The 53,964-nt window shown below is 72.4% G+C and carries 60 protein-coding genes (1 of these 60 running past the window's edge); 30 read left to right on the top strand and 30 right to left on the bottom strand.

All coding sequences use genetic code 11. The features are described 5' to 3' along the window. A protein-coding gene (locus tag ACFVGW_RS28655) for a hypothetical protein (RefSeq protein WP_385853963.1) crosses the window boundary here: on the top strand, positions 1–265 show its 3' end. 665 nt of this gene lie to the left of the window's left edge; the window shows 265 of its 930 coding nt (coding positions 666–930); the start codon falls outside the window, past its left edge; the stop codon is at positions 263–265. 18 nt (positions 266–283) lie between these two features. Here ACFVGW_RS28655 and ACFVGW_RS28650 read toward each other — a convergent pair whose 3' ends face one another. Next, complete coding sequence (locus tag ACFVGW_RS28650) at positions 284–2,449, bottom strand: prolyl oligopeptidase family serine peptidase (RefSeq protein ID WP_385853962.1); 2,166 nt, start codon at positions 2,447–2,449, stop codon at positions 284–286. A gap of 174 nt (positions 2,450–2,623) precedes the next feature. Between ACFVGW_RS28650 and ACFVGW_RS28645 the strand changes: the two genes are divergently transcribed. From ACFVGW_RS28645 to ACFVGW_RS28630, 4 genes are all read left to right on the top strand, one after another. Further along, on the top strand, positions 2,624–2,818 hold the full coding sequence (locus ACFVGW_RS28645) for a hypothetical protein (protein ID WP_137993529.1): 195 nt from the start codon (positions 2,624–2,626) through the stop codon (positions 2,816–2,818). A gap of 55 nt (positions 2,819–2,873) precedes the next feature. Beyond that, a complete protein-coding gene (gene mshB / locus ACFVGW_RS28640; protein ID WP_352191198.1) occupies positions 2,874–3,770 on the top strand; it encodes an N-acetyl-1-D-myo-inositol-2-amino-2-deoxy-alpha-D-glucopyranoside deacetylase in 897 nt (298 codons plus the stop codon). After that, the gene (locus ACFVGW_RS28635) at positions 3,767–4,111 is read left to right on the top strand and encodes a DUF6113 family protein (protein WP_385853961.1); all 345 of its coding nucleotides are present in this window, start codon (positions 3,767–3,769) and stop codon (positions 4,109–4,111) included. The genes mshB and ACFVGW_RS28635 overlap by 4 nt, the downstream gene beginning before the upstream one ends. A gap of 446 nt (positions 4,112–4,557) precedes the next feature. Next, positions 4,558–6,468, top strand: a complete 1,911-nt coding sequence (locus ACFVGW_RS28630) for a hypothetical protein (protein ID WP_385853960.1) — start codon at positions 4,558–4,560, stop codon at positions 6,466–6,468. A 78-nt stretch (positions 6,469–6,546) separates the two neighbouring features. Here the strand turns inward: ACFVGW_RS28630 and ACFVGW_RS28625 are convergent, their stop codons facing one another. Both ACFVGW_RS28625 and ACFVGW_RS28620 read right to left on the bottom strand, forming a co-directional pair. After that, entirely contained in the window at positions 6,547–8,121 is a 1,575-nt protein-coding gene (locus ACFVGW_RS28625; RefSeq protein WP_385853959.1) for an alkaline phosphatase D family protein, read from the bottom strand. Then, positions 8,118–8,696 (bottom strand): phosphoesterase, encoded by a 579-nt coding sequence (locus tag ACFVGW_RS28620; RefSeq protein ID WP_385853958.1) that lies wholly within the window; start codon positions 8,694–8,696, stop codon positions 8,118–8,120. Before ACFVGW_RS28620 ends, ACFVGW_RS28625 begins: the two co-directional genes overlap by 4 nt. Positions 8,697–8,870: 174 nt before the next feature. On the opposite strand from ACFVGW_RS28620, the gene ACFVGW_RS28615 reads away from it, so the two are divergent. After that, positions 8,871–9,059 carry a hypothetical protein gene (locus ACFVGW_RS28615; RefSeq protein WP_361668448.1) on the top strand — a complete coding sequence of 63 codons (189 nt, stop codon included), beginning with the start codon at positions 8,871–8,873 and terminating at the stop codon, positions 9,057–9,059. 25 nt (positions 9,060–9,084) lie between these two features. Here the strand turns inward: ACFVGW_RS28615 and ACFVGW_RS28610 are convergent, their stop codons facing one another. Both ACFVGW_RS28610 and ACFVGW_RS28605 read right to left on the bottom strand, forming a co-directional pair. Further along, the gene (locus ACFVGW_RS28610) at positions 9,085–9,972 is read right to left on the bottom strand and encodes a hypothetical protein (RefSeq protein ID WP_385853957.1); all 888 of its coding nucleotides are present in this window, start codon (positions 9,970–9,972) and stop codon (positions 9,085–9,087) included. Between the two features lie 252 nt (positions 9,973–10,224). Next, on the bottom strand, positions 10,225–10,449 hold the full coding sequence (locus ACFVGW_RS28605) for a hypothetical protein (RefSeq protein ID WP_383228869.1): 225 nt from the start codon (positions 10,447–10,449) through the stop codon (positions 10,225–10,227). Positions 10,450–10,564: 115 nt separating this feature from the next. Between ACFVGW_RS28605 and ACFVGW_RS28600 the strand changes: the two genes are divergently transcribed. Next, positions 10,565–11,404, top strand: a complete 840-nt coding sequence (locus ACFVGW_RS28600) for a Scr1 family TA system antitoxin-like transcriptional regulator (protein ID WP_385853956.1) — start codon at positions 10,565–10,567, stop codon at positions 11,402–11,404. Next, positions 11,376–11,609 carry a DUF397 domain-containing protein gene (locus tag ACFVGW_RS28595; protein ID WP_385853955.1) on the top strand — a complete coding sequence of 78 codons (234 nt, stop codon included), beginning with the start codon at positions 11,376–11,378 and terminating at the stop codon, positions 11,607–11,609. Before ACFVGW_RS28600 ends, ACFVGW_RS28595 begins: the two co-directional genes overlap by 29 nt. Here the strand turns inward: ACFVGW_RS28595 and ACFVGW_RS28590 are convergent. From ACFVGW_RS28590 to ACFVGW_RS28575, 4 genes are all read right to left on the bottom strand, one after another. Continuing rightward, positions 11,592–13,193: a serine/threonine-protein kinase gene (locus tag ACFVGW_RS28590; protein ID WP_385853954.1), complete on the bottom strand. Its 1,602-nt coding sequence runs from the start codon at positions 13,191–13,193 to the stop codon at positions 11,592–11,594. The two genes, ACFVGW_RS28595 and ACFVGW_RS28590, sit on opposite strands and share 18 nt — an antisense overlap. 108 nt (positions 13,194–13,301) lie before the next feature. Beyond that, entirely contained in the window at positions 13,302–14,609 is a 1,308-nt protein-coding gene (locus ACFVGW_RS28585) for a PQQ-binding-like beta-propeller repeat protein (protein WP_385853953.1), read from the bottom strand. Between the two features lie 73 nt (positions 14,610–14,682). Continuing rightward, on the bottom strand, positions 14,683–15,003 hold the full coding sequence (locus tag ACFVGW_RS28580) for a hypothetical protein (RefSeq protein WP_385853968.1): 321 nt from the start codon (positions 15,001–15,003) through the stop codon (positions 14,683–14,685). Between the two features lie 105 nt (positions 15,004–15,108). Beyond that, complete coding sequence (locus ACFVGW_RS28575; protein ID WP_383228873.1) at positions 15,109–15,651, bottom strand: DapH/DapD/GlmU-related protein; 543 nt, start codon at positions 15,649–15,651, stop codon at positions 15,109–15,111. 70 nt (positions 15,652–15,721) lie between these two features. Between ACFVGW_RS28575 and ACFVGW_RS28570 the strand changes: the two genes are divergently transcribed. Continuing rightward, entirely contained in the window at positions 15,722–16,600 is an 879-nt protein-coding gene (locus ACFVGW_RS28570; protein WP_385853952.1) for a MerR family transcriptional regulator, read from the top strand. Positions 16,601–16,611: 11 nt separating this feature from the next. Here the strand turns inward: ACFVGW_RS28570 and ACFVGW_RS28565 are convergent, their stop codons facing one another. Genes ACFVGW_RS28565 through ACFVGW_RS28550 form a run of 4 tightly spaced genes read right to left on the bottom strand, consistent with a single transcriptional unit; the run spans position 16,612 to position 19,201 of the window. Next, the gene (locus tag ACFVGW_RS28565) at positions 16,612–17,001 is read right to left on the bottom strand and encodes a VOC family protein (protein ID WP_352191186.1); all 390 of its coding nucleotides are present in this window, start codon (positions 16,999–17,001) and stop codon (positions 16,612–16,614) included. Then, the gene (locus tag ACFVGW_RS28560) at positions 16,998–17,300 is read right to left on the bottom strand and encodes an ArsR/SmtB family transcription factor (protein WP_383310388.1); all 303 of its coding nucleotides are present in this window, start codon (positions 17,298–17,300) and stop codon (positions 16,998–17,000) included. Before ACFVGW_RS28560 ends, ACFVGW_RS28565 begins: the two co-directional genes overlap by 4 nt. A 57-nt stretch (positions 17,301–17,357) precedes the next feature. After that, positions 17,358–18,203: a tetratricopeptide repeat protein gene (locus tag ACFVGW_RS28555; protein WP_385853951.1), complete on the bottom strand. Its 846-nt coding sequence runs from the start codon at positions 18,201–18,203 to the stop codon at positions 17,358–17,360. After that, positions 18,200–19,201, bottom strand: coding sequence for a GNAT family N-acetyltransferase (locus tag ACFVGW_RS28550; protein ID WP_385853950.1), 1,002 nt, complete (start codon positions 19,199–19,201; stop codon positions 18,200–18,202). The genes ACFVGW_RS28555 and ACFVGW_RS28550 overlap by 4 nt, the downstream gene beginning before the upstream one ends. Positions 19,202–19,313: 112 nt before the next feature. On the opposite strand from ACFVGW_RS28550, the gene fdxA reads away from it, so the two are divergent. Further along, complete coding sequence (gene fdxA / locus ACFVGW_RS28545; RefSeq protein WP_003985062.1) at positions 19,314–19,634, top strand: ferredoxin; 321 nt, start codon at positions 19,314–19,316, stop codon at positions 19,632–19,634. Between the two features lie 83 nt (positions 19,635–19,717). After that, a complete protein-coding gene (locus ACFVGW_RS28540) occupies positions 19,718–20,827 on the top strand; it encodes a bifunctional succinyldiaminopimelate transaminase/glutamate-prephenate aminotransferase (RefSeq protein WP_383228878.1) in 1,110 nt (369 codons plus the stop codon). Between the two features lie 86 nt (positions 20,828–20,913). Here ACFVGW_RS28540 and ACFVGW_RS28535 read toward each other — a convergent pair whose 3' ends face one another. Then, positions 20,914–21,345, bottom strand: a complete 432-nt coding sequence (locus ACFVGW_RS28535) for an ATP-binding protein (protein ID WP_383293623.1) — start codon at positions 21,343–21,345, stop codon at positions 20,914–20,916. 283 nt (positions 21,346–21,628) lie between these two features. Continuing rightward, complete coding sequence (locus ACFVGW_RS28530; RefSeq protein ID WP_385853949.1) at positions 21,629–22,549, bottom strand: hypothetical protein; 921 nt, start codon at positions 22,547–22,549, stop codon at positions 21,629–21,631. A 38-nt stretch (positions 22,550–22,587) separates the two neighbouring features. On the opposite strand from ACFVGW_RS28530, the gene dapE reads away from it, so the two are divergent. Both dapE and ACFVGW_RS28520 read left to right on the top strand, forming a co-directional pair. Then, positions 22,588–23,670, top strand: coding sequence for a succinyl-diaminopimelate desuccinylase (gene dapE / locus ACFVGW_RS28525; RefSeq protein ID WP_385853948.1), 1,083 nt, complete (start codon positions 22,588–22,590; stop codon positions 23,668–23,670). Positions 23,671–23,754: 84 nt separating this feature from the next. After that, complete coding sequence (locus ACFVGW_RS28520; protein WP_385853947.1) at positions 23,755–24,504, top strand: TIGR00730 family Rossman fold protein; 750 nt, start codon at positions 23,755–23,757, stop codon at positions 24,502–24,504. Positions 24,505–24,564: 60 nt separating this feature from the next. On the opposite strand, the gene folP is transcribed toward ACFVGW_RS28520, so the two are convergent. Next, a complete protein-coding gene (gene folP, locus ACFVGW_RS28515) occupies positions 24,565–25,425 on the bottom strand; it encodes a dihydropteroate synthase (RefSeq protein WP_385853946.1) in 861 nt (286 codons plus the stop codon). 104 nt (positions 25,426–25,529) lie between these two features. Between folP and ACFVGW_RS28510 the strand changes: the two genes are divergently transcribed. After that, entirely contained in the window at positions 25,530–25,886 is a 357-nt protein-coding gene (locus ACFVGW_RS28510; protein ID WP_383228883.1) for a DivIVA domain-containing protein, read from the top strand. Further along, on the top strand, positions 25,883–26,467 hold the full coding sequence (locus tag ACFVGW_RS28505; protein WP_385853945.1) for a DNA-3-methyladenine glycosylase I: 585 nt from the start codon (positions 25,883–25,885) through the stop codon (positions 26,465–26,467). Before ACFVGW_RS28510 ends, ACFVGW_RS28505 begins: the two co-directional genes overlap by 4 nt. Positions 26,468–26,518: 51 nt before the next feature. Here ACFVGW_RS28505 and ACFVGW_RS28500 read toward each other — a convergent pair whose 3' ends face one another. Further along, positions 26,519–27,322, bottom strand: a complete 804-nt coding sequence (locus ACFVGW_RS28500) for an enoyl-CoA hydratase/isomerase family protein (RefSeq protein ID WP_383293628.1) — start codon at positions 27,320–27,322, stop codon at positions 26,519–26,521. Positions 27,323–27,623: 301 nt separating this feature from the next. Between ACFVGW_RS28500 and ACFVGW_RS28495 the strand changes: the two genes are divergently transcribed. Further along, on the top strand, positions 27,624–27,791 hold the full coding sequence (locus tag ACFVGW_RS28495; RefSeq protein WP_006346801.1) for a DUF3117 domain-containing protein: 168 nt from the start codon (positions 27,624–27,626) through the stop codon (positions 27,789–27,791). Between the two features lie 118 nt (positions 27,792–27,909). Here the strand turns inward: ACFVGW_RS28495 and ACFVGW_RS28490 are convergent, their stop codons facing one another. After that, complete coding sequence (locus ACFVGW_RS28490) at positions 27,910–28,575, bottom strand: O-methyltransferase (protein ID WP_383228886.1); 666 nt, start codon at positions 28,573–28,575, stop codon at positions 27,910–27,912. A 140-nt stretch (positions 28,576–28,715) separates the two neighbouring features. Here ACFVGW_RS28490 and sigE point away from each other — a divergent pair, with 140 nt between their 5' ends. From sigE to ACFVGW_RS28465, 5 genes are all read left to right on the top strand, one after another. After that, a complete protein-coding gene (gene sigE / locus ACFVGW_RS28485; RefSeq protein WP_352191173.1) occupies positions 28,716–29,474 on the top strand; it encodes an RNA polymerase sigma factor SigE in 759 nt (252 codons plus the stop codon). Next, positions 29,471–30,487, top strand: a complete 1,017-nt coding sequence (locus ACFVGW_RS28480; RefSeq protein WP_385853944.1) for an anti-sigma factor family protein — start codon at positions 29,471–29,473, stop codon at positions 30,485–30,487. Before sigE ends, ACFVGW_RS28480 begins: the two co-directional genes overlap by 4 nt. Before the next feature lie 78 nt (positions 30,488–30,565). After that, on the top strand, positions 30,566–32,476 hold the full coding sequence (locus ACFVGW_RS28475) for a trypsin-like peptidase domain-containing protein (RefSeq protein ID WP_385853943.1): 1,911 nt from the start codon (positions 30,566–30,568) through the stop codon (positions 32,474–32,476). 92 nt (positions 32,477–32,568) lie between these two features. Then, the gene (locus tag ACFVGW_RS28470) at positions 32,569–33,024 is read left to right on the top strand and encodes a sec-independent translocase (protein ID WP_352191170.1); all 456 of its coding nucleotides are present in this window, start codon (positions 32,569–32,571) and stop codon (positions 33,022–33,024) included. A gap of 93 nt (positions 33,025–33,117) precedes the next feature. Continuing rightward, a complete protein-coding gene (locus ACFVGW_RS28465; RefSeq protein ID WP_383228889.1) occupies positions 33,118–33,744 on the top strand; it encodes a hypothetical protein in 627 nt (208 codons plus the stop codon). 54 nt (positions 33,745–33,798) lie between these two features. On the opposite strand, the gene ACFVGW_RS28460 is transcribed toward ACFVGW_RS28465, so the two are convergent. Genes ACFVGW_RS28460 through ACFVGW_RS28450 form a run of 3 tightly spaced genes read right to left on the bottom strand, consistent with a single transcriptional unit; the run spans position 33,799 to position 36,820 of the window. Next, complete coding sequence (locus tag ACFVGW_RS28460) at positions 33,799–34,932, bottom strand: Mrp/NBP35 family ATP-binding protein (RefSeq protein ID WP_385853942.1); 1,134 nt, start codon at positions 34,930–34,932, stop codon at positions 33,799–33,801. A 42-nt stretch (positions 34,933–34,974) separates the two neighbouring features. Continuing rightward, a complete protein-coding gene (locus ACFVGW_RS28455) occupies positions 34,975–35,559 on the bottom strand; it encodes a DUF1003 domain-containing protein (protein WP_385853941.1) in 585 nt (194 codons plus the stop codon). Then, positions 35,549–36,820 (bottom strand): magnesium transporter MgtE N-terminal domain-containing protein, encoded by a 1,272-nt coding sequence (locus ACFVGW_RS28450; RefSeq protein WP_385853940.1) that lies wholly within the window; start codon positions 36,818–36,820, stop codon positions 35,549–35,551. Before ACFVGW_RS28450 ends, ACFVGW_RS28455 begins: the two co-directional genes overlap by 11 nt. A 185-nt stretch (positions 36,821–37,005) precedes the next feature. Between ACFVGW_RS28450 and ACFVGW_RS28445 the strand changes: the two genes are divergently transcribed. Further along, positions 37,006–37,806, top strand: coding sequence for a hypothetical protein (locus ACFVGW_RS28445; protein ID WP_385853939.1), 801 nt, complete (start codon positions 37,006–37,008; stop codon positions 37,804–37,806). 48 nt (positions 37,807–37,854) lie between these two features. Here the strand turns inward: ACFVGW_RS28445 and ACFVGW_RS28440 are convergent, their stop codons facing one another. Together ACFVGW_RS28440 and ACFVGW_RS28435 are read right to left on the bottom strand one after the other, a co-directional pair. Further along, entirely contained in the window at positions 37,855–38,373 is a 519-nt protein-coding gene (locus ACFVGW_RS28440) for a hypothetical protein (protein WP_385853938.1), read from the bottom strand. Between the two features lie 36 nt (positions 38,374–38,409). After that, a complete protein-coding gene (locus tag ACFVGW_RS28435) occupies positions 38,410–39,549 on the bottom strand; it encodes a magnesium and cobalt transport protein CorA (RefSeq protein ID WP_383228895.1) in 1,140 nt (379 codons plus the stop codon). 416 nt (positions 39,550–39,965) lie between these two features. Here ACFVGW_RS28435 and ACFVGW_RS28430 point away from each other — a divergent pair, with 416 nt between their 5' ends. From ACFVGW_RS28430 to ACFVGW_RS28415, 4 genes are all read left to right on the top strand, one after another. Further along, positions 39,966–40,550 (top strand): suppressor of fused domain protein, encoded by a 585-nt coding sequence (locus ACFVGW_RS28430; RefSeq protein WP_385853937.1) that lies wholly within the window; start codon positions 39,966–39,968, stop codon positions 40,548–40,550. 152 nt (positions 40,551–40,702) lie between these two features. Next, the gene (locus ACFVGW_RS28425) at positions 40,703–41,341 is read left to right on the top strand and encodes a DUF6758 family protein (RefSeq protein WP_383228897.1); all 639 of its coding nucleotides are present in this window, start codon (positions 40,703–40,705) and stop codon (positions 41,339–41,341) included. Positions 41,342–41,506: 165 nt separating this feature from the next. Further along, positions 41,507–42,370, top strand: a complete 864-nt coding sequence (locus ACFVGW_RS28420; protein ID WP_385853936.1) for a PHP domain-containing protein — start codon at positions 41,507–41,509, stop codon at positions 42,368–42,370. Between the two features lie 320 nt (positions 42,371–42,690). After that, on the top strand, positions 42,691–43,296 hold the full coding sequence (locus tag ACFVGW_RS28415; protein ID WP_383228899.1) for a MarC family protein: 606 nt from the start codon (positions 42,691–42,693) through the stop codon (positions 43,294–43,296). Positions 43,297–43,386: 90 nt separating this feature from the next. Here the strand turns inward: ACFVGW_RS28415 and ACFVGW_RS28410 are convergent, their stop codons facing one another. Continuing rightward, entirely contained in the window at positions 43,387–43,539 is a 153-nt protein-coding gene (locus ACFVGW_RS28410) for a hypothetical protein (RefSeq protein WP_086024648.1), read from the bottom strand. A 183-nt stretch (positions 43,540–43,722) separates the two neighbouring features. Between ACFVGW_RS28410 and ACFVGW_RS28405 the strand changes: the two genes are divergently transcribed. Further along, positions 43,723–44,667 (top strand): NYN domain-containing protein, encoded by a 945-nt coding sequence (locus tag ACFVGW_RS28405; protein ID WP_385853935.1) that lies wholly within the window; start codon positions 43,723–43,725, stop codon positions 44,665–44,667. Positions 44,668–44,712: 45 nt separating this feature from the next. Here the strand turns inward: ACFVGW_RS28405 and ACFVGW_RS28400 are convergent, their stop codons facing one another. After that, entirely contained in the window at positions 44,713–45,597 is an 885-nt protein-coding gene (locus tag ACFVGW_RS28400; RefSeq protein ID WP_385853934.1) for an alpha/beta fold hydrolase, read from the bottom strand. Positions 45,598–45,692: 95 nt separating this feature from the next. Beyond that, entirely contained in the window at positions 45,693–47,849 is a 2,157-nt protein-coding gene (locus ACFVGW_RS28395; protein ID WP_385853933.1) for a DEAD/DEAH box helicase, read from the bottom strand. Positions 47,850–48,337: 488 nt separating this feature from the next. On the opposite strand from ACFVGW_RS28395, the gene ACFVGW_RS28390 reads away from it, so the two are divergent. Continuing rightward, positions 48,338–49,117 carry a ferritin-like fold-containing protein gene (locus ACFVGW_RS28390; protein WP_385853932.1) on the top strand — a complete coding sequence of 260 codons (780 nt, stop codon included), beginning with the start codon at positions 48,338–48,340 and terminating at the stop codon, positions 49,115–49,117. Positions 49,118–49,247: 130 nt separating this feature from the next. On the opposite strand, the gene ACFVGW_RS28385 is transcribed toward ACFVGW_RS28390, so the two are convergent. The 4 genes from ACFVGW_RS28385 to ACFVGW_RS28370 form a co-directional block, all read right to left on the bottom strand. Next, positions 49,248–49,517: a hypothetical protein gene (locus tag ACFVGW_RS28385; protein ID WP_352193001.1), complete on the bottom strand. Its 270-nt coding sequence runs from the start codon at positions 49,515–49,517 to the stop codon at positions 49,248–49,250. A gap of 205 nt (positions 49,518–49,722) precedes the next feature. After that, a complete protein-coding gene (locus ACFVGW_RS28380) occupies positions 49,723–49,950 on the bottom strand; it encodes a DUF3107 domain-containing protein (RefSeq protein ID WP_352193002.1) in 228 nt (75 codons plus the stop codon). A gap of 120 nt (positions 49,951–50,070) precedes the next feature. Further along, positions 50,071–50,730: a TetR/AcrR family transcriptional regulator gene (locus tag ACFVGW_RS28375; protein ID WP_385853931.1), complete on the bottom strand. Its 660-nt coding sequence runs from the start codon at positions 50,728–50,730 to the stop codon at positions 50,071–50,073. Between the two features lie 147 nt (positions 50,731–50,877). Further along, positions 50,878–51,093 (bottom strand): hypothetical protein, encoded by a 216-nt coding sequence (locus ACFVGW_RS28370; RefSeq protein WP_352193004.1) that lies wholly within the window; start codon positions 51,091–51,093, stop codon positions 50,878–50,880. A gap of 135 nt (positions 51,094–51,228) precedes the next feature. On the opposite strand from ACFVGW_RS28370, the gene ACFVGW_RS28365 reads away from it, so the two are divergent. Together ACFVGW_RS28365 and ACFVGW_RS28360 are read left to right on the top strand one after the other, a co-directional pair. Further along, positions 51,229–52,260 (top strand): alpha/beta fold hydrolase, encoded by a 1,032-nt coding sequence (locus tag ACFVGW_RS28365; RefSeq protein ID WP_385853930.1) that lies wholly within the window; start codon positions 51,229–51,231, stop codon positions 52,258–52,260. A gap of 8 nt (positions 52,261–52,268) precedes the next feature. Continuing rightward, on the top strand, positions 52,269–53,708 hold the full coding sequence (locus ACFVGW_RS28360) for a DUF3152 domain-containing protein (RefSeq protein ID WP_385853929.1): 1,440 nt from the start codon (positions 52,269–52,271) through the stop codon (positions 53,706–53,708). Positions 53,709–53,964: the final 256 nt, after the last annotated feature.

The raw sequence follows: 53,964 nt of genomic DNA, 5'->3' as shown, positions 1-53,964 counted from the left end.
GCCCCTCGGCCTGCTCGCCGGGCTGCTCATGACGGGCTGCGGGCTCTCCGCCGTCGCCCTCGCGTCACGGACCGGCCGCGCCGGGTGGTTCGCCACGCTCGACGACGAGGGCCGGCTCGCCCTCGCCACCTCGGGCTACGGGCTCCTCGCCGGCGCCGCCGTCCTCGTCCTGCTCTCCCTGCGCGGCGCACCCCGCTCCGCACACGGCCGCCCGGTGGCCGCGCTGCCGCCCGCCCCGCCGCACCCCCGCCCTCCCGGCTGGTGAGCCAGGGGTGCCCGGCGCCTACGGGTTCAGGCCGAGCGCCCGCTTCAGGAACTCCACCTGGAGGAGCAGCATGTTCTCCGCCACCTGCTCCTGGGGCGTCATATGGGTCACGCCCGTCAGCGGCAGCACCTCATGGGGGCGTCCCGCCGCCAGCAGCGCCGAGGAGAGCCGGAGCGTGTGGGCCACCACCACGTTGTCGTCCGCCAGACCATGGATGATCATCATCGGCCGGGCCGGCTCCTCCGGCGCCGACAGGCCGTCGTCGGTCACCAGCGAGTTCGCCGCGTACACCTCCGGAGCCTCCTGCGGCGTCCCGAGATAGCGCTCGGTGTAGTGGGTGTCGTACAGCCGGAAGTCCGTCACCGGCGCCCCCGCGATCGCCGCGTGGAAGACGTCCGGCCGCCGCAGCACCCCGAGCGCGGCGAGGTAGCCGCCGTACGACCAGCCGCGGATCGCCACCCGCCCCAGGTCGAGCGGGAAGTCCTTCGCGAGCGCGTGCAGCGCCTCGATCTGGTCGTCCAGAGTCGGCGTCAGATCGTTCTTGATCGACTTCTCCCAGCCGGGCGACCGGCCCGGCGCGCCCCGCCCGTCCGCCACGATCACGGCGAAGCCCTGGTCGGCGAACCACTGTGACGTCAGATGCGGATTGTGGGCGGCCACCACCCGCTGACCGTGCGGACCGCCGTACGGATCCATCAGTACGGGAAGCGGCCCGTCCCCTTCCGTATAGCCGGAGGGGAGCAGGACGGCGCACGGAATCCTCCGTGCGCCCCCCTCCACGAGCCGCACGCCCGCGGAGAGCGCCGGCGTCTCCGCGTGCGAGGCGATCACGGCGACCTGGGCACCGTCCCGCAGCACCCGCGCCACACTCCCCGGCGCGTCCGGACGTGCGGAGACCAGTACCGTCACCGCGCCACAGCGCACCGCCGAGTGCACCCCGACACCCTCCGAGACCCGCTCCACCCCCCGTTCCCCGACCCGGTACACATGGATCTCCCCGGTCTCCGGCTCCGCCCGCTCCTCACCGGCCGAGGCCGAGACCAGGACGTCGTTCTCGCCGACGTCCAGGACCGCGCGCAGGTGGAGCGCCGCACCTGTGAGCGCCCGGTCCCCGACCGCGAGCACCCTCGCCCCGCCCTCGTCGGCGATCCGCACGAGCCGCCCGTCCGGAGCCCACGCAGGCACCCCCGGAAGCAGCTCCAGCCACACCGGGTCCTCGTCCGCGTGCACCGTCCGCGTCGCCCCGGTCGCCACGTCCACCGCCAGGTGCAGCTGGGTGCGCTGGTCGCGCGCCTGGACGAGCAGCAGCGGAGCCCCGTCCGCCGACCAGTGCACCCGGGCCAGGTACGGGTACCGCTCGCGGTCCCACGCGACCTCCGTGCGCTCTCCCGCCAGGTCCACCACGTAGAGCCGGACCTCGGCGTTGTCCGTCCCCGCCGCCGGGTACGGCACCACCTGCGGCTCCCGGTCCGGGTGCGCCGGATCGGCGATCCACCACCGCCGCACCGACCGGTCGTGCGCGCGGGCCACCAGGAGCCGGTCCGAATCCGGCGACCACCAGAAGCCGCGGTACCGGCCCATCTCCTCGGCGGCGACGAACTCCGCGAGCCCGTACGTGGTGTGCGCGTCCTCCGGCTCCACGAGCACCCGGTCGCCCTCCCCGTCCGCCCCCGTCACCCGCAGCGCGCCGCCCGTCACATAGGCGACGTGCCGCCCGTCCGGCGACGGGCGCGGGTCGACCACCGGTCCCGGCACCGGGAGTTCCCGGGCCGTCCCCGCCCTCAGCTCCGCCGCGAACAGCCGCCCCGAGAGCGCGAACGCCGCCAGCTCCACGGCCGCGTCCACCGCGTACGCCACGATCCCGCCCGAACCCTCACGGCTCCGCTCCCGCCGGGCCCGCTCCTGCGCCGACAACTCCTCGGCCGCGCCCGCGAGCAGGGCTTCCGGGTCCGCCGCGAGCCGCTCCCGCGGAGCGTCCCCCGCCGTGCCGCCCGTCCCGCTCGCGAGATCGAGCACCCACAGCGCGTGCGAGCGTTCCGTGCCGGACGCCGAACGCACGAACACGACTCTCTCACCGTCGGGGGAGACCGTGAACGCACGGGGAACGCCCAGCGTGAAGCGCTGGGTCCGGGCGTGCTGGCGGGGGAACGAGAGGGGAAACGACGGCAGTTGCGTGGAGGTCATGCGACCGAAACTAGCGCTGTGCGCCCCCTCTGTGCCTCCGTACACCATCAATACGGAGCCACACATAGTTATGATCCGTAGCGCTGGGTGGGTAGGGGTCTCCTGACATCTGGCACATGCTCGCCGAACTGACCGTCCGAATATCCGACCGAAGAAGTGTGGAGGTGAACCGCCGTGGCACTCTCGATTTCGGCGGTGGTGCTGCTGGCGATCGTCGTCTTCCTGCTGATCCGGAAATCCGGGCTGAAGGCTGGACATGCGGCGGTCTGCGCACTCCTGGGGTTCTACCTGGCGAGTTCGTCCATCGCCCCGTCCATCAGCACGCTCACCACCAATGTGGCGGGCATGATCGGCGGCCTCAAGTTCTGAGCCGCGTGCTCGGGGGCGCCCGGCGGTCCCAGGCCCCGCCTCGTAGGGTGGGGCCATGACGGTTCTCCCAGCCCGTCGTCTGCTCCTGGTGCACGCGCACCCCGACGACGAGTCGATCAACAACGGCGCCACCATGGCCAGGTACGCGGCCGAGGGCGCCCAGGTCACGCTCGTGACCTGCACACTCGGCGAGGAGGGTGAGGTCATCCCGCCCGCGCTCGCCCACCTCGCACCCGACCGGGAGGACCGGCTCGGCCCCCATCGCGTCGGCGAGCTCGCCGACGCGATGAAGGAGCTGGGCGTCACCGACCACCGCTTCCTCGGCGGCCCCGGCCGCTTCCGCGATTCCGGAATGATGGGCGTCGAACAGAACCGGCGCCCGAACGCCTTCTGGAACACCGACGTCGACACCGCCGCCGCCTACCTCGTCGAGATCGTCCGCGAGACCCGCCCGCAGGTCCTGGTCACCTACGACCCCGACGGCGGCTACGGACATCCCGACCACATCCAGGCCCACCGCGTCGCCATGCGCGCCGCCGAGCTGGCCGCGGACGCCGCGTACCGGCCCGACCTCGGCCCGGCCCACTCCCTCGCGAAGATCTACTGGAACCGGGTCCCGCGCCCGGTCGCCGAGGCCGCGTTCGCCCGCCTGCGCGCCGAGGGCGCCGGCTTCCCCGGCATCGCGGACATCGACGACGTACCGGGTGTCGTCGACGAGTCCCTGATCACCGCCGAGATCGGCGGCGACACCGCCTGGGCGGCCCGGAAAACCGCCGCGATGCGGGCCCATGCCACCCAAATCGCCGTCGAAGGACCCTTCTTCGCACTCTCCAACGACCTGGGGCAGCCGATCCTCACCACGGAGTACTACCAGTTGGTGCGGGGTACGCCCGGCGCACCGGACGGCGTGCGCGAGAACGACCTCTTCGCGGGCGTGGGTGAGGACGCGTGAACCTCCGGATCGTCTGGTACGTCGTGTTCCTCGTCCTCGGCGCGCTCGTGGGCGTGGCCGGCTCGATCGCCCAACCCGCATGGTTCCCCGGCGGGTTGTTCCTCGCCCTGCTCGCCGCCGCCGGAGTCTTCTACGGCGGACTGCGGGCCACCGACACCCAGCTGGGCATCCTGGCCCCCGCGGTCGGCTGGCTCGTCGCCGTCGTGCTGCTCAGCCTCGGACGCCCGGAGGGCGACGGGGTCTTCGGCGGCGGAGTCTCGGAGATGATCTATCTTCTCGGAGGCATGGCGATCGCTGTGATGTGTGCCACGGTGGCGAGGCTTCCTCGACCGACCGCGTGAACAGGGTGACTTGGGAGAAGCTTCGGTGAAGGAGTGCCCCGACTTCGGCCGGAATGCCCCGTACTGGATCCCCTGCGATCGAGTGCGATTCGGCGACGGCCAGTATGGTGGTGCGCGCCGCCGAGCCGCCCGGGTACACGAGCACCAGCAAGAGCGGGCGGTGGAGCCAACCGGGAGAACCTGCTTTGAGTCGTGAAACTGGTCGAGAGACTGATAGTTCGTCCTCCGGCGCCCAGGGGCGCGGTGGAGCCGCGTACCCGTCGGGCACGCCGCCGTACGGATCCCGTCAGTATCCGTCGCTCCACCCCACGCAGGACGGAACCGACGAGACGTCCGGAACCACCGGCACGCACCCCGCTCCGCCGCTGCCGGAAGAGCCGAAGACCGAGACCACGCTGACCACGCGGATCCGGATCAACATCCCGGGTTCGCGGCCGATCCCGCCCGTGGTGGTCCGCAAGCCGGTCGGTGACACCTCCTCGGAGTCCGTGAGCGCTCCGGCCGCCGAGAAGACCCCGGCGCCCGCGCCGAAGGCTCCCGCCCCGGCTCCCGCGCCCGCGCCCGCTCCGGCCGAGGCCGAGGCGCCCCAGGCGGAGGAGAAGCCGACCAGCGACTGGTTCGCCCCCCGCAAGGCGGGCCCCGCCGCTCCGGCCGCCCCCGCCTCCCCGGCGGCCCCGTCCTCTCCGGCCGGGAAGTCGGCCCTGTCCGGGCTGTCCGAGTCGGCCCCCGGGCCCGGTGCTCCCGGCCCCCGCCCGTCCGGCCCCGGTGCCTCCGGTCCGGGGGGTACGCCTCCCGCGGGCGTACGGCCTCCGGCCCCGGGTTCCGGCCCGAACCGCGGTGCCGGTTTCGCCGGCCCCGCGACCGGTGGCATCCCGCGTGTCGGCGGCGCGTCGATCTCGGCCACCCCCGCGTCCGGCACGCCCATGTTCCTCGCGACCCCGCCCCAGGACGAGGCCGCGTACGGTCCCGGCGGCGCGCCCTACGCCCCGGGCGCCGGCGGCGGCCCGCAGGCGCCGGCCGGCCCGACCACGGGCCCGGTCACGGGCAGCAGCCCGATCGGCGGCCCCCCGGCCGGCGGACGACCGGCCGGCGGCCCGATGAGCGGCGCTCCCATGGGCGGTGCTCCGATGGGCGGCGACCCCTTCGCGGGCGCGCCGCCGATGTCCGACGACACCGCCGTCCTGACGCCGCAGAAGCCCGGCCCGGTCACCCCGCCCCCCGGCCCCGCCGGCCATGTCTCCGGGGACACGCTCACCAGCGGCATCCCGGTCGTGCCCTCGGGCCCGGACCTGACGCCCCGGCTTCCCGACCGCGGCTTCTCCGAGCCGGAGTTCGTCGGAGGCGCCCCGGCCCCGGCCGCGCCCCGCCCCGCGCCCTCCTCCTCGGGCGGCCGCTCCGCACCGGCGAAGAAGGGCCGCTCCAAGCTGGTCCTCCTCGGTGTCGGCGTCTTCGGCCTGGCCGGTGTCGCCTACGGCGCCGGGCTCCTCCTCAACCACTCCGACGTCCCCAAGGGCACCACCGTCCTCGGCGTCGACATCGGCGGCGGTACGAAGGAGGAGGCGGTCAACAAGCTGGAGGCCGCACTCGGCAAGCGCGCCCACGCCCCCCTCAAGCTGAACGTCGGCGGGAAGGACGTCGAGCTCGCCCCCGACAAGGCGGGCCTGACCCTGGACAGCCAGGAGACCGTCCGCGCCGCCGCGGGCAGCGACTACAACCCCGTCTCCGTGATCGGCTCCCTCTTCGGCGGCGAGCGCGTCGCCGAGCCGAAGCTGCCGGTCGACGAGGAGAAGCTGGCCGTCGCCCTGTCCGACGTGGCCGGCGCCTCCGGCTCGGCCACCGAGGGAACGATCACGTTCGCCCCGGGCAAGGTCACCGCCGTGGAGGGCAAGCCGGGCAAGGGCCTGGACGTCGCCCGCTCGATGATCTTCGTCAAGGACGCGTTCCGCGCCCAGGTCGAGACGGGCCAGTCGAAGCCCGTCGAACTCCCCGTCGTCGCCCGCCAGCCCACGATCACCAAGGCGGAGCTGGACCGGGCCATGAAGGAGTTCGCCAAGCCCGCCATGTCCGACGTGATCCTGATCAAGGCGGGCCCGAAGGAGATCAAGTTCGGCCCGGCGCGGTCGCTGCCGCAGATCCTCTCGATGAAGGCCGTCAACGGCCGTCTGGTCGAGGTCTACGACAAGAAGGCGATCGACCGGCTCCTCGACGGCGTCTTCGACGGCATCATGATCACCAAGGCCGACGGCAAGCAGCACCAGGTCTCCGCCGACGACGTCGCCTTCGTCATGCGCGACGCGCTGCTGGGCAAGACCCCGGCCCAGCGGACCAAGACCATCGATCTCACCGGCCAGGGCTGATCACCGCCCCGGAGCCGAGAGCACGCACGGACGCCCGTCCCGCCGGTCACGACCGGCGGGACGGGCGTTCTCGCGTCGTCAGTCCCTGCGGTACTGCGCCGGCGAGTTCTTCGTCGCCGGGTCCTCGTACGAGCCCGCCTTCCCCCGGTCCACATGGAACGTGGTCAGTGTCGAGACGGGGGAGACCGGGTCACGGCGGTCGTCGATCACCCGCATGTGCGCGCTGAAACGCTCCGGCGTGACCTCGTAGACGTCGTAGCCGTAACGGTTGCCCTCGAAGTACTTCAGGTGCGGGTTGCCCGCGCCCATGACCGGGCCGTTCGTGGCGTTCCAGCTCGCCGAGTACGCCCCCGAGGTCACCGAGTGCGCCGTGAACTCCGTACCGATCACCGGCGACGAGACGTCGTCGTAGTCCGGCCGGATGTCGTCGACGAACGCCGAGTGCCAGTCGCCCGTGATGACGACCAGGTCCTCCATGCCGGTGCTGTGCACATGGCCGAGGACCTCCTTGCGCTCGGCGAGGAAGCCGTCCCACTGGTCGGTGAACATGTACGAGCCGCCGGGACGGGACCGCAGCTGGCTGAGCATGATCGAGTTGGCCCAGACGTGCCAGGTGTCCGGAGCCCGGTCGATGTTCCGCTTCAGCCACCCCTTCTGCCCGGCACCGAGGATCGTGCCGTCGGCGAGGTTCTGCGCCGAGCGGTACGACCGCAGGTCGAGGACGGTCAGCTCCAGCAGGTCGCCCCAGCGGCGCACCCGGTGGATCTCGGGGTCCGGCAGCGCGGTCGCGCCACCGGCACCCCCCTCGCGGTGCGGCATGTTCTCGTACCAGGCCTGGTACGCGGCCGCCCGCCGCTGCATGAACGGCGCGCCCCCGCCCGTACCGGAGTAGTCGTTGACGACCTCGTGGTCGTCCCAGGTCAGGAACCAGGGGTGCGCGGCGTGCGCCTCGCGCAGGGAGGCGTCGCCCTTGTAGAGCGCGTGCCGGCGGCGGTAGTCCGCGACGGTGAAGATCCCCGGTCCCTCGTGGTCACGGACGTGGTCGGCCGGGACGCCGCCGACCTGGCCGTGCTCGTAGATGTAGTCGCCGAGGTGGACGACGAAGTCGACGTTCTCGCGGGCGATGCCCCGGTGGGCCGCGTAGAAACCGTCGTGGAACGCCTGGCAGTTGGCGGCGGCGAAGCGGACCGAGGAGACGCGGCCGACGGGTGCGGTCTTCGTACGGCCGATCCGGCTCCGCCTGCCCAGCGCCGTGAAGGCGTACCAGTAGCGGGTGTTCGGGCGCAGCCCGGAGACCGGGACGTGCACGCTGTGGCCGAGCGTCGCCGAGGCGGGCACGGTGCCCTCGGCGACGACGCGCTTGAGCTGGGCGTCGGCGGCGACGACCCACTGGACCTCGACGATCTCGGACAGCTTCTGCTCGGCGGCCAGCGGCTCGGGGGCGAGCCGGGTCCACAGCAGGACGCTGTCCGGCTGCGGGTCGCCGGACGCGACGCCGAGGGTGAACGGCGCCGGGTCGTAGTCGGCGCCCAGCGCCTGGGCGGCTTCCAGGGCCTGCGCGGGCGAGAGCCCGGCGGCCAGCGGCCAGGCGAGGTTCAGCGCACCGGCGGCTCCGGCGGCCTTGAGCAGATCGCGTCGGTTGAGCCTGGTCACTTGCGTCCCTCCGTGGCGTGCAGCGTGAGCGATATGGAGTCGGCGTAGCCGTCGTTGGACGTCCCGCCGCCGCTGCGGGTGAAGACGAGCAGCACCCGCGCGGAGCGGGCCGTACGCGGCACCTGCGCGGTCGCCGTGCGCTCCAGGAGGGCGGTGCGGGAGAGCCGCTCGGCGGCCGTCACCGGGCCGAGCACGGACAGCGCGACCGGGGTCCCCTGGGCGTTCCGGAACTCCACGGACAGCCGGGCTCCGTCCTCCTGGGTGGCGTAGCCGCCCAGCCAGCCGGCGAGCGTGTACCGCACCCGCCCGGCGTCGATGTGCCGCCACCCCGTGGTGCCCGTCCTCGGCAGGGCGACGTCCTGGACGAGAACGGTGCGCGGGCTGTTGCCGCCGGAGAAGAACCGCGAGCCGCGGGCTGCGGGCCCGGGGTCCGCGGGCCCCGGGTAGCCGTTGCCCAGGCTGTACGCGATGAGCGCGGGCGCTCCCTCCCGCACCTCCCAGCCGGTCACACCGGTGACCGGCTCGGCGGACCCGCCGGGCCCGCTCTCCGCGTCTCCGTTGACTACGAGATTCACTCGAGCCTCCTCGATCAAGCGCTGTTCGTCGTTCAAATGGCGCGTGTATCGCAGCAGTCGGGAGTGACCTCCTCATGTACGGTCGGGGAACGGCGACCGGGAGTTGTACAGACAACTCCCGGGTAGGGAGGGGTGATTCTCGCACCGATACCGGCTGGGCGAGAGAATGTGTGTATGACCGACGATCAGAATCCCGAATCGGCAGCGGCCGCGGCTGCGGAGCCCACGCCTCGCTGCAAGGAGCCCGGACCGGACAGCTGGGACCTCTTCCTTCAGGGCAACTTCTTCTGCGAGCTGCCTCGCGGCCACGACGGACTGCACTTCGAGACGGGTGCACCCCGCAAATGGTGGGCCGGCGAGTAGGCAGGAAGTCGCCGACGCATACGCCCTACGGGCGCCGTCGGAGGGCCGCGCGGGCCAGGGAAGGGCCGGTCTGTGCGGTGGCGGTGGGGGAAACGGAGGAGGCCGCGGAAGGCTGGCGGCAGCCCCCGCAATGGTCCTCGTCGGCCAACGGCCGGAACAGGTACGGCTGTACGTGAAGCCCGCTCTCGCACTCGCGGAGGCCCGTGACCCTCGGCGGCGGGGGCGGCGGGGGGACCGGCGGCACCTCGCGCAGGATGTACCGCAGCAGCCCGCCGGGGCGGTGGATGGGGCTGCCCCGGCCCGGCAGGCAACGGGCGACGGCGTCCCGTACGGCGTCGGCCATGTGACCCGCCTCCAGCCAGCGGGCCGCGAGGCCCGTCAACTCCGGGAGCATGGCGCGCGGAACGCGCAGCCGGGGATCGAGGCCGGGCAGCTCGTCGACGAGGCGGCGGGCCTCGGGGAGCTCGGGGGCCTCGGAGGCCTCGGGCGGCGGAGGGGTGGAGGTGTTCTCCCCGGATGTCCTTTCGGGATGACGGCCGACGGCCCGACCGGTCGGCTCACCGGCGGCCGGACGGGTGTCCGCCGGACGCCCGCACCGCACCGCTGACGCCTCGGCCGGGCTCAACGGCACGTTGGAGACGAGCTGCCGGGTGGCCCAGAGTCCGCGTGCGCCCTGCTCACGCCACTCGTGGAGATAGCCGGCGGCCTTCAACTGCCCCTTGGCGCGCAGGAAGGCGACCTTGCGGATGCCCGCCCGTTCGGCGGTCTTGGAGAGCGGCTCGTTGACGCCGTCGGGAAGCGAGAGCTGCCAGCACAGGAGCCGTACGGCGTCGGAATTGAGATCGGGGTGACGAAGGATCTCGTGGGGGATCTGACTGAAGCGCCGAGTGGGCGCGTTAGCATGACGAAGCATTCCGGGTGCTCCTCTTGTAAGCACTCGAAGTGAAGGCCCTCGGTGCTGGCTGCAACCAGCTCGGGGGCCGCTTTTGTGCTCACCGTACCGCAAGCTCCGTGACCGATTGGTCACTTGGTGTGACAGTGCACAGGTCGCACCGGCAGGGCGGGAATCGCAGAATCGATTCGACGGGCACGTCTCCCCGCCGGGGCGCGTACGTCTTCACCTCGGACCAGGTCCGCCCGCCGTCGCGCGAGACGCGCAGCCGCATCACCACTCGCCGCCGTACCGCTGCCGCTTCGCGCGCAGCCAGTCCTGGATCTCCCGCGTCTCGCGGGGATCGGCGGGCCGGAGGTCGGAGGCGCGGATCGTGGCCACGAAGTGCACGAACCGCACGCGCCGGTGGACTCCTTCCACGCCGATGACCTTGCCGGGGCCGTAGACGTCGGTTCCGGTATGGGCGACGAAGGCGCCTGGACCGTGGGGGGTTTGCATTGCGTGCGAGCCCTTTCGCTCTGTGTGTTGTTCCGGTCACACAGTGGCGTGGATCACGTTACGCTCGACAGGGGTCCGCGTGTGACAACGCAACCAGCACGTCGGGGAGTTGGCCGTGGCAATCGAGGACAATCCTGAGTCGCGCCGAAAATACGGTGAAGAGCTGAAACGCCGAAGAGAAGCGGCGGGGCTCACGCAGGAGGGCCTCAGCGAACTGACGATCATCTCGCGGACCCACTTGGCCCACATGGAGGCGGGGAGACGACGCCCGGACGTGGCGGACGCGCGGCGCCTGGACCAGGTGCTGGAGGCAGGGGGCTTTTTCGAGCGGTTCCTGCCGGCGCTGGACGGCAAGGCGGTGGCGGAGCACTTCGCGGAGGCGTTGGAGTTCGAGGGCCAGGCGATCGTGATCCGGGAGTACGCCCCGAAGCTCGTGCCGGGCATCCTCCAGACGGAGTCCTACGCCAAGGAGGTCCTGAACTCGGGCTCGACGCCGAAGAGCGACGAGGAACGTGACAGGCTCCTTGTCACAAGGCTGGAGCGCGCCGGGATGCTGGAGAAGTTCGACTCGCCAGTGGTGTGGGTGATCCTGGATGAGGCCGTGCTGAGGCGGCACGTCGGAGGCCCGGAGGTGATGTGCGAGCAGCTCCGTCACATCGTGCGACTAGGGGAGAGCCGCCGTATCCGCGTACATGTGCTGCCGTTCTCCGGGGGCTACCACGCGTTGATGGAGGGCTTCGTCTCGCTGATGTGGTTCCGGGATCAGCCGCCGATCGCGTACGTGGAAGGGCTCAAGTCGGGTCGTGTCTGGGAGGATCCGGCCGTGGTTCGGGACTGTCAGGTGGCCTACGATCATGCTCTGGGCGACGCGCTGTCCCACCGTGAGTCGCTCGCTCTGATCGGGTCCGTCGCGGAGGAATTCGAGCATGCAGCACGCACCGACCAGCATCCCTGACGCATCGGTCCTCCCTGACTGGCGCAAGTCGTCCTACAGCGGCGGTAGCAGCGGCGACTGCCTCGAAGTCAGCGACGCCGCCCGCCCCGCCCACGTCCCCGTCCGGGACAGCAAGAACCCCACCGGCCCCGCTCTCCTCCTCCCCGCCGCCGCCTGGACGGCGTTCGTCGACGGGGTCAAGGGGGCGTCACTCGGGCATCGCTGACACGGCGGCCTTCGCGATCCGCACGGCCTCGTCCTCGCAGGTGGAGTCGGGATTCCGGTCGCCGGCCAGCATGACCCAGACGACGAGGTTGCCGTCGCGGACGTTCAAGGAGCAGTTCCAGTCGTGGCGGGACGTGTCCCAGGAGGCCTCGTCGCCGACGCCGAGGTTGGGCGCGCGTGTCTCCGTCTCCTGGTCGAACGTCTCGTCCTGGCGCTCCGTACCGTTCCCGTCCGCGCTGGTCGTCCGTATCAGGGTCCAGCGGACGACTGCGTCCGGCTTGTCCATCGGGTACAGCTCCGACGTCTTTGCGTACCAGGAGCAGCGAGTCACGTAGACGGGGCTGTTCTCGACGCTGCTGTCCCGGTCCGCGCGCCGGTCCGCCAGGAGAAGTTTCGGCGCCGCGTCCGCGCAGACCGGCAGCTTCGTGTACTTGTCCGCTGGACTCTTCGCGGCGCCGCCCGCACCGCCGCTCTTGCTGTTGTCCTCCTGGAGCGCGAGGTACGTGCCGACTCCCGCTCCGGCCAGGACCGTGACCGCTGCCACCAGGGCCACGAGCCTGCCGCGCCTGCGCGTCGGGCGGGTGGGTGTGGGGGCGGGTCCGGGGGCGGTCGCGGTGACGGTCTCGGAGTACGGCACCGGATCGGGGTCCTGTGAGGGCGGCGGGGTGGGCGCAGGGGCCTCGGCGACGTCGTCCCCGCCCAACAGGGTCTCCAGCCGTTCCTTCTGTTCGGCGATCAGCTCGTGGACGGCGGGCGGCCACGGACGGGTCGCGGGGGAGACCGGGCCGAGCAGCTTTCTGAGGTCGGCCAGGGTCGGGCGGGCCGACGGGTCCTTGGCGAGGCAGCGGGTGACGGTCCCGCGCAGCTCCTTCGGCACTTCGCCGAGGTCGGGCTTGGAGTTGACCACGTTGAACAGGGTCATCAGGGTCGAGTCGGCCGCGAAGGGCGAGCGGCCGGTCGCCGCGAAGGCGAGGACGCAGCCGAGCGAGAACACGTCGCTCGCCGTGGTGAGGTCCTTGGTCTCGGCCTGCTCGGGCGACATGAACGGGGGCGAGCCGATCACCCAGCCGGTCTGGGTGAGTGCGGTCGCCGCTTCCGGTTCGGCGGCGCGGGCGATGCCGAAGTCGATGACGCGGACCCCGTCCTCGGCGAGCAGGACGTTCTCCGGCTTGAGATCACGGTGGATGAGCCGGACGCGGTGGATCTCGTCGAGCGCCGTCACCAGTCCCAGCGCCAGCCGGCGTACCGTCTCGGCGGGAAGCGCGCCGGTGGCGTTCACGGCCGCGCCGAGGGAGGGGCCGGGCACGAACACCGAGGCGAGCCACGGCAGCTCGGCGTCGGCGTCGGCGTCCATGACGGCGGCCGTGTAGGCGCCGGAGACCTTGCGCGAGGCGGCGACCTCGCGCCGGAACCGTGAACGGAAACCGTCCTCGGCCGCGAACCGCCGGTGCACCTGCTTCACCGCGGCGAGGCGGCCGTCGGGAGCGGCACCGAGGAACACCCGGCCCATTCCGCCGCTGCCCAACTCGGCGAGCAGCCGGTACGGCCCGGCCTCCGCGGGCATGCGTGCGTCACGCGGTGTCATACCGGTTCTCCCCCTCGGATCTCCCCCGAATGCGCGGTGATCCTATGGCCCTGGACCGCCCGGCGGGCGTCAGACTCCCGATCACGGCCGGGCGCTGCCACACCGGGATCAGCGCGTGGCCCGGAAGCCGTCGACCCGGCCGTTCCCCCGGTAGATCAGCCCCACGTACGTGTTGACCAGCAGCGGTGAGAATCCGGGATCGGTGGCCTTGTCGGCCCCGGTCGCCCCGTCCAGGACGATCGCCGCGCCCGTACCGTCGTTGAAGGCCGCGTAGACCACCCCGTGGAACGCGGACTTCAGGAGCATCTCCTTTCGTCCCGAGTCGTCCGAGGGGCCGCCCACGCGCCACAGGCGCTTGCCGGACCTGTCGTAGGCGGAGATCTCCCCGCCCTCGACCGTGCGGGCGGCGCAGATGGTCGTCCTGAGCTGGTCGTCCACGCACGTCTCGATCTCGTGGAGCCGCTCGCCGAAGCCCTCGTACTTCAGGTCCTTGCCGGTGGCGCTGTCGACCACCGCCCGGCCGTACGGGTCCGCCACCCAGACCCGGTCCGGCCCGAAGGCCTTGGCCGTCCAGCCCTGGTCGGCGCCCGTCTCGTCGGGCACCTCCATCCCCGTCCAGAGTTCACGTCCGTTCGCCCCGTCGACGGCCGCGAGCGCGAGGACGTCCTCGGCGCCGCGCTTCTGGCCGATGACGCGCGTGCCCTGGACCAGCTGCGCCTTGAAGGCGGGGTCGCGCCAGGTCTCCTTGTGGGTGACGAGGTCGATCCCGTAGGTCACGGGGTACCGGTACTCGCCGTGGGACACGACGATCGCCGTCCGGCCGACGACCCCGGCGACGTAGGTGACCAGGTACCCGTCGTCGGACCGGTCCAGGTCCCACTTCGTCCGCCACGCCTCCTGGCCGCTCTCGGCGTCCATCGCGACCACTTCGACGCCGATGCTGTCGGGGGAGCTGCCCGACCCCTTCGTGCTGGTGGGGAAGGCGGCGACCGCGTACCGCTTGCCGTCGGCCGTGCCGAGGCCGGGGGCGTGCGGGAGCGTCTTGTAGGTGCCGTCGTGTTCGGGGTCGTGGCGCCAGGAGGATGTCCCGGCCTCGAGGGTTCCGATCTCCTCGTCGGCGGCGAGGTCCCGGGCGACGAGGACGCCGGGGGCGACGTAGTACGCCTTCTGGCCGTCGAGGGCCACGGTCCCCAGGCCGGGTGCCTCGAAGCTGCCGTGGTTCTCGAAGCGGGTGGGCGGGTCGTATGCGGTGAGCGAGGCGGTCTCGGACTCTCCGGGGGTGGGGGTTCCGTCGGCGGGCGCCGAGGAGGAGGGCGCCGCCGGCTTGTCGCCGCCGCCTTCGGCGCCGCCGCAGCCGACGAGCAGGGCGAGCATCGTGGCGGCGCCGACGGCGCGTAAGTGTGTGGTGCTTCGCATCTGTTCTCCCCCAACTCACAGTTGCACAGGTGTAACTGATGGTACGTCGGGGGCGTGGCGCGGACAGGGTGTTCTAGGCGGCGCCGGGCCCGTCCAGGAAGCGCAGGAGTACGGCGGCCTCCGCGCGGAGCCGCTCGGCCCGGTCGGCGTGGGCGGGCGCGGTCAACTGCTCGGCGGCCTCCAGGCGCTCGGCGGCCTCGGCGCGGACGAGTTCCACCACGGTGTGCTCGCTCAGCTCCTGCCGTACGGCTTCGGTGGCACCGACACCGGCGGGCGAGGCCTCGAGGGCGGTGCCACGGAGCTGCTCCTCGGCCAGGGGCACGGCCTCGGCGTTGTCCAGCGCGGCGAGTGTCGAGCGCAGGGCGCTCACGGCGGCCTTGTCGCGGGCGCGCATGGCGACGGGCAGGGCTTCACGCATACGAAGTCGTACGGACATGCCGGCGACCCTATGCGCGCCCCCGGCCGCCCACAACGCGATATGCGGCCCCGGAGGGCCCGGTCACCACGTGCGCCGCACGGTCGCCTTGCCACCGGTCACCAGGCTTGCCGGCGGAACGTCGTCGGCCACGACCGCGCCGGCCGCGATCACGGCGTCACGGCCGATGCTGACGCCGGGCAGGATGGTGGCACCGGCGCCGATCCACACGTTCTCCGCCACGTCGATGGGTGCGCCGGTGAGGTACAGCCGCCGCTCCTCGGGATCGACCGGGTGGCCGCTGGTGATGAACGTGACCTTCGGTCCGACCATCACGCGCTCGCCGAGGCGGATGCCGGCGTAGTCCAGGAACGTGCAGTTCTGGTTGATGAAGACGCGCTCGGCGAGGTCGAGGTTCAGGCCGTGGTCCGTGTAGAAGGGCGGGTAGATCGTGACGCGCGGCGGCAGCGGCCTGCCGAGGATCTGCGCGAACAGTTCCGCCTTGCCCGCTTCGTCCTCGAACGGCAGGACGTTCAGGCGGGAGGTGAGCTCCGTGACCCGCAGAACCCTGTCGGCCATGGCCTGGAACTCGGCGCTGTGGATGCGCATGAGACGGTCGCTGGACATGGGGGCCAAGGTACCGACACCGGTCGACGGCCTTGCGTCTCCCCCAAGGGGAGGTCCCAGAGTGGGCGGCATGGACGGCGACACGCTCTTCTCGATCGGTGAACTGGCGCGGCGGACCGGTGTGACGGTCAAGGCCGTGCGGTTCTACTCCGACGAGGGCATCGTGCCGCCCCTCGACCGCACCCCCGCCGGCCACCGCGTCTACGGCCTCGACGCCGTCGCACGCCTCGGCCTCGTACGGACGCTGCGTGACCTCGGGCTCGGGCTTCCCGCCATCCGGAAGGTCGTCGACCGGGAGGTCTCGCTCGCCGAGGTGGCCGCGGCGCACGCGGAGGCGCTCGAGGTGCAGATCCGCACGCTGAGGATGCGGCGCGCGGTGCTGACGGCGGTGGCCGGGCGGGGACCGACCCCGAAGGAGCTGGATCTCATGCACAAGCTGGCGCGACTGTCCGCCGCCGAACGCGACCGTCTGATCGCGGACTTCCTGGACGCCGCCTACCGCGGCCTCGACCCGGGCGTCGTCCGCTCGATGACGCCCGTTCTGCCCGACGATCCCGACGACGCACAGGTCGCCGCGTGGGTGGAGCTGGCGGAACTGATGCAGGACCAGGGGTTCGTGGCCGACGCGCGACGGCTGGCCGAGCGGTTCTCGGCCGCCCGGGGCGGGGGGTTCGCGCCCCCGCGCCCCCACATCGTGGCCGTGGTCCGCGAGAAGGCCGACCTCGCTCTCGACCCCGCCTCGCCGGAGGCCCGGTCGATCGTCGACCACGTCACCGCGCACCCCGCCTGCCCGGACGACCTCCCCGCGTACCTGAGAGCCGCGACCGACCCCCGCCGCATCCGCTACCTGGAGCTTCTCGCCCGCATCAACGCCTGGCCGCCCCCGGAGCCTCCGGTCCCGGCCGTCGAATGGTTCCTGCGGGCGTTGTCGGCGCGGCGCGGGGGGTGACGGCGCGTGGCCTACGGCTGCGTCGCGAGCTGGATCAGGTTGCCGCAGGTGTCGTCGAGGACCGCCGTGGTGACGGGGCCCATCTCCAGGGGCTCCTGGACGAAGCGGACGCCCAGGGCGGTCAGGCGCTCGTGCTCCGCGTGGACGTCGTCGACGGCGAACTGGGCGAGCGGGATGCCGTCGCCGACGAGCGCGTCGCGGTAGGCCTTGACGGCCGGGTGGCCGGCGGGCTCCAGGAGGAGTTCGGTGCCCTCGGGCTCGTCGGCGGAGACGACCGTCAGCCACCGGTCCTTCTCGCCCAACGGCACGTCGTGCTTCTTCACGAAGCCGAGGATCTCGGTGTAGAAGTGCAGGGCCTTCGCCTGGTCGTCGACGAAGACGCTGGTCAGACGGATCTTCATGGGGTGCTCTCCTGCGGTCCGGAGGTGTCGGGCACGAGCCACCGCTCGGCGATCTGCCGCAGCGGAGCCGTGTTCAGGTCGTGGAACTTGTAGCGCCCCTCCCGCCTCGTCTCGACCAGGCCGGCCGCCTCCAGCACGGCAAGGTGCTGGGAGACCGCCTGGCGCGAGATGCCGAGCTGGTGCTTCATGCTCAGTCGCGAACAGATCTCGAACAGTGTCTGTCCGGACCTCTCCGTCAGCTCGTCGAGGATCGTGCGCCGGGTGGGGTCGGCCAGGGCTTTGAAGAGGTCGTCGGCCACCACCCCAGAATAGGCAAGTGTCCACTTGCCTATCAAGTCGACACCCCGAGGACCGTCCTAGTTCAGCAGCGCCCGCGCCGCCTGCGCCCGGTTCCGGATCGACGCCGCCGCGCTCGGCTCGACCGCGTCGACCACCGAGGCGTACGCCTCCATCTCCGCGGCCCCCGCCTGGAACTCGCCCCGCTGTACCAGCAGCTCCGCGTGCTCGTAGCGCAGCCTGGCCGGGTGGGTGGGAAGCATCAGGGACAGCTCCACCGCCCACAGCGCCACACCGGAGCGCTCCGGGCGGGGAGCGGCCCAGGCCCGGATGTTGTTGAGGATGCGCAGGACGATCTCCAGCGGGTCCGCCGGGCGCAGCATCGACGGTTCGAGGGGCTCGCCCGTCGCGCCCGCCACCAGCAGCTCGGCGTCCATGCCCGTCATCGGCCGGCCGCCCGCGAACGGGTCCGCGAAGACCTGGACCGAGGGGTCGCCGAAGCCCACCACGAAGTGGCCCGGCAGCCCGAGGCCGTACACCGGAGCGCCCGCCCGCCGGGCGACCTCCATCCAGAGGACGGACAGGAGGATCGGCAGACCGCGCCGGCGCTTCAGGACCTCGTGCAGCAGCGAGGACTCCAGCCGCTGGTAGTCCGAGGGGGCGCCCTGGAAGCCGTACTGTCCGCCGAGCAGCCGGGCCAGCGCGGCCACCCAGTCGTCCGGCTCACGCAGGCCGTACGGCAGCTCCCCGGCCAGCCGGTCCAGCTCGATCTCCGCCGCGTCCAGATCCGCCGAGGTCACCGCCCCCTCCGCGACCGCCCCGATCAGGAGGCAGAGCCGCGCCAGATCCGGGCGCCGCGAACGCGCCTCCTCCGCGAACTCGCGCCGCCAGTCGCTCGCGCCGGTCACGTCGGTCACCTCGCTCACGCCTCGGTCGCCCGGTAGTGGTGGTAGTGGTGGTGGACCGTGAAGCCCATCCCCTCGTACAGCGCCCGAGCCCCGTCGTTCTCCGCCTCCACCTGCAGCCAGGCCGCCGACGCGCCCTCGTCGAGGGCCTGCCGGGCGAGCGCCGCCATCACGGCCTTGGCCAGGCCCTGACGCCGCTGCGCGGGGTCGACCTCCACCGCCATGAACCCGGCCCAGCGGCCGTCGACCACACACCGTCCGATCGCCGCCGGTATGTCTTCCGTGCCCGGTACGGACGCGAACCACACACTGGGGCCGCCGGACAGGACGCTCAGCACGTGGGGCCCGACCGTGCCGGACCGGTTGTAGCGGCGGAGCCACGCCTCGTCCACGCTCCGCACGAGCCGGACGCGCGACACGTCCGCGTCCAGGTCGCCGACCGGGGCGAGCCCGCCGATCCGTACCTCCGCCGAGACCTCCGACCGCCAGCCGTGCCGCTCCAGGTCGGCGCAGAGCAGTTCCTGAGTGCCCTCGGCGCCGGTCGCCGTCTGTACGTACGCGGGAAGGCCGCGCTCGCCGTACCAGTCGCGCACCCGCGCGAGCGCCTCGTCCAGCGGAAGGCCGGGGTCGCCGAGCGGCAGCACCGAATTGGCGCGCCGGGTGAACCCGCCCGCCGCCCGCAGCGTCCACTCGCCCAGCGGCTCGCTCTCCACCGGCTGCCAGCCGCGCGCCATCGCCCGAGCCAGCTCCTCGAAGGAGGCGGCGGGGCCGCGCCTGCGGGCCGGAGCGGCCGGCACGACCTTGCCGGCGGCGAGGGCGGATTCCGCGATCCGGACGGTCTCACCGGTCCGGCGTGTGATCAAGAGCACACCATGGGCCCAGGATGTGAGAACTCCAACCGCATCAGTGAATTTCCCACTGTGGTCACCCGCATCCGTCACATACCGAACTGAGACACGTTTTCCCACGTCAGCGTGGGTAATACGTACCTCAAGGCGCCCTCCTGCGGTGAATTCCACAGCTTCTCCGCCCCTCCTGTTCGGATCGACCCCAAGAACGGAGATACTAGGGGCGGGCATCGACGACGCCGCGCTCCCGCGCAGACCAGCCCTACCGAGGAGGAACGACAGCGTGACCTACGTCATCGCGCAGCCTTGTGTCGACGTCAAGGACAAGGCATGCATCGAGGAGTGCCCCGTCGACTGCATCTACGAGGGCTCCCGGTCCTTGTACATCCACCCGGACGAATGCGTCGACTGTGGTGCTTGTGAGCCGGTGTGCCCGGTCGAGGCCATCTTCTACGAGGACGACACCCCGGAGGAGTGGAAGGACTACTACAAGGCGAACGTCGAGTTCTTCGACGAGCTCGGCTCGCCCGGTGGTGCCTCCAAGCTCGGCCTGATCGAGCGCGACCACCCCTTCATCGCCGCTCTGCCGCCGCAGAACGGCTGATACACCGCCCCCGGTCCCGTACGGCCTCGCCCGCTGTACGGGACCGACGCGTTTCCCGTCCGTACGACGAAGTGAGCCAAACCGTGAGCGCAGTCTCGGGCGCCGTCTCCTCGCGCCTGCCCGTCTTCCCCTGGGACAAGCTGGAGCCGTACAAGAAGACGGCGGTCGCCCACCCCGACGGCATCGTGGACCTGTCCGTCGGCACGCCGGTCGACCCCGTGCCGGAGCTGATCCGGGGCGCGCTGGTCGCGGCGGCGGACTCGCCCGGCTATCCCACGGTCTGGGGCACCACCGAGCTGCGGGACGCCCTCACCGGCTGGTGCGAGCGGCGCCTCGGCGCGGTCGCGCTCACCCACCACAACGTGCTGCCGGTCGTCGGCTCCAAGGAGCTGGTGGCCTGGCTGCCCACCCAGCTCGGCCTCGGCGCCGGGGACCAGGTCGCCTACCCGCGCCTGGCCTACCCGACGTACGAGGTCGGCGCGCGGCTCTGCGGCGCGGAGCCCGTCGTCTACGACGACCCGACGACCGACCTGGACCCGGCCGCCGTCAAGCTGCTCTGGCTCAACTCGCCGTCCAACCCGACCGGCAAGGTCCTCGGCAAGGACGAGCTGACCCGGATCGTGGCCTGGGCCCGCGAGCACGGCATCCTCGTCTTCTCCGACGAGTGCTACCTGGAGCTGGGCTGGGAGGCCGACCCGGTCTCCGTGCTGCACCCGGACGTCTGCGGCGGCTCGTACGAGGGGATCGTCGCCGTCCACTCGCTCTCCAAGCGCTCCAACCTGGCCGGCTACCGCGCCGCGTTCGTCGCGGGCGACGCGGCCGTCCTCGGCGAGCTGCTCCTGATCCGCAAGCACGGCGGGATGATGACGGCCGCCCCGGTACAGGCCGCCACGGTCGCCGCCCTGGGCGACGACCGCCACGTCGCCGAGCAGCGGGAGCGCTACGCGGCCCGGCGCTCGGCGCTGCGGACGGCGCTCGAGGCGCACGGCTTCCGGATCGAGCACAGCGAGGCGAGCCTCTACCTGTGGGCGACCCGCGACGAGCCGTGCTGGGAGACCGTGGCGTACCTGGCCGAGAAGGGCATCCTCGTCGCGCCCGGCGACTTCTACGGGACGGCGGGGGAGCGGTTCGTCCGGGTGGCCTTCACGGCCACGGACGAGCGCGTCGAGGCCGCGGTCAAGCGCCTGGGCTGATCGCCGCACGGACATGGAAGGGCCCGGGGAGCGTCACGCTCCCCGGGCCCTTCGCCGTACCGGTGAGGGGGAACCGGTACGGGGGTTCAGCCGCCGATCGGCAGACCGCCCAGCGAGGGAACCCCGCCGGTCGGCAGGTTCTGGCCGAGGCCGCCCGCCGCCGGGGCGGCCTCGCCGAGGACCTCGCCCGCGCTGCCCGCGGTGTCGCCCGCGACCTGCTGCGCGGCCGGCGTGGCGGTCCTGCCCGCCGAGTCCACGGTCTTGCCCGCGGCCGGGACGGCCTTGCCGACGGCCTTGCCACCGGTGTCGCCGACGACACCGGTGGCAGTCTGCGAGGCGCCGTCGACGGCGTTGCCGACACCGGCGCCGTCCAGCGAGCTGATGCCGGAGAGCGCCCCGGTCGGCGCGATGCTGTGGTCCATGGCGCTCGCGGAGCCGGCCGCACCGACCACGGGGGCTGCTCCGGCCGCGACGAGAAGGGCGGCGCGGGCGATCCGACGGGTCAGGGGGAGGGACATGGTGCTCCTTCGACGAAGACGACGTACTGACGCCGTGACAACCGAGGCGAGGGAGGGGGAGGTTGCGGCGGCCGAAGGTAAAGGCTCCGCAATGCATCGCATTATCGGGTGGGGAGGAAAGCGGACGAACGCGCCGAAGATCCAACCCCTGCCGAACCGTCACTTCCCTTGCCGGGCAAGGGAAGTGACGGGACGGGCGCAAGTGAGTGAGGGTGAGTGGCGCCGCCCGTCGGCGAATACCCGGTCGAGTGACGCCCCGTACGCACGCCCTAGCTGTACCGGCCTAGCGCGCGAGCCGGATGCGAACCGTTCCTGCACCGGCCGCGTCGGCCGTCCTCGTCCACGCGCCCGCGGAGTCGCCCGCCCGCCAGACCTTGTCCGCGTACGCCACCTCCACGACCCGCAGATCCTCCGCGCGCGCCACGGCCCAGTGCGCGAGCTCCCAGCCGCGCCGGGCGTCGGGCCCGGTGGCCGTGAGGACCGGCACGGTGACCACGGAGGAGGGGGAGCCGACGCTCGTCCTCGCGCTGCCGCCCGCCGTCGTCCGGGGCGCCGCCTTCTCACCGAAGGCCCGTACCAGCTCCGCCCGCAGCTTCGCCGGATCGCCCGCGGCGCCGTCCCGCGACGGGTCCGTCATGCAGCGCAGGGCGGCGGCCGAGCGGCCCGTCAGCGCGGCCGAGAGGAGCGTCGCGTCCGGCTCGTGCTTCGCGTACGCCTGCGGGAAGCCGCTGCGCTGCACCTTCTGCGCCGCCACGGTCAGCGGGAGCCGCGAATAGCCGGGAACCTCCGCGAGACCCTCGTAGAACCTCCCCGAGGAGTACACCGGATCCATGATCTGCTCCGGCGTTCCCCAGCCCATGGACGGGCGCTGCTGGAACAGGCCGAGGGAGTCCCGGTCACCGTGCCGGATGTTGCGCAGCGCGGACTCCTGGAGTGCCGTCGCCAGGGCGATCGTGACCGCGCGTTCCGGCATGCGGCGCGTGGTGCCCACGGCCGAGATGGTCGCGGCGTTCGACGCCTGCTCCAGGGTGAACTCGTACGTGTTCTCGCCACTGCCGACCGTGCACCGAGGGGCGCCCCTGGAGCCCGTCGACTGGTGCACGGCCACATAGGCGATCAAGCCGCAGAGCACGACGAGGGCCGCCGTGAACCTGGCGGGACGGCCCTTGCGGCGGGTGTGGGGGGAACGGCTGGGCTCGGACACGGGGCCCACCGTACTGGAGGCCGGGTTAGGGTCGGCACATGGCTGACAATGCTCCCCTCGACCTCACGCTCGACGGCCCCGCGCTCACCGCCGCGCTCGTCGACTTCCCCTCGGTCAGCGGGACCGAGAAGCCGCTCGCCGACGCGATCGAGCTCGCCCTGCGCGCCCTGCCGCACCTCACCGTCGACCGCTTCGGCAACAACGTCGTCGCCCGCACCCGGCTCGGCCACGGGGAGCGCGTGATCCTCGCCGGGCACATCGACACGGTGCCGATCGCCGACAACGTGCCCTCGCGGCTCGACGAGAACGGCATCCTGTGGGGCTGCGGCACCTCCGACATGAAGTCGGGCGTCGCCGTGCAGCTCCGGATCGCCGCCACCGTCCCCGAGCCCAACCGCGACCTCACCTTCGTCTTCTACGACCAGGAGGAGGTCGCCGCCCACCTCAACGGCCTCGGGAAGGTCGCCGAGGCCCACCCGGACTGGCTGGAGGGCGATTTCGCGATCCTCCTCGAAGGGTCGAACGCCGAGGTCGAGGGCGGCTGCCAGGGCACGCTCCGCGTCCTGCTGCACACGGAGGGCGAGCGTGCCCACTCCGCGCGCTCCTGGATGGGATCCAACGCCATCCACGCCGCCGCCCCGATCCTCGCCCGCCTCGCCGCGTACGAGCCGCGCAGGCCGGTCATCGACGGCCTGGAGTACCACGAGGGCCTCAACGCGGTGCGGATCGAGGGCGGCGTCGCCAACAACGTCATCCCCGACGCCTGCACCGTCGTCGTCAACTACCGCTACGCGCCCGACCTCACCCCGGAGGAGGCCGAGGCGCACGTCCGCGAGGTCTTCGCCGACTGCGGCGTCGCCGAGTTCGTCGTCGACGACCACAGCGGAGGCGCCCTGCCCGGCCTCTCCCACCCGGCCGCCGAGGCGTTCATGAAGGCGGTCGGCGGCACGGCCCACCCCAAGTTCGGCTGGACCGACGTGGCACGCTTCAGCGCCCTCGGCGTCCCCGCCGTCAACTACGGGCCCGGAGACCCGATCTACGCGCACAAGGTCGACGAGCACGTCGTCGTCGAGAGGATCGTCCAGTGCGAGGAACGTCTCCGCGACTGGCTCACTGCGTGACAGCCGTCATTCGGCCTTTTGTCACGTCTGTGGACCTACCCTGACCGAATCAGAAGATCAGAGGATCGGCGGAGGGAGCAGACCATGGGTGTCCCCGAGGGAGGGTCGAAGCCGGAGGAGCAGAGGCTGGGTCCGGTGCTGAGGCGCCGGGATCAGGTCCAGTCCGGCACCACCGATCAGCGTCTGCTGGACAGCGAGGGTGACTCGGAGTGGGTGCACACCGACCCCTGGCGGGTCATGCGCATCCAGTCCGAGTTCGTGGAGGGCTTCGGCGCGCTCGCCGAACTGCCGAGCGCGATCAGCGTCTTCGGCTCGGCCCGCACACTGCCGGACACGCCGGAGTACGACGCGGGTGTGCGGCTCGGCCGCGCGCTGGTCGAGGCCGGCTTCGCGGTGATCACGGGCGGCGGCCCGGGCGCCATGGAGGCCGCCAACAAGGGCGCGCGGGAGGCCCAGGGCATCTCGGTCGGCCTGGGCATCGAGCTCCCCTTCGAGCAGGGCCTCAACCCGCACGTCGACATCGGCGTCAACTTCCGCTACTTCTTCGTCCGCAAGACGATGTTCGTGAAGTACGCCCAGGGCTTCGTGGTCCTCCCGGGCGGCCTCGGAACCCTGGACGAGCTCTTCGAGGCGCTCACCCTGGTCCAGACCCGCAAGGTGACCCGCTTCCCGATCGTGCTCTTCGGTACGGAGTACTGGAAGGGCCTCGTCGACTGGCTCCGCGACTCGGTGGTCGCGGGCGGCAAGGCCTCCGAGCGGGACCTCCTGCTCTTCCACGTCACGGACGACGTGGACGAGGCGGTGGCCCTGGTGTCGAAGGAGACGAGCAGGTAGCCCCCGCGCCCCGGAGGACCGGCGCCCCGACGCGGGCGCGCCGGTCCCCCGGGGCCCGGCTCAGGCCAGTCCGCGCCGGGCCACGGCGGGCGCCCGGTGGCCCGCGATGGACGCCACCATGTCCAGCACCTGCCGTGTCTCGGCCACCTCGTGGACGCGGTACACCTGCGCTCCGAGCCAGGCCGAGATGGCGGTCGTCGCCAGCGTCCCGAGCACCCGCTCCTTCACCGGCCGGTCCAGCGTCTCGCCCACGAAGTCCTTGTTGGACAGCGAGACGAGCACAGGCCAGCCCGTCTCCGTCATCTCGCCGAGCCGCCGGGTCGCCTCCAGGCTGTGGCGGGTGTTCTTCCCGAAGTCGTGGCCGGGGTCGATCATGATCCCGTCCCGCCGCACCCCGAGTCCCACCGCCCGCTCGGCCAGTCCGACGGTCACCCGCAGGATGTCGGCCATCACGTCCTCGTACGCGATCCGGTGCGGCCGGGTCCGCGGCTCCGCGCCGCCCGCGTGGGTGCAGACGAGCCCCGCGCCGTACCGTGCCGCGACCTCCGCGAGCCGCGGATCCACCCCGCCCCACGCGTCGTTGAGGACGTCCGCGCCGGCCTCGCAGACCGCCTCGCCGACGTCCGCGCGCCAGGTGTCGACGCTGATGACGACGTCCGGGTGCCGCCGCCGTACCTCCGCGACGAAACCGACCGTGCGACGCGCCTCCTCCTCGGCCGAGACCTCCTCGCCCGGACCCGCCTTCACCCCGCCGATGTCGATGATGGCGGCGCCCTCGGCCACCGCCTGCTCGACGCGGGCGAGAGCGGGCTCGTCGCGGAAGGTGGCGCCCTGGTCGTAGAAGGAATCCGGGGTCCGGTTCACGATCGCCATGATCACCGGCTCGTGCGGCCCGAATTCACGCCGTCCCAAGCGCAGCATCCCTTTTGTCCTCCCTCGCGTCCGTTCGCCTGCGACCCTAACTGTCGGTGGCGCATGGCACGATCGACCACGGGACGAAATCCACTTCGGGGAGAGGCGCGCTGGTGTTCTGGTTTTTGCTGATCGCGATGGTCGTGGTCGTCGCTGCGGTCACCCTCGCGGTGATCGGCGGGGGCGACAGCGAGGTGCTGCCCGAGGTGGCGCCCGAGCAGCTGGTCGACCCGCTGCCGGCGGCCCGCCCGGTCGACCGCGACGACGTCGAGGCGCTCCGGCTGCCGGTGACGGTGCGGGGGTACCGCATGGCCGACGTGGACGACGCCCTGGGACGCCTGGGCGCCGAGCTCGCGGAGCGGGACGCCCGGATCGCGGAGCTGGAGGCGGCGCTCGCGGCGGGCCCCGGCAGACCCGGCCCGGAGTCCGGTGGCCCCTCCCTCCGTAAGGACGAAGGCGAGGGCCGGTGACCGGCGAGGCCGTCCCCGGCCCCGACGGGCGTCTGCGCTGCCCCTGGGGCCTGTCGACCGAGGACTACGTCACGTACCACGACGAGGAGTGGGGACGCCCGGTCCACGGGGACGACGCGCTCTTCGAGCGGCTCTGCCTGGAGGCCTTCCAGTCCGGTCTCTCCTGGATCACGATCCTGCGCCGCCGCGAGGGCTTCCGGTGGGCCTTCGCCGGCTTCGAGATCGCCTCGGTCGCCCGGTTCGACGAGGCGGACCGGGAGCGGCTCCTCGCCGACGAGGGCATCATCCGCAACCGCGCGAAGATCGACGCGACGATGGCCAACGCGAAGGCGCTGACCGAGTGGGCCCCCGGCGAGCTGGACGGCCTCATCTGGTCGTACGCCCCGGACCCGGCGTCCCGCCCCGCGCCCCTGACGACCGCCGACGTCCCGGCGGTGACCGCCGAGTCGACGGCTCTGTCCAAGGCCCTGAAGAAGCGCGGACTGCGCTTCATCGGCCCGACGACGGCCTACGCCCTCATGCAGGCCTGCGGCCTCGTCGACGACCACCTGAAGAACTGCGTGAGCCGGGGCGCCCGCTAGGGGAGAGCGTCCCCCTGCGGGCGCCCCGGGTCGTGCCGGTGAGGGCGTCCGTCAGCGGCCGACGTACTTCGGCTTCTCCTTGGCCAGGAAGGCCTGGACCGCGATCGTGTGGTCCTCGGAGGCGCCCGCCGCCGTCTGGAGTTCGTCCTCCTTCTCCAGGGCCTCGGACAGCGAGTGGTCCGCGCCGTACGCCAGGGAGGCCTTCAGCGCCGCGTAGGCCACCGTCGGGCCCTCGGCCAGGGTGCGGGCGATCTTCCGGGCCTCCTCGGCCAGGTCGGCCGCCGGGACCAGCTTGTTCACGATGCCCAGCTCGTACGCCTCCTGGGCGCTGATCGAGCGCGGGAAGAGCAGCAGGTCGGAGGCGCGGCTCGCGCCGATCAGCCGGGGCAGCGTCCAGGACATCCCGGAGTCGGCGGTGAGCGCCACCCCCGCGAAGGAGGTGTTGAACGCGGCCGTCTCCGCGACCACCCGGTAGTCCGCCGCCAGCGCGAAGCCGAAGCCGGCGCCCGCCGCGACCCCGTTCACGCCCGCCACGACCGGCTTCTTCATGCCGGTCAGCGCCCTGACGATCGGGTTGTAGTGGTCCCGGACGGTGTTCATGGTCGCCTGCGAGCCGGTCTCCTTGTCCGACAGCAGCAGGCCCACGTGCTCCTTCAGGTCCTGGCCCACGCAGAAGGCCCGGTCGCCCGCCGCGGTGAGCAGTACCGCCCGTACGGCGGTGTCCGCGGCGGCGGCTTCCGCCGCGTCCCGCAGGGCGACCTTGGCCTCCACGTTCATCGCGTTCATGGCCTCGGGCCGGTTGAGCGTGATCGTGGCGAGTCCGTCGGTCACTTCGTACAGCACGGTGTCGGCCATCGGGGCTTCCCTTCGCGTCGTTGCGTCCCTGATGCGCTCAGCATGACGGAGATCACCCGACCCGCACATGTGACCTGCGTCAAAGCCCGGCGGCGAACGAGCGGCGAAGTATCGCAGGCCGATCGCCGAAATGGGCGGTTTTGCGGAAGCGCGTTGCGCAAGCGATGCAACCTGATGTTGGTCATCGGGTCCTGTGATGCGGGATAATGACCTGGAAGCAATGTGTTCGATGCCGGTGACGTGTGCTCCCGATCAGGGGCCGTCGGCTGACGAAGAGCTGGTTTCAGGAAGGGGAACAAGCATGGCGGCCATGAAGCCGCGGACGGGCGACGGCCCGCTCGAGGTGACCAAGGAGGGGCGGGGCATCGTCATGCGCGTTCCGCTCGAAGGCGGCGGTCGGCTTGTCGTCGAGCTGACGCCGGACGAGGCCGAAGCACTCGGCGACGCCCTGAAGCAGGTAGTCGGCTGACGCGACAAGCCAGGATTGTCCGCTCCTGCCCCGGCACGGTACCCACCGCGCCGGGGCAGGAGTGTTCCGGGGGTCGGTTCGAGGGGCAGGGCGGTACGACGGGCGGCGAGCCGTGCCGTCAGCCGCGCCGCACCGCGCAGAGCAGGCCGTCTCCCACGGGCAGCAGCGACGGAAGGAGCTCCTGGCTCTCCCGGACCGCCCGCAGGAGCTCCCGTATCCGCAGCACCTCGGCCGGCTGCGCCGCCGAGTCGACCGTGCGACCGTCCGCGAAGACGCCCTCGAAGCAGACCAGACCGCCCGGTCGCAGCAGGCGCAACGATTCAGCGAGGTAGTCCAGGAGCTCCAGCCGGTCACCGTCGCAGAAGACCAGGTCGTACCCGCCGTCCGCGAGCCGCGGCAGCACGTCCAGGGCGCGGCCGGGGATGAAGCGCGCCCGGTTCCCGGCGAATCCCGCCGCCCGGAAGGCCGTCTTCGCGAACTGCTGGCGCTCGGGCTCCAGGTCCACGGTCGTCAGCACGCCGTCCGGACGCATGCCGTGCAGCAGATAGATCCCGGACACGCCCGTTCCGGTACCGATTTCGGCCACCGCTTTCGCGTCCGCCGTCGCCGCCAGCAGGCGCAGAGCGGCGCCGGTGCCCGGTGACACCGAGGGCAGCCCTGTCTCCCGGGCCCGGTCACGGGCCCAGCGCAGCGCTTCGTCCTCGGCGACAAAGGCGTCGGCGAACGCCCAGCTCGTCTGCCGGTTGGCGGTAATGGCCCTCTCCTGTCCCCGTAGTTGGCGCAACGGTGACTGTATCCGCTGCGCACGGGAACCCGCAGATGGGACCGCGCGTTCACCAGGGCAGGACGTCGATGAGGGCGGCGGGTGACCGGTCCCCAAATTCGCGTAAAGATTCTTATCCGGAGCTAACGGGCGAGGTGGCTATGGTAGGGGCTCCACTGGACACCACCAGAGCCGACAGGGGAGGTGCGGCTGCGCCTGTGGATCGGGGAGGAGTGCTTCGGCGTCTTCTCAGGTCGGCGGGTGAGCCGAAATCCGTGACCGACACCGCTGACCGAATCCACACCGCAGACTCCGCTCCCACCACCGCGACCTTCGCATCGGATGCGGAATCGCAGGCGTGGACTCCGCCCACCTGGGAGGAGATCGTCAGCACGCACAGCGGCCGCGTGTACCGCCTCGCCTACCGGCTGACCGGCAACCAGCACGACGCCGAGGACCTCACGCAGGAGGTCTTCGTCCGCGTCTTCCGCTCGCTGTCGACGTACACGCCGGGCACGTTCGAGGGCTGGCTGCACCGCATCACCACCAACCTCTTCCTCGACATGGTCCGCCGCAAGCAGCGGATCCGTTTCGACGCCCTCGGCGACGACGCGGCCGAGCGGCTGCCCAGCCGCGAGCCCTCCCCGCAGCAGGCGTTCAACGACACGCACTTCGACGCCGACGTCCAGCAGGCCCTCGACACCCTCGCGCCCGAGTTCCGTGCCGCGGTCGTCCTCTGTGACATCGAAGGACTCTCGTACGAGGAGATCGCCGCCACGCTCGGCGTGAAGCTCGGTACGGTCCGCAGCCGAATCCACCGGGGCCGCTCGCACCTGCGCAAGGCGCTCAAGCACCGGTCCCCCGAGGCCCGGGCGGAGCGTGCCCTGGCCACCGTCGGATGGGAGGGCGGAACGGCGTGAGCAACAGTCCTGCCGGCCCGACCCCCGCGGAGCAGCACCTCGGGGACCGGCTCGCCGCGCTGGTCGACGGGGAGCTCGGCCACGACGCCCGCGAGCGGGTTCTCGCGCACCTCGCGACCTGTGCCAAATGCAAGGCGGAGGCCGACGCCCAGCGCCGGCTGAAGAGCGTCTTCGCCTCCACCGCACCCCCTCCGCCCTCGGAGGGGCTCCTCGCGCGCCTTCAGGGGCTGCCCGGGGGCCCTCCGGGGGGTGACGACCGTCGGGGGGGACCCTTCGACGAGATCTTCGCCCTGGGCGGCTCAGGCGGTCCCGTCGGCCCCGGCCCGGGCGTCGGCGGTCTCGGCGACCTCGGCGGAGTGAAGTCGGACGGCTTCGCGACGGCCGGGGCGGTCTCCCCGCACTCCGGATTCCGTATCCACGCCGTCGGGGGCCGGCCCGACCACGACCGCTCGTCCTGGCGGGGCCGGCGCTTCGGTATCGCGGCCGCCAGTGCCGTCTCGTTCGCCGCGATAGCGCTGGGCGGTGCCCTTCCGCTGGAGACGACACCGAACGTCGGCGCGCGCGGCGAGGGCACGGGTACGAACGTCACCCCGCTGAGGGCCCCCGCCTCCGGCGGCCCCTCCCTCACGGGCTCGCTCTCCGGCAACGGCTCGGGCAGCGGATCCGGTACGGGTACGACCGTGGGCACGGCCTCCGGCCGCGGCGGGCGTACGGCGGAGCGGGCGGCCGCCGACTCCTCGACCAGGCGCATCGGCTTCGGCTCGGCCACGGGACCGGTGTCCGCCGGACCCCTGCTGCCGGGCGGTGCGACGCCCACGGAGACCGTCGGTCTCCAGGGGACGTCCGCGCCGTCCGTGCTGGAGCTCTCCCCGTTCGTCCGGCCCACGGGACCGGCCCTGCGCCTGGCGTTCACGTCCGGGTTCGACGCGCTGAGCGGCCCGGGTGTCACCCCGGCCCCGACCCCGCTCGGCGCCCCGAGTCCGACGGCGACACCGCTCACCTCCCACCGCTGACCCCGGACCTGGTTGAATCCAGGGCACGAGTGCCCGCCGCGAGGCGGGCACGGACAGGCCAGCTGTTGCGGGGAGAGCATGAACGACGGGAAGCCGACCGGCCAGAAGCCGAAGTGGTGGAGCCGGCCGACGAGTACACCGCCGGCGGCCATACCGGAACCGGCGGCGCCGGTCGCGGACGAGGGCGACTTCACCCTCGCCGCCCCCGCGACGCCGGAGCCCCCGGCCACGGAGCCCGCGACGCGGGAGCCCGCCGCCACGGGGGCCCCGGCCCAGGAGACCGCCGCCATGGAGGTCCCGGCCACGGAGCCCGCCGCCACGGAGCCCGCGACGCGGGAGCCCGCCGCCACGGGGGCCCCGGCCACGGAGCCCGCCGCCATGGAGGCCCCGGCCCAAGAGCCCGCCGCCATGGAGGTCCCGGCCACGGAGCCCGCCGCCATGGAGGTCCCGGCCCAGGAGACCGCCGGCCCGGAGGTCCCGGCTGCCGGGACCGCGACCCCGGAGGTCCCGGCCCAGGCCGCCGTCGTGCCGGAGGCCGCGCACGCTGCCGTACCCGTACCCCAGCAGGCGTCGGCCGGGCTTCAGGACCGGGCCGAGGTTCCGGTCGGGGGGCAGCCGCAGCCGCAGCCGTTGCACGAGCCCGACGAGTACCGGACCCCGCCGTACGGCGGGCCCGGGCCCTGGGCCCCCGCCCCGCCCGTGCAGCGGCCCGTGGCGACTCCGGCCCACGACGTCCCCGTACCGCATCAGCAGCAGACCACCCCGCAGCCGGTCCCGACCCCGCCCGCCCAGTGGGTGCAGTACGACCCGTGGGGAGCACCCGGCGCCCCGGTCGCCCCGCTGACCGTCAGCTCCGTGCCGCCCGTCAAGAGCCCCCGCTCCCGCCGTGGGCGCGCGCTCGTGGCGGCGCTCGTCCTCGCGCTCATCACCGGCGTCGTCGGCGGCGCGGTCGGCGCGTACGTCGAGCGGAACGGCGGCATCACGACCGTCGAGCTGCCCCAGGCCGGCGCCGAGGACGCCGGGCGGGCCCCCGGCAGCGTCGCGGGGATCGCCGCCAGCGCCCTGCCGAGCGTGGTCACCCTCCACGTCAGCGGCGCGGGCTCCTCCGGCACCGGAACGGGCTTCGTCCTGGACACCCAGGGGCACATCCTCACCAACAACCACGTGGTCGACGCGGCCGCCTCCTCTGGCGAGATCACCGTCACCTTCAGCAGCGGCGAGACCGCCGACGCCAAGCTGGTAGGCCGGGACAGCGGCTACGACCTCGCCGTCGTCAAGGTCACCGGCGTCTCGGGCCTCAAGCCCCTGCCGCTCGGCAACTCGGACAACGTCCGCGTCGGCGACCCCGTCGTCGCCATCGGCGCCCCCTTCGACCTCCAGAACACCGTCACCTCCGGCATCATCAGCGCCAAGGAGCGCCCCATCACGGCGGGCGGCGAGAAGGGTGACGGCAGCGACGTCAGCTATGTCGACGCCCTCCAGACCGACGCCCCGATAAACCCGGGCAATTCGGGCGGTCCGCTGGTCGACTCCAAGGCCCGCGTCATCGGCATCAACAGCGCGATCCGTGCGGCCGGTGACGGTTCGGGCGGCGACAGCGGCGCCCAGTCCGGTTCCATCGGCCTCGGCTTCGCCATCCCGATCAACCAGGGCAAGCGGGTCGCCGAAGAGCTCATCAACACCGGCAAGGCCACCCACCCCGTCATCGGTGTGAGCCTCGACATGCAGTTCAACGGCGACGGCGCCCGCGTCGGGGAGAAGGGCAAGGACGGCTCCGCCTCGGTCACCCCCGGCGGCCCGGCCGCCAAGGCCGGCGTCCGCGCCGGTGACGTCATCACGAAGGTCGACGGCCAGCGGGTCCACAGCGGCGAGGAGCTGATCGTGAAGATCCGCGCCCACCGCCCCGGCGACCGGCTGGAGCTCACGCTCCTGCGCGGTGGCAAAGAACAGACCAAGACGTTGACGCTCGGTTCCTCGCAGGGCGACTGAACGCCATGTGGGGGACACCGCAAGGTACCCGCCCGGCAGTTTCGGCGGGTACCGTGGAGCGGGCCCCGGACCCCGTGTAAGGAGCAGCAAAGGTGTTCAACGACATCGGCATACTCGAGCTCGTGACGCTCGTGGTCCTCGCCGTACTCGTTTTCGGCCCGGACAAGCTGCCGAAGGTCATCCAGGACGTCTCGCGCTTCATCCGGAAGATCCGTGAGTTCTCCGAGAGCGCGAAGCAGGACATCCGCTCGGAGCTGGGGCCGGAGTTCAAGGACTTCGAGTTCGAGGACCTCAATCCCAAGACGTTCCTGCGCAAGCAGCTGGACGGCAACGAGGACCTCAAGGAGCTGAAGGAGCTGCGCAGCAGCTTCGACCTCAAGAAGGAGATGAACGAGGTCGCGGACGCGGTGAACGGGCGCGAGCCGGAGCCGTCCGCCGCCCCCGCATCGGTCCCCGCGGTGGTCAACGGGTCGTCGCCGGACCTGCTGAAGAAGCAGGACAAGCCGGGCACCGACGAGCGGCCGCCGTACGACTCCGACGCGACCTGACGACCTGGGCTGACACGTCCTGACGCCAACCGGTGGATATCCTCCCTCTGTTGTCCGCCGACGCGGGCACGACGGATCGAGGAGGCGGCCGAGATGGAGACGACGAGTCGGGTGGAGGGAGTGCCCGCAGCCCGGCGTACGGCCGAAGGCTTTCTGCGCGCACCCTTCACCTGGTACGGACTCGACGACGCGTTCACCGGACCGCGCTGGCTGATGCAGGTCGGCACGGCGGCGGACGGGACCGTCCAGCACGGTTCGATGGGCCACGGGGACGAGCCGTCCATAAAGTCCGACGCGAGCGGGGCCGAGAAGGAGCGCTTCGCCGTCGTCGTGACGGTCGCGGCGAGCCCGGTGCGCAGGTCGGCGGACGGTACGGGGGTGCTGGACGCGACCACGGTCGCCTCCGCGGCCTGGCTGGCCGGCTCGGGGCTCCTGGCGTACACCTGGCCCGCGCAGCTGGACCACGCGCTGCGGGACGACTGGCTGGACCAGCAGACGGAGACGGCGTTCGAGCTCGCGGACGACCTCGAGGGACCGGAGTGGTCGACGCTGTCGCTGCCGGTGGACGGGGTGCCGGTGCCGTTCCACTACCGGGAGTCGGAGTTCGGCTGGGTGCTGGCCGGCTCCGCGGGTGAGGTGCACATCGGGGCGTACGGGCGTGGCATGAGCGCGTACGGACTGGGGTTCGCGGGGGTCAAGGACCTGGACGCGTACGCGTAGGTACCGGGCATGACGAAGGGGCGCCGCTCGATGTGAGCGGCGCCCCTTCGGCCTTCAGAACTTGTTGCGCGGGGTGATGCCCAGGCTCATGCCCGAGAGGCCCCTGGCGCGGCCGCCGAGCTTCCCGGCGATGGCGCGGAGCGCCGCGCCCGCGGGGGAGTCCGGGTCGCTCAGGACCACCGGCTTGCCCTCGTCGCCGCCCTCGCGCAGACGGACGTCGATCGGGATGGAGCCCAGGACCGGCACCGTGGCGCCCGTGGTCTTCGTCAGGCCGTCCGCGACCTTCTGGCCGCCGCCCGAACCGAAGACGTCGACCATCTCGTCGCAGTGCGGGCACGGCAGGCCCGACATGTTCTCGACGACGCCGACGATCTTCTGGTGCGTCTGGACGGCGATCGAGCCGGCCCGCTCGGCGACCTCGGCCGCCGCCTGCTGCGGGGTCGTGACGACGAGGATCTCGGCGTTCGGCACGAGCTGCGCCACGGAGATCGCGATGTCGCCCGTGCCCGGCGGCAGGTCGAGGAGCAGGACGTCCAGGTCGCCCCAGTACACGTCCGCGAGGAACTGCTGCAGTGCGCGGTGAAGCATCGGGCCGCGCCACACCACGGGGGCGTTGCCCGGGGTGAACATGCCGATGGAGATGACCTTCACGCCGTTCGCCGACGGCGGCATGATCATGTTCTCGACCTGGGTCGGCCGGCCGTCCGCGCCCAGCATGCGGGGCACCGAGTGGCCGTAGATGTCGGCGTCGACGACACCGACCTTCAGACCGTCCGCGGCCATCGCCGCGGCCAGGTTCACGGTCACGGAGGACTTGCCGACGCCACCCTTGCCGGAGGCGACCGCGTACACCCGGGTCAGCGAGCCGGGCTTGGCGAACGGGACCTCACGCTCGGCCGTCGTGCCCCGCAGGGCCGAGGCCAGCTCCTTGCGCTGCTCGTCGCTCATCACGTCCAGCGTGACGTCGACGCCGGTGACGCCCTCCACCCCCGCGACCGCGTCCGTGACGCGCTGCGTGATCGTGTCGCGCATCGGGCAGCCGGAGACGGTGAGATAGACCGTGACGGCAACCCTGCCGTCGGATCCGATCTCCACCGACTTGACCATGCCGAGCTCGGTGATCGGTTTGTTGATCTCGGGGTCGTTCACCGTCGCCAGCGCTTCGCGCACCGCGTCTTCCGTAGCCATACGGAGATGGTACGGCGCGGACCACCGGCGCCGGAAAGTCTGTCAGCGGTCGGGTACGTCACTTCCGCGATCGCCGGCGGAGGGGAATAGATCGCGAGGACCGCGGTGGCCGTCGCTCCGCTCCTCCATCTCCTTGATCAGATCCTGGAGCTCCGAGCGGATCCAGTCACGGGTCGCGACCTCCCCCAGACCCATCCGCAGCGCCGCGATCTCCCGGGTCAGGTACTCGGTGTCGGCGATGGACCGCTCGTTCTGCTTGCGGTCCTGTTCGAGATTGACCCGGTCCCGGTCGTCCTGGCGGTTCTGCGCGAGGAGGATCAGCGGGGCCGCGTACGAGGCCTGGAGCGACAGGGCGAGCGTCAGGAAGATGAACGGGTACTCGTCGAACTTCAGCGACGACGGCGCGAAGATGTTCCACAGCACCCAGACGATGATGGTGATCGTCATCCAGACGATGAACCGGCCCGTGCCCAGGAAGCGCGCGATCCGCTCCGAGACCCGGCCGAAGGCCTCCGGGTCGTACTCCGGAAGGAACCTGGGCCGCCGCTCGCGCGGGAGGTCGAGCCGGATCCGCGGCAGGGAGCGCTCCCGCTCCCGCTCTCGCTCCTGCGCGCGCTCAGCCCCCATCCGCGGCCTCCTCGCCGTGGAACTCGGTCTCCCGCCAGTCCTCCGGCAGCAGATGGTCGAGCACGTCGTCGACGGTGACCGCGCCGAGCAGCGATCCGCTCTCGTCCACCACCGGCGCCGCGACCATGTTGTACGCGGCGAGGTAGCTGGCGACACCGGGCAGCGGGGTGTCCGGTGCCAGCGGCGGCAGATCGCTGTCGGCCAGGGAGCTGACCAGGGTGAACGGCGGATCGCGCAGCAACCGCTGGAAGTGGACCGTGCCCAGGTACTTGCCCGTCGGCGTCTCGTCCGGCGGCCGGCACACGTACACCTGCGCCGCCAGTGCCGGGGAGAGGTCCTGCTGCCGTACGCGGGCCAGGGCGTCCGCCACCGTGGCGTCCGGCCGCAGCACGATCGGCTCCGTGGTCATCAGACCGCCCGCCGTCCGTTCCTCGTACGCCAGCAGCCGGCGGACGTCCGCCGCGTCGTCGGGCCGCATCAGAGCGAGCAGCCGCTCCTTGTCCTCCTCCGGCAGCTCGGAGAGCAGGTCGGCGGCGTCGTCCGGGTCCATCGCCTCCAGGACGTCCGCGGCGCGCTCCTCCTTGAGCTTGCCGAGGATCTCGATCTGGTCGTCGTCCGGCAGCTCCTCCAGGACGTCGGCGAGCCGGTCGTCGTCCAGGGCGGCGGCGACCTCCGCGCGCCGCTTGGGGGAGAGGTGGTGCAGCACGTTGGCCAGGTCGGCGGGGCGCAGCCGCTCGAAGGTGGCGACCAGGTTCTCCGCGCCCTGACCCTCCTCCTCCAGGGAGAAGCCGGTCACGGCGGACCACTCCACGGTCAGCGTCTCGCCCTTGCGGCGCAGCGCACCGGGCTTGCCGCGCCGCACGAAGACCTTGTCGATCTCCCACTCACGGCGGGCGGGGAGCTGCTGGATGGCCACGTCGAGCACGGTGACGTCCTCGTCCGTGCCGACGATCCGCACCCGGCGGTCGAGGAGTTCGCCGAGGACGAGCCGCTCGGTGGGCCGCTGCTCGAAGCGGCGCATGTTGACCACGCCCGTGGTGATGACCTGGCCGGACTCGACGCCCGTGATCCGGGTCATGGGGACGAAGACCCGGCGGCGGCTGAGCACCTCCACGACCATGCCGAGCAGCCGGGGCGGACGGCGGCCCACCCGGAGCATCGCGACGAGGTCGCTGACCCGCCCCACCTGGTCGCCGTTGGGGTCGAAGACGGGCACACCGGCGAGGTGCGAGACGAAGATCCGAGGGGCGCCTGCCGCCATCCCACGCGCCTCCTCGGTGCCGCTCGATTCGGGTCATTGCTGAGGTATGCCGGGTTCAGGCTAGCCCGTGCCCATCCGTGGCGCCCCGGCAGAGCGCCCGTACGGCTGCCTGCGGCGACGGCGCGCGGCCCGGGTACGCTGCGGTCTGCCGTTTCTCCCACCCCCGACGACGAGAGGCAGCGCAGGTGCCCTTTCTCCCCACCGCCGCGCGCGTCCCCGCGGCGCGCATCCGTAGGGCCGTCCTGCCGCTGGCGCTCTGCGCCGGCCTCGCGGCCGGACTGACCGGCTGCGCGGACGACCCCGACGAGGGGACGAACGGGGTCGGGAAGCTGGCTCCGGACGCGATCGAGGAGAAGGCGCAGTCGGCGGCGGACGCGGCGAAGGCCGTCCGGCTCGCAGGGACGCTGGTCAGCAAGGGCGGCACGTTCAAGCTGAACATGCGCCTCAAGGACGACGGCGCGTCAGGCTCGGTCGTGACGAAGAACAGCACGTTCGAGCTGCTGCGGATCGGCGACGCGCTCTACATGAAGGCCGACGCGGCGTTCTGGACGCACGGCGAGGGCGGCGGCTCAGGCGACGGCGGGGGCCAGGGGTCCGGGACTCCTTCGGAGGCCGACAGCGAGGCCGCCGACAAGCTCCAGGACAAGTACGTCAAGGTGCCGCAGGACGACCCCTCGTACAAGCAGCTCCGCGGCTTCACCGACATGGACCTGCTCCTGGACGGCCTGATCGGCCTGCACGGGCAGGTCGTGAAGGGCGACCGCGACAAGATCGGCGGCATCCGTACGGTCAAGGTCAAGGGCGGCGAGGACGGCGAGGGCGGCACGCTGGACGTCGCCCTGGAGGGGACCCCGTTCCCGCTCCAGTTCGCGCGCGGCGGCGGAGCGGGCGTGGTGGTCCTGTCCGAGTGGGACAAGGACTTCCCGCTGGAGGCCCCGGCCCCCGGCCAGACGCTGGACTACGGCAAGCAGCTGCCGCGTACCTGACCTCCGGACCGCGGCCTCGGGGTCGGCGCCTGCGGCGCCGGTCCCGGGTCAGCGCCTGCGGCGCTTGAGCAGCAGGCGCGGGAGAGCCGCGGGCGCCGGGCGGCGCGTGAGCGCGTCCGAGGGCTGCGGGACCGCCGCGAGCGAACCGGTCGGCAGGTCCGTCGTCGAGGCCAGCGGGGCCAGCCGGAGCACGCGGCACTCCCGGGCCCAGCGCTCCGGCATCGCCTCGCCGTCCGTCGCGTTCAGGCGCTTGCCCTTCAGCTCGGCGACCGCCGCGTCCCACTCCTCCGTACCGGGAGCCAGTTCGCTCACCGCGGCCGTCCAGGCGACGACGCGGCCGCCCTTGTCCTTGCTGCGGACCGTGACCTCGGCCGTCGAGCCCGCGACGAGCCCCGGGAGCGGCTGCTCGCCCGGACCGTCACCGACGACGTGCGCCGCGCCCTCGTGCCAGACGTGCCAGAGCGCGCGGGCGGCGGGGGCGTCGCCCTGGGTCCCCCGGACCCAGATGAGGCCGGACTTCTTCGTGGCCTCCTCGACGAGGGCGGGGCCGAGCAGCGTGTCTGTCATGCCCCGCAGCCTATCGAGACCCGGCCGGCGCGCCGCCTAGAGCCAGCCGTTGCGCTTGAGGGTGCGGTGGATGGCGAAACAGATCGCCGTGATGCCGACGAGCACCATCGGGTAGCCGTACTTCCACTCCAGCTCGGGCATGTGCTCGAAGTTCATGCCGTACACACCGCAGACCGCCGTCGGGACGGCGATGATGGCCGCCCAGGAGGTGATCTTGCGCATGTCCTCGTTCTGCGTGACGGTCGCCTGCGCCAGGTTGGCCTGGAGGATCGAGTTGAGCAGCTCGTCGAAGGCGACGACCTGCTCCTGCACGCGCGCGAGGTGGTCGGCGACATCGCGGAAGTACTTCTGGATGTCCGGGTCCACCAGCCGCATCGGGCGCTCGCTCAGCAGGGCCATCGGGCGCAGCAGCGGGGTGACGGCCCGCTTGAACTCCAGTACCTCGCGCTTGAGCTGGTAGATGCGCCCGGTGTCCGTGCCGCGCGTGGAGCCCTTCGCCGGGGGCGAGAAGACGTCGATCTCGATCTGGTCGATGTCGAGTTCGACGGCGTCGGCGACCGCGATGTAGCCGTCGACGACATGGTCGGCGATCGCGTGCAGCACGGCCGAGGGGCCCTTGCTCAGCAGCTCCGGCTCGCCCTGGAGGCGGTGGCGGAGGTTGCGCAGCGAGCCCTGCCCGCCGTGCCGGACGGTGATGACGAAGTCGGGGCCGGTGAAGCACATCACCTCGCCGGTCTCGACGACCTCGCTGGTGGCGGTGAGCTCGGCGTGCTCGACGTAGTGGATCGTCTTGAAGACGGTGAAGATGGTGTCGTCGTACCGCTCCAGCTTCGGCCGCTGGTGGGCGTGGACGGCGTCCTCGACGGCGAGCGGGTGGAGCCCGAACTCGGCTGCGATACCGGCGAATTCGGCCTCGGTCGGCTCGTGCAGACCGATCCAGGCGAAGCCCCCGCTCTCCCGCACCTGGCGCATCGCGCCGCGCGGCGTGAGGCAGGCGCGGTCGTCGACGCGCCGCCCGTCGCGGTAGACCGCACAGTCGACGACCGCGCTGGAGGCGGACGGGTCGCGGGTCGCGTCGTAGTTCGCGTACGGCGAGGCGCCGCCGGCGATGGGCTTGCGCAGCGAGGTGCGCAGGGAGGGGCGGACCGCGGCACGCAGGTCACGGATCATCGACATTTGGCATGCTCCTTCACGGAGAAGCCGTCGGCGAGGCGTGGCACAGCCCGGAATGGGGACGTGGAGCTACGTCGTCCACAAAGCGGGCGGCACCGCGGAACCGCGGTGACGGCGTTCGCTACAGACAGGCAAAGGCGAAGTGCTCTTCCGTCGTGCGAGATGCCGGGTGACGGTGGGCGGACCGGATGCGGAAGGCCTCAGATCACCGGGAGGAACGCACCGGGCTCGGGTGCGGGGGCGGAAGAGCGGTTGGTACTGCCCGATCGACTTCGATCCACGCAGCCCCACCTCCTCCGGCCGGTCCCCCTTGGGGGATGACGAGTTGGTCGGGAGTACCGACCAGCGGCCAAGACTATCAGCCGACAGAGGGTCAATCCCTTTCATTGCCCGTTTCCCATGCGCTTTATGCTCACCGCATGGGAGAAGTTCTTGCTCTGGTCGAGGCCCGGCTGCGTTCGGCGCTCGGCGAACCGGACGCGCGCGCCGCGGTGACGTTTCTCGGCACGGACCGGATCGAGGTGCTCCGCTTCATCGACGGCGACGTCGTGAGGTACGCGACCCTCGGGATGTCGGCGCAACCGATGACCGACCCGACGGCCGCGCTCGCCGATCCTGTGAAGGGTCCGCGCGCGGAGCTGGTGCTCTCGGTACGGGCCGGGCTCGCCGAGACCGACAAGGTGCTGCGCCCGCTCGCCGTGCTCGCGTCGACCCCGCAGGTCGAGGGTGTCGTCGTGGCCGCCGGTGCCTCGCTCGACGTGGGTGAACCCCTCTGGCCCGGGGCCCCGTTCAGCTCGGTGCTCGTCGCGGAGCCGGGCGGTCTGGTGGAGGACCTGGACCTCGACGACCCGATGGATCCGGTCCGGTTCCTGCCGCTGCTGCCGATGACGTCCAACGAGGCCGCGTGGAAGCGGGTGCACGGCGCGGACGCGCTCCAGGAGCGCTGGCTGGCGAACGGCACGGACCTGCGTGACCCGCTCCGGCGCTCGGTGACGCTGGACTGACCGGCCGGGCCCGTGCTGTGGGACATGCCTGCGCGGCCCGAGGTGCCGGAGTGACGGGTGCGCTGTGGTGTGAATCACTCGGGGTGAACTGGTCGGTCCGGACGGGTGATCGTCCTTGACGCGGGCGCGGCGGGGTAGGACCGTTGGGCCCTATGAGGGGCGAACCCAGTTGCCCGAAGTGCGGTGGCCGGGTCAGGGCGCCCGGTCTTTTTGCCGATTCTTGGCAGTGTGACGTGCATGGTTCGGTGCACCCGCTGCAGCCCGTGATCCCGCCCAGCGTCGAGGCCCTCGGTGTGGTGGTGCACCGGGCTCAGGTGCCGGTCTGGATGCCGTGGCCCCTGCCGGTCGGCTGGCTCTTCACCGGGGTCGCGTACGCCGGTGACGATCGCAGCGGGGGCCGCGCGACCGCCGTCGCCTGTTCGGGTCCCGGGCCGTTGGGCGGGATCGGTGAGCTGCTGCTCGTGGCGGAGGAGCTGGGCGTCGGACTCGGAGCGCGGTACGCGGGGATCGACGGACCCGACCCCGGTGCGGGGATGGCCATCGACAAGCCCGCCCAGACCAAGGTGCTCGCGGCGGGGCGGCCGACGCCCCTGTGGCACGTGACCGGGACCCCGCAGGACCGTGCGGTCTTCGCGGGGGAGGCGCGCGGCCTGTGGCTGTGGGCGATCGTCTGGCCGGAGCAGTCGGGGCTGCTGATGTATGACGAGCTGGTGCTGACGGACCTGAGGGACGCGGGCGCCGAGGTGGAACTGCTGCCCTGCGGGGCGCTGACGCCGCGTCTGCTGACGTAGGCGGGGCGCCGGGTCCGGGGGCGCGGCGGCCCGGGCGCCGGGTCCGGGGGCGCGGCGGCCCGGGCGCCGGGTCCGGGCGCGGGGCGCGGGCGGGCCGGTGTGCGCGATGCGCCCGTTATGCTGGAGCGTCCCCTTCGCCCCCCCCGAGCCCTGGAGTACCGCGTCGTGCGCATCGACCTGCACACCCACTCCACGGCGTCGGACGGTACGGACACCCCGGTGGAGCTCGTCCGCAACGCGGCCGGCGCCGGGCTGGACGTCGTCGCCCTCACCGACCACGACACCACGCGCGGGTACGCGGACGCGATCGCGGCGCTGCCCGAAGGTCTGACGCTCGTCACCGGCATGGAGCTGTCCTGCCGCGTGGACGGGGTCGGTCTGCACATGCTCGCGTACCTCTTCGACCCCGAGGAGCCGGAGCTGGCCGCCGAGCGCGAACTGGTCCGGGACGACCGCGTGCCGCGCGCGCGGGCGATGGTCGGCAAGCTCCAGGAGCTCGGCGTCCCGGTCACGTGGGAGCAGGTCGCCCGGATCGCGGGGGACGGCTCGGTGGGCCGCCCGCACGTGGCGGAGGCGCTGGTCGAACTCGGCGTCGTACGGGATGTGTCCGGGGCGTTCACGCCGGAGTGGCTGGCCGACGGCGGCCGGGCGTACGTGCGGAAGCACGAGCTCGACCCGTTCGACGCGGTCCGGCTGGTCAAGGCGGCCGGCGGGGTCACGGTCTTCGCGCACCCGGCGGCGGTCAAGCGGGGCGAGGTCGTCCCGGAGTCCGCGATCGCGCGGCTCGCCGAGGCGGGCCTCGACGGCATCGAGGTCGACCACATGGACCACGACGAGCCGACGCGGGCGCGGCTGCGGGGGCTGGCCAAGGAGCTCGGGCTGCTGGCCACGGGGTCCAGCGACTACCACGGCAGCCGGAAGACGTGCGGGCTCGGCGAGTACATGACGGACCCCGAGATCTACGGCGAGATCACCCGCCGGGCCACGGGAGCCTTCCCGGTCCCCGGCGCCGGCGGACAGCACCGCTAGCCGCACCGCACCGGCAACCGCTCCCGCACACCCCGGTCTCGAAGGGGCCCCTCCCAGGACATCCGGCCCCCGGCGCGCGCCGAGCCGGCGCAGCGTCTCGGCGCGCGCCCGCCCGGCCGGATCCCGAGGCTCCCGGACGAACGCCGACGGCGCTCCCGGGGAGGGTCACGTCCGCCTGGAGCCCCCGGCGTGCTCCAGCGGCCCCGGCACCTCCCGTAGGGGGCCGGCCGCCGGCCGTCGCGTGGGCCCGTCGCTCCCGGTGCGTGCGGCAGCCCCACCACCCATCACCCACTCGTACACCCCATCACGCAAGGCACACCGTGTTCGACGTCGCCGTTTTCGGCTCGCTGTTTCTGACCCTTTTTGTGATCATGGATCCGCCCGGGATCACCCCGATCTTCCTCGCCCTCACCTCAGGCCGCCCCGCCAAGGTGCAGCGGCGCATGGCCTGGCAGGCCGTTGCCGTCGCCTTCGGGGTCATCACCGTCTTCGGGATCCTCGGGCAGCAGATCCTCACCTATCTCCACGTCTCCGTACCCGCCCTGATGATCGCCGGCGGTCTGCTCCTCCTGCTCATCGCGCTCGACCTCCTCACCGGCAAGACCGACGAGCCCAAGCAGACCAAGGACGTCAACGTCGCCCTCGTCCCCCTCGGCATGCCCCTCCTCGCCGGGCCCGGTGCGATCGTGTCCGTGATCCTCGCCGTGCAGCACGCCGACGGCGTCGGCGCGCAGGTCTCCGTCTGGGCCGCCATCGTCGCCATGCACGTCGTCCTCTGGCTGACCATGCGCTATTCGCTGCTGATCATCCGGGTCATCAAGGACGGCGGCGTCGTGCTCGTGACCCGGCTCGCCGGCATGATGCTCTCCGCCATCGCCGTGCAGCAGATCATCAACGGCGTCACCCAGGTCATCCAGGGGGCGTGACCCGCGCGGCCCCGGACGCCACTGCGCCCCCGTACGGATTCCGTGTCCACGGAGTCCGTGCGGGGGCGCGGTGCGTCTCAGCGGTGCCTGTTATGAGGCCGAGGTCTCGGCCGGGCGGATCCAGATGCGCTGGCCGATCGAGGCGGCCTGCTGCACGATCCGGTTGACGGAGGCGGCGTCCACGACGGTCCGGTCGACGGGCGTGCCGTCGATGTCGTCGAGTCGCAGGATTTCGAAGCGCATGGGCTTCTCCCTTCGTCTGGAGTTGATCCTCCTGTTGGAGAACTGTGTTGCGTGCTACATGGACATCCAACGGGATGCACCCTGCAAACATTCCCTACGCTAAGGAAATTTTTTGGATGGCTAACTACTAAGCGGTAGGGGACATTGGCGGGAACCGCGCGACCGGCGCAGAATGAGGCCCGTATGAACGACGCCGAGCTTTCCCCCACGCCGTCCGGTGACCCCGTCCACGAGCTGCGCGACCGCCTGGAGCACACCAATGAGCTCCTCCGGCGGATGCTGGCCGAGGTGGCGAAGACCCCCTCGACCCATGCCATCTTCGTCGACGCCGGTTACGTCTACGCTTCGGCCGGGTTGCTGGTGGCGGGCACCGAGGACCGGCGCTCCTTCGACCTCGACGCCGAAGGACTCATCGAGGCCTTCATCGACAAGGCCCGCACGATCTTCGCCGACAGCCGGCTGCTGCGGGTCTACTGGTACGACGGAGCCCGGCGCCGCATCCACACACCCGAGCAGCAGGCCATCGCCGAACTTCCCGACGTCAAGGTCCGGCTCGGCAACCTCAACGCCAACAACCAGCAGAAGGGCGTCGACTCCCTCATCCGCTCCGACCTGGAGTCCCTCGCCCGGCACCGCGCCATCAGCGACGCCGCCCTCGTCGGCGGCGACGAGGACCTCGTCCCCGCCGTCGAGGCCGCGCAGGGCTACGGGGCCCGCGTCCACCTCTGGGGCATCGAGGCCGCCGAGGGGCGCAACCAGGCCGAACCGCTGCTCTGGGAGGTCGACAGCCGCCGCACCTTCGACCTCGACTTCTGCCGCCCGTACGTCAGCCGACGGCCCGTCACGACGTACGAGAACGAGGGCGAGCCCCCGCCCTCCCGCGAGGAGGTCCGTTTCGTCGGGGCCCAGATCGCCGCGGTCTGGCTCGCCGAACGGGGTGGCGACGCGATGGCCGAGCTGCTGCCGGGACACCCGTACCTGCCGGGACCCGTCGACCAGGACCTGCTCATCGAGGCCGAGAAACTCCTCAGCCGCTCCCTCCGCGGCCACGCCGCGCTGCGCAGAGCGCTGCGCGACGGCTTCTGGCAGCACCTGCAGACCCAGCTCCAGCCGCGGTACCAGGCCTGATCCGAAAGGCAGGCCCCAGGTCGTCTCCGGAAAGCCTCGCCTGGCTCAGCCGACCGCTCCGGCCGCGGTCGCGTCCACGTGGGCCCAGAACGCCGCCAGACGCGCCGCCAGCTCCTCCGGGTGCGAGACGTTGGGGGAGTGGCCCGCGCCCGCGACCACCGTGTGGTGCGCGCCCACGCTCGTCGCCGCCGCGGCAAGGCCCGGCACCGGCCAGACCATCTCCTCCGCGCCGTACGCGATGTGCACCGGCAGCGCCAGCGCGGCGAGCCGTGCCGTACCGTCCGGGTCTCGCAGCAACAGGCGCCCCGCGCCCGCCAGTTGGGCGATCCTGGTGCCCATCCAGCGGCGCCGCAGGAACCGTACGATCTCCGGCGGATCGGTGGTCCCCGGCTCCTCGCCCCGGCTGTCCAGCCAGCGCGTCGCCAGCCAGACCCGCTCCTTGGGCAGCACGGCGAGCGCACCGCGCAGCGCCCGGACCCTGATCCGCTGCGGGCGGGCGACCCGGCCGGGCCCCGACGAGAGCAGCGTCAGCGAGCGGAACGCGGCGGGCGCGAGTTCCGCCGCGGCGCGGGCCACCAGTCCGCCGAAGGAGTGGCCGAGCAGATGCACCGGACCGTCGCCGAGCGCGGCGGCCTGCGCCACCACGTCCAGGGCGAGTGCGCGGCGGCTGTAGGCGTGGCGTCCGCGCGGCCCGGGAGTCTCGTGCTGGCCGCGCCCGTCGACGGCCACGGCACGGAAACCGTCCTCGCCGAGCGGGCCGAGGAGGGCGAGGAAGTCCTCCTTGCTGCCGGTGTAGCCGGGCAGCAGCAGCGCCGTGCCGCGGGTCTCGCCCGTGGGCGCGGTGTCCAGGACGGCGAAGCCGCCGCGCGTGGTCTCCAGCCGGTAGGCACGGGTGCGAGGCGGCAGCGCCAGGGACCGGGGCTTGCTCATAAGGGGACTGTAACCGCTGTTCAGCGGGGGCAGGACGGCGCAGTGGCCCGGCCCCTGGGAAGGGACCGGGCCACTGCGGAGGGTGCGTCGGCGCGTCAGCTCTCGGGCTGGGCGGCGGCGGCCTTCTTCGTCGTGCGACGGCGCGGGGCCTTGGGGGCCTCGGCGGTCTCGGCGGCCGCGGCCTCCGCCGGAGCGGCGGCTGCCTTCTTCGTCGTACGGCGGCGGGGCGCCGTCTTCGGCTCGGACGCGTCCGGGGCCTCGGCGGCGACGGCCTTCTTCGTCGTCCGGCGGCGCGGGGCCTTGGGGGCCTCCTCGACGACGGGCTCGACGACCGGGGCCTCGACGACCGCGACGGCCTCGGCCGCGACGGCCTTCTTGGCCGTACGGCGACGGGGGGCCTTCTTCGGCTCCTCGACGGCCTCGGCGGCGGGGGCCGCCTCGACGGCCTCGACGACCTCGGCCGCGACGGCCTTCTTCGCCGCGCGACGGCGGGGCGCCTTCTTGGGCTCCTCGACCGTCTCGGTCACCGGCTCGGCGACCTCGGCGGCCGGCTTCGCCGCCGCGAGGGCGGCGGCCGCGGTCTCCACGGTCTGGAAGGTGACCGTCTCGGCCTCGGGCTGCACGATGCGCGCACGACGGCGGCGCGGGGCCGCCTTCGGGGCCTCGTCCACGGGCTTGGCCTGCGCGACCACGGCGACCGGGGCCTTGGCGACGGGAGCCTTGGCTACGGGGGCCTTGGCGACCGGGGCGGGCGCCTCCACGACGGGGGCGGGCACGACCGGGGCAGCGGCCTCGACGACCGGCGCGGCGGCCGTCGACACGGCGGTGTTCGACACGGCCGTGGCGCGGGTGCGGCGACGGCGGCGCGGGGTGCGCGGCGCGTCCTCCGCCGCCGGGTCGGCGACGGCGGCCGGAGCGGCCGAGGCCGGAGCCGTGGTCGTCTCCACCGTCTCGCCGGCCGTGGAGCCACCGCGCGTACGGCGGCGCTGGCGCGGGGTGCGCGTACGCTCCGGACGCTCCTCGGCGACCGGTGCGGCGGCCTTCTTGCGACCGCGCCCGCCGGGCTCGCCCAGGTCCTCCAGCTCCTCCGCGCCCAGACCCGCACGGGTCCGCTCGGCGCGGGGCAGGACGCCCTTGGTGCCCGCCGGGATGTCCAGCTCCTCGTACAGGTGCGGGGAGCTGGAGTACGTCTCCACCGGCTCGTGGAAGTCCAGCCCGAGCGCCTTGTTGATGAGCTGCCAGCGCGGGATGTCGTCCCAGTCGACCAGGGTGACGGCCGTGCCCTTGGCGCCCGCGCGGCCGGTGCGGCCCACGCGGTGGAGGAACGTCTTCTCGTCCTCGGGCGACTGGTAGTTGATGACGTGCGTGACGCCCTCGACGTCGATACCGCGAGCGGCGACGTCGGTGCAGACGAGCACGTCGACCTTGCCGTTGCGGAACGCGCGCAGGGCCTGCTCGCGTGCGCCCTGGCCGAGGTCGCCGTGGACCGCGCCGGAGGCGAAGCCGCGACGCTGCAGCTGCTCGGCGATGTCGGCCGCCGTGCGCTTCGTACGGCAGAAGATCATCGCGAGCCCGCGGCCGTTGGCCTGCAGGATGCGGGAGACCATCTCCGGCTTGTCCATGGAGTGCGCGCGGAAGACGTGCTGCTTGATGTTGGCGACGGTGACGCCCTCGCCGTCGGGCGACGTGGCGCGGATGTGCGTCGGCTGCGACATGTAGCGACGGGCCAGACCGATGACGGCGCCCGGCATGGTCGCCGAGAACAGCATGGTCTGACGCTTCGCCGGAAGCATGTTCATGATCTTCTCGACGTCGGGCAGGAAGCCCAGGTCGAGCATCTCGTCGGCCTCGTCGAGGACGAGGGCCTTGACGTGCGACAGGTCCAGCTTGCGCTGGCCGGCCAGGTCGAGCAGGCGGCCCGGGGTGCCGACGATGACGTCGACGCCCTTCTTGAGCGCCTCGACCTGGGGCTCGTACGCCCGGCCGCCGTAGATGGCGAGCACGCGGACGTTACGGACCTTGCCGGCGGTCAGCAGGTCGTTGGTGACCTGGGTGCACAGCTCGCGCGTGGGAACGACGACCAGGGCCTGCGGGGCGTCGGTCAGCTGCTCGGGCTTGGCCCGGCCGGCCTCGACGTCCGCGGGGACGGTGACGCGCTCCAGGAGGGGCAGGCCGAAACCGAGGGTCTTGCCCGTGCCGGTCTTGGCCTGGCCGATGACGTCGGTGCCCGAGAGGGCGACCGGGAGGGTCATCTCCTGGATGGGAAAGGGGGTCACGATGCCGACGGCTTCGAGCGCCTCGGCCGTCTCGGGAAGGATCCCGAGCTCTCGGAAAGTCGTAGTCAGGGTGCTGCCTCTTCTGTGAGACGCGGCGCGAGGCGAACGCTGGGGGTCGTACCGTGCCGATTCGCTTCCGGCCGGATCGACGTAAGGATCACAGCCGGGTGGCGCGGGACCACTGCCGTCGCTCGAGCGTCGTGCCGCTTGAGGGTCCCTCCTGCGGGTGCGCGGGGAGGGCTGTCGGGTCGGAGCCAGTCGGGCCACCGACCGGGCATCCTCATTCATGAGCCGGCCCACCGAGTACGTCCGAACGTGCGAAAACTTGTCCGCATACTCAGCAGGCGCTTTACCACTGTACCCCGGATTCGCGCATGTGTGTTGGGACAATTGGTGATGAGGGCGCGGTCACAGTGACCGACCGGCGCCCTGGGGGCCTCGGGGAGCGGGCTATTGTGCGCTTCATGGAGACGCCTGACAACGCCACGCCCGCCGACGAGAACGCGGAAGCGACCACCGGAGAGACCGCCGAGGAGCCCACCGGTATCGCCGCCCAGGACTGGGCCACCGCGTCCGCCGAGCCGCATTACCGCGCCGCGGTCGTCGACCTGCTCGGCGCGCTGGCCTACGGCGAGCTCGCGGCCTTCGAACGGCTCGCCGAGGACGCCAAGCTCGCGCCGACCCTCGCGGACAAGGCGGAGCTGGCGAAGATGGCCTCCGCCGAGTTCCACCACTTCGAGCAGCTGCGCGACCGGCTGGCCGCCGTGGACGCCGAGCCGACGGCCGCGATGGAGCCGTTCGCCAAGGCCCTCGACGACTTCCACCGCCAGACCGCGCCCTCGGACTGGCTGGAGGGCCTGGTCAAGGCCTACGTCGGCGACTCGATCGCGAGCGACTTCTACCGGGAGATCGCGGCCCGGCTCGACTCCGACACGCGCCGTATCGTGCTGTCGGTCCTCGACGACACCGGTCACGGCAACTTCGCCGTGGAGAAGGTCCGCGCCGCGATCGACGCGGACCCGCGCGTCGGCGGCCGGCTCGCGCTCTGGGCGCGCCGGCTGATGGGCGAGGCGCTCTCGCAGGCCCAGCGGGTCGTCGCGGAGCGCGACGCCCTGTCCACGATGCTCGTCGGCGGGGTCGACAGCATGGCCGCCGGTTTCGACCTGGCGGAGGTCGGCCGGATGTTCTCCCGGATCACCGAGGCGCACACCAAGCGCATGGCCGCGCTGGGCCTGGCGGCGTAACACCGCGACACACGCGTCGGCGGCCCCGCGGCTCGGACCGCGGGGCCGCCGACGTCTGTTCGTGGAGGCCTGTTCGTGGAGGTCTGTCGTGGAAACCCGTTCGTGGACGGGTCTGCGTGGTGGGCGCTGTTCACGCCGCCGCTGATCGGCGCAGACGGCGTGTCGCCGGGCGGATCAGCAGCGAGAGCAGGACCGTCGCGATCGCCACGGCCCCGAGGAGCGTCGCCAGGGCGTGGCCGGGGCCGAGAGCGCCATGGGTCACCAGGGCGCCGAAGACGGCGCCGAGCGTGCCCGTGGTGAGCACGACCCCGCGTGCGGGGAGGCGGTCGGGCAGGCGGTGCACGGCGGCCCAGGCCAGGGCGAGTCCGAGCAGGGCGGAGCCGAGGGCTTCCAGGAACACGGGATCACCTCGCGTGCGGTGCGGGGCGGGACATTCGGTCGTAGGCCGTCCTACCCGGACCGACTCCGACGCAATCCTCCTCGCCCGCCTCACCTGCACCTTCTGCCCGAGTCCGTGCACCGGGCCGGACCCGGAGCCCACCCGGACGGACGAAGGGCCCGGCGGATCGAATCCGCCGGGCCCTTCCCCTGTTTCCCCGTACGTCTCAGAGCGCGCCGAAGCCCACCCGGCGCACCGCCGGCTCGCCGATCTCCACGTACGCGATCTTGTCGGCCGGGATCAGGACCTTGCGGCCCTTCTCGTCCGTGAGGCTGAGCAGCTGCGCCTTGCCGGCCAGCGCGTCGGCCACCGCGCTCTCGACCTCCTCGGCGGACTGCCCGCTCTCCAGAACGATCTCCCGGGGTGCGTGCTGCACGCCGATCTTGACCTCCACGGCTATGTCCCTCCGAACGGTCAGCGTTGCGCGTCTACCGCGCCGTACGCTGCACACATTAGCCCGGTGAGGCGATCCGCACGGCGCACCGGCGGAACGCCAGGAGCGAACATCCGGGGCTCAGCGGCCCTCGGTGGGCGGCTGGCCGTCCGTCGGGTGGAGCGGGAAGCCCGCGATACCGCGCCACGCCAGCGAGGTCAGCAGCGCCACCGCCTTGTCGCGCGGGATGGGCGACTCGCTGGAGAGCCAGTAGCGCGCCACGACCTGCGACACACCGCCGAGACCCACGGCGAGCAGCATGGACTCGTCCTTGGACAGGTCCGTGTCCTCGGCGATCACGTCCGAGATCGCCTCGGCGCACTGCAGGCTGACCCGGTCCACGCGCTCGCGCACGGCGGGCTCGTTGGTCAGGTCGGACTCGAAGACGAGCCGGAACGCGCCGCCCTCGTCCTCCACGTACGCGAAGTACGCGTCCATCGTCGCCTCGACCCGGAGCTTGTTGTCCGTCGTCGACGCCAGGGCCGTGCGCACGGCCTGGAGCAGCGCCTCGCAGTGCTGGTCGAGCAGGGCCAGGTAGAGCTCGAGCTTCCCCGGGAAGTGCTGGTAGAGCACGGGCTTGCTGACGCCCGCGCGCTCCGCGATGTCGTCCATCGCGGCGGAGTGGTACCCCTGGGCGACGAACACCTCCTGGGCCGCCCCGAGGAGCTGGTTCCGTCGGGCTCGGCGCGGCAGGCGCGTGCCCCGAGGGCGTGCTGCCTCTGTCTGCTCGATGGCTGTCACGCCGCCTCCCAAAAATCGATCCATGCGCTGTGTGGCGCCGCGCCCGCCATCGTACTTTTGGGTAACCCGGCTGTGCGCGGTGCGGACGCAGAATTTCACGGACCGGACGCCGAGGGCGATAGGCGATCCAACATTAAACCGAACGAATCAGCGGTAGTCGTCCTCGTCGAGAGCGACGACACGCGCCTGTTCGGACGAGTCCGCCTCGTTCGCGGAGTCCCGTTCTACATGGGTGTGCGGCTCGTCCTCGCGCTGCTGCACCTCGGCGCGCTGCTCCGCGGCGTCGGCCTCAGGAATCTCCTCGTCGAGCACGTCGTCCTCTTCGTCGGCGAATGTGTCCGGCTCGTTCGGATCGACAGTCATGCGGATTCCTTCCAGCATGCGGGTCCTCTCCGATGGCCCTCTCTACGAGCGTAGGAGCACACTCCGTGCGGCGCACCCGAACCTGTGACGCCACACACACGCGTCCCCGCGTGATCGTCTCGTAATATTGCGGCCATGTCGTCGACCGAGCCGCCGGAGACCCGGACCGCCGCCGCACCGTCCTCGCCGCGGACCCGTGCCGTACGGGTCGCCGACGGCGAGCGGCTGCGCTCCGTCTCGCTGCCCGGGCTCACGCTCACCGTCCGCGCCCGCCCCGGCGACCGGCCGGGCCTCGCGCCCGCGCTCTACGTCCACGGCCTCGGCGGCTCGTCCCAGAACTGGTCGGCCCTGATGCCCCTGCTCGCCGACCTCGTCGACGGCGAGGCCGTCGATCTGCCGGGCTTCGGCGACTCCCCGCCGCCCGACGACGGCAACTACTCCGTCACCGGACACGCCCGGGCCGTCATCCGGTTCCTCGACGCCTCCGGCCGCGGCCCGGTCCACCTGATCGGCAACTCGCTCGGCGGAGCCGTCTCCACCCGGGTCGCCGCCGTCCGTCCCGACCTGGTCCGCACCCTCACCCTCGTCTCGCCGGCCCTGCCCGAGCTGCGCGCCCAGCGCACCGCATGGCCGACCGTGATCCTGGCCATGCCGGGCGTCGCGCCCCTCTTCGCGAGGCTGACCAGGGACTGGACGCCCGAACAGCGGGTCCGCGGGATGCTCGCCCTCTGTTACGGAGACGTCGGCAGGGTCTCCGACGAGGGCTTCCGGCACGCCGTGGAGGAGATGGAGCGGCGTCTGGAGCTCCCGTACTTCTGGGACGTCATGGCCCGCTCCTCGCGCGGCATCGTCGACGCGTACACGCTGGGCGGTCAACACGGACTGTGGCGGCAGGCGGAACGGGTACTCGCGCCCACGCTGCTCATCTACGGTGGCCGTGACCAGCTCGTCTCGTACCGGATGGCGCGCAGGGCGGCCGCCGCGTTCCGCGGCTCGCGCCTCCTGACGCTCCCGGACGCCGGACATGTGGCCATGATGGAGTACCCCGAGACGGTCGCCCAGGCCGTACGGGAACTGATCGAATTGAACGAACAGGGCGAAGGCCGCGTAGAGAACGCAGAGAAGCGCGGCAGCAGTGGCGACAGCAGCGACAGTGGCGGGAGCTGATCCGGGGCGTGGGACGACATAGTCGCAAGGGCCCCGCGCCCGCTCCCCCCGCTGATCCGGGGCGGCGGGAGGCCGCAGGGCAGGGGACGGGGCGCCGCAGGCGCGCGCAGGGCGTCGAGGACACGGGCCCGCAGGAGCGGTACCAGGAGCCGGGTCAGGGCACCCACGCTCCGGACCCGTACGCCCAGGGCGGCTACGGGCAGGGCCCGCGTACGTACGGGCAGGGGGCCGGCCCCTACGGGCAGGCGCCGAGCACGTACGGGCAGGGACCGAGCACCTACGGGCAGCGGCCCGGCGCGTACGGGGCGCCGCAGCCCGGCGCGCGGGGCCAGAGCGGCGGCGGCCGTCCCGTCTGGGACACGCCGATGCACGGCACCCCGGTCTACACCGCCCCCGTCGACACGGCCGTACGGGGCGGGCACCCCGAACACACCGAGACGATGCCCCGGCCGCCCGGACGCCACGGCGACCGGCCGGGCACCCTGGGGAACGCGCCGGACGGGGCCGGTGCCGCCGGTACCACCGGGCGCACCCCCTTCATCCCCGCTCCGCGCAGGGAGCGGGACCCCGAGGACCTCCCCGACGACCTGCCGGAGGAGCAGCCCGAGGAGGCGCCGGCCAAGGCGGGCGGCAAGGGCCGGGCGTTCACCGGCATCGCGGCCGCCGCCGTCACCACCGTCCTCGCCGTGGTCGTCGCCGGCCAGGTCGCGGACCGGGACGCCGGCAGCGCCGTCGCCCGCTCGGCGGAGGGGCCCACGGACCGGGCCGTCGACCAGGGCGGTGCCTCGCGCTCCGACGAGCGTCCCGCACCCCCGAGGACGGCACCCGTGGCGCCCGCCGAGCCGGCCACGTACGAGCAGCTGATGGCGCGCCAGTTCCCCATCGACCCGAAGCTGAAGGGTTCCGGCGAGTTCGAGGCCGTGGGCGGCTTCGACAAGGCGCCGGGCAAGGGGCGCAAGATCCGGTACCGAGTCGACGTCGAGAAGGGGCTCGGGCTCGACCCGAAGCTCTTCGCCGAGGCCGTGCAGAAGACCCTCAACGACGAGCGGAGCTGGGCCGGCAAGGGCGCCATGACCTTCGAGCGGATCTCCAGCGGGGACCCGGAGTTCGTGATCACGCTCGCCAGCCCCGGCACCACCGGCGTCTGGTGCGCCAAGTCCGACCTGGACACCACCGTCGACAACGTCTCCTGCGACTCCGCCTCCACCTCGCGGGTGATGATCAACGCCTTCCGCTGGGCGCAGGGCTCGGAGACCTTCGGGGCGAAGGCGATGTTCGCCTATCGCCAGATGCTCATCAACCACGAGGTCGGACACCGGCTCGGCAACGGCCATGTCAGCTGCCGCACCCCCGGCGCCCTCGCCCCCGTGATGCAGCAGCAGACCAAGTCCCTGGACATCGAAGGCATCAAGTGCCGCCCCAACCCCTGGGTCCACCCCGGGAACTGACGTCCGCCCGGTCGCCCCGCGGCCGGTGTTCCCCGGCGGCCCCATGACAGGCCGTGGCCTGACTCTGCGTATGCGAATCGCCTCGTAGCGCGACGGAACGCGACCGGGGTGCGAAAGTTACGTGCATTCACCCCTTCCGGTGGCGGGGGGGGGGGGGGGGCGGGCGGCCCCCCCCCCCCCCCCCACAAGGTAAAGCGAGGAGGGTAGGGGGAGGAGGGCGGGCCCGGGGGGCGGCGACTGGAGGGGGGTGGGGGAG

The organism is Streptomyces sp. NPDC127129 (genome assembly GCF_042671585.1).
In the GTDB taxonomy this organism is placed as follows: Bacteria; Actinomycetota; Actinomycetes; order Streptomycetales; family Streptomycetaceae; genus Streptomyces.
This window is presented reverse-complemented; position numbering and strand designations above follow the sequence as displayed.

Excerpts from the sequence above, each read along its gene's own strand:
- ACFVGW_RS28650 (WP_385853962.1), bottom strand. The coding sequence starts at position 2,449 with ATGACCTCCACGCAACTGCCGTCGTTTCCCCTCTCGTTCCCCCGCCAG.
- mshB (WP_352191198.1), top strand. The coding sequence starts at position 2,874 with ATGACGGTTCTCCCAGCCCGTCGTCTGCTCCTGGTGCACGCGCACCCC.
- ACFVGW_RS28615 (WP_361668448.1), top strand. The coding sequence starts at position 8,871 with ATGACCGACGATCAGAATCCCGAATCGGCAGCGGCCGCGGCTGCGGAG.
- ACFVGW_RS28610 (WP_385853957.1), bottom strand. The coding sequence starts at position 9,972 with ATGCTTCGTCATGCTAACGCGCCCACTCGGCGCTTCAGTCAGATCCCC.
- ACFVGW_RS28605 (WP_383228869.1), bottom strand. The coding sequence starts at position 10,449 with ATGCAAACCCCCCACGGTCCAGGCGCCTTCGTCGCCCATACCGGAACC.
- ACFVGW_RS28595 (WP_385853955.1), top strand. The coding sequence starts at position 11,376 with ATGCAGCACGCACCGACCAGCATCCCTGACGCATCGGTCCTCCCTGAC.
- ACFVGW_RS28590 (WP_385853954.1), bottom strand. The coding sequence starts at position 13,193 with ATGACACCGCGTGACGCACGCATGCCCGCGGAGGCCGGGCCGTACCGG.
- ACFVGW_RS28585 (WP_385853953.1), bottom strand. The coding sequence starts at position 14,609 with ATGCGAAGCACCACACACTTACGCGCCGTCGGCGCCGCCACGATGCTC.
- ACFVGW_RS28580 (WP_385853968.1), bottom strand. The coding sequence starts at position 15,003 with ATGCGCGCCCGCGACAAGGCCGCCGTGAGCGCCCTGCGCTCGACACTC.
- ACFVGW_RS28575 (WP_383228873.1), bottom strand. The coding sequence starts at position 15,651 with ATGTCCAGCGACCGTCTCATGCGCATCCACAGCGCCGAGTTCCAGGCC.
- ACFVGW_RS28570 (WP_385853952.1), top strand. The coding sequence starts at position 15,722 with ATGGACGGCGACACGCTCTTCTCGATCGGTGAACTGGCGCGGCGGACC.
- ACFVGW_RS28565 (WP_352191186.1), bottom strand. The coding sequence starts at position 17,001 with ATGAAGATCCGTCTGACCAGCGTCTTCGTCGACGACCAGGCGAAGGCC.
- ACFVGW_RS28535 (WP_383293623.1), bottom strand. The coding sequence starts at position 21,345 with ATGTCCCTCCCCCTGACCCGTCGGATCGCCCGCGCCGCCCTTCTCGTC.
- dapE (WP_385853948.1), top strand. The coding sequence starts at position 22,588 with ATGGCTGACAATGCTCCCCTCGACCTCACGCTCGACGGCCCCGCGCTC.
- ACFVGW_RS28520 (WP_385853947.1), top strand. The coding sequence starts at position 23,755 with ATGGGTGTCCCCGAGGGAGGGTCGAAGCCGGAGGAGCAGAGGCTGGGT.
- folP (WP_385853946.1), bottom strand. The coding sequence starts at position 25,425 with ATGCTGCGCTTGGGACGGCGTGAATTCGGGCCGCACGAGCCGGTGATC.
- ACFVGW_RS28500 (WP_383293628.1), bottom strand. The coding sequence starts at position 27,322 with ATGGCCGACACCGTGCTGTACGAAGTGACCGACGGACTCGCCACGATC.
- ACFVGW_RS28495 (WP_006346801.1), top strand. The coding sequence starts at position 27,624 with ATGGCGGCCATGAAGCCGCGGACGGGCGACGGCCCGCTCGAGGTGACC.
- sigE (WP_352191173.1), top strand. The coding sequence starts at position 28,716 with ATGGTAGGGGCTCCACTGGACACCACCAGAGCCGACAGGGGAGGTGCG.
- ACFVGW_RS28475 (WP_385853943.1), top strand. The coding sequence starts at position 30,566 with ATGAACGACGGGAAGCCGACCGGCCAGAAGCCGAAGTGGTGGAGCCGG.
- ACFVGW_RS28465 (WP_383228889.1), top strand. The coding sequence starts at position 33,118 with ATGGAGACGACGAGTCGGGTGGAGGGAGTGCCCGCAGCCCGGCGTACG.
- ACFVGW_RS28460 (WP_385853942.1), bottom strand. The coding sequence starts at position 34,932 with ATGGCTACGGAAGACGCGGTGCGCGAAGCGCTGGCGACGGTGAACGAC.
- ACFVGW_RS28455 (WP_385853941.1), bottom strand. The coding sequence starts at position 35,559 with ATGGGGGCTGAGCGCGCGCAGGAGCGAGAGCGGGAGCGGGAGCGCTCC.
- ACFVGW_RS28450 (WP_385853940.1), bottom strand. The coding sequence starts at position 36,820 with ATGGCGGCAGGCGCCCCTCGGATCTTCGTCTCGCACCTCGCCGGTGTG.
- ACFVGW_RS28440 (WP_385853938.1), bottom strand. The coding sequence starts at position 38,373 with ATGACAGACACGCTGCTCGGCCCCGCCCTCGTCGAGGAGGCCACGAAG.
- ACFVGW_RS28435 (WP_383228895.1), bottom strand. The coding sequence starts at position 39,549 with ATGTCGATGATCCGTGACCTGCGTGCCGCGGTCCGCCCCTCCCTGCGC.
- ACFVGW_RS28430 (WP_385853937.1), top strand. The coding sequence starts at position 39,966 with ATGGGAGAAGTTCTTGCTCTGGTCGAGGCCCGGCTGCGTTCGGCGCTC.
- ACFVGW_RS28425 (WP_383228897.1), top strand. The coding sequence starts at position 40,703 with ATGAGGGGCGAACCCAGTTGCCCGAAGTGCGGTGGCCGGGTCAGGGCG.
- ACFVGW_RS28410 (WP_086024648.1), bottom strand. The coding sequence starts at position 43,539 with ATGCGCTTCGAAATCCTGCGACTCGACGACATCGACGGCACGCCCGTC.
- ACFVGW_RS28405 (WP_385853935.1), top strand. The coding sequence starts at position 43,723 with ATGAACGACGCCGAGCTTTCCCCCACGCCGTCCGGTGACCCCGTCCAC.
- ACFVGW_RS28400 (WP_385853934.1), bottom strand. The coding sequence starts at position 45,597 with ATGAGCAAGCCCCGGTCCCTGGCGCTGCCGCCTCGCACCCGTGCCTAC.
- ACFVGW_RS28395 (WP_385853933.1), bottom strand. The coding sequence starts at position 47,849 with ATGACCCTCCCGGTCGCCCTCTCGGGCACCGACGTCATCGGCCAGGCC.
- ACFVGW_RS28390 (WP_385853932.1), top strand. The coding sequence starts at position 48,338 with ATGGAGACGCCTGACAACGCCACGCCCGCCGACGAGAACGCGGAAGCG.
- ACFVGW_RS28370 (WP_352193004.1), bottom strand. The coding sequence starts at position 51,093 with ATGACTGTCGATCCGAACGAGCCGGACACATTCGCCGACGAAGAGGAC.
- ACFVGW_RS28365 (WP_385853930.1), top strand. The coding sequence starts at position 51,229 with ATGTCGTCGACCGAGCCGCCGGAGACCCGGACCGCCGCCGCACCGTCC.